The organism is Amycolatopsis sp. NPDC050768, from assembly GCF_040654155.1.
Lineage (GTDB): Bacteria > Actinomycetota > Actinomycetes > Mycobacteriales > Pseudonocardiaceae > Amycolatopsis.
Genome location: NZ_JBFAHL010000005.1, coordinates 1 through 56,112, shown reverse-complemented (window position 1 = coordinate 56,112; position 56,112 = coordinate 1). Strand labels below are relative to the sequence as shown.

Below are 56,112 nucleotides of genomic sequence, written 5' to 3'. Positions count from 1 at the left end.
GCGCGGGCTCCTGCGGTGGATCATGGCCGAGGTTCCCTCGGTGGTTCACTGGCTGCCCGAATACGTCGGTCTCGGCATCGACGGTGTGTCGATCGGCAGCAACGACCTGACCCAGCTGGTACTGGGCGTGGACCGCGATTCGGCGGAGTGCGCGGAGCTGTTCGACGAAGGCGATCCCGCGGTGCTGGGTGCGATCGCGGACATCGTCCGCACCGCGAACACGTGTGGCATCACCTCGTCTCTGTGCGGGCAGGCGCCCTCGACCAACCCGGCTTTCACCGAGCACCTGGTACGGGCCGGCATCACGTCGATCTCGGTGAACCCCGACGCAATCGATGTCGCCCGGCACGCGATCGCCGCCGCCGAGCGTCGCGTCCTGCTGGACGCCGCACGGTGACCAGTCCGGAATCTTGAGTCAGTGAAGGAGAACACCGTGACCACAGTGGACCAGAGTGACATCGTCGTCGGCGTCGACGGCTCTGCGGGCAGTGCGGCCGCTCTGCGCTGGGCGCTGTCCGAAGCACACACCAGCGGCCGCCGGGTCGTCGCGCTGAGAGCCTGGACCTTTGACCCGACCTCCGACCTGGAGTCCGCGGCGACGCAGTCACCGCAGGACATCGAAGCTCGATACCGCGGGCAGCTGGAGCAGGCCGTTGCCGACGCGCTCGCCGGAGTCGAGCCCGTGCCCGTGCGCGCCGAAACCGTCGACGGCGCACCCGGTCCGGCCCTCGTGCGGACGTCGCAGAACGCCGCGATGCTCGTCGTCGGCAGCCACGGCCACGGCCGGTTGCTGCGGCTGCTCGTCGGCTCCGTTTCCGCGTATTGCCTGAAGGAGTCGCGCTGTCCAGTCGTAGTCGTGCCGGTCCGCACGGCGGAGGAGCGCGGCCTGGTACCGGAGGCGGACGCGGTCGGGACGTACCAGCCCGGCCCGCTGTTGTGAGGAGCGGACGATGACCGGACAGCACGAAGTGGGCGCTGTGATGACGACGGACGTGGTGAGCGTTCCGCTCGGCACGCCCTTCAAAGCGGTGACAGCGCTGCTCGAGGAACGTGGAGTCGGAGGTGCTCCCGTCGTGGACGAGCGCGGTCACGTGGCTGGTGTCGTCTCCCGCGGTGACCTGCTCGAGCGCGAAGTCGAGCACCGGGGCTTCGGCCCGCGGGCACGGCGAGCCCGGCGCAAGGCCGAAGGGGTGTTCGCCGCCGACCTGATGACCAGCCCGGCCATCACGATCGGTCCGGACGAAGACGTGGTACGGGCGGCCCGACTGATGGAATCCTGCGGTGTTCACCGGATCCCGGTGGTGGACGCCGGCGGTGCGCTCGTCGGGATCGTGTCACGAGCCGATCTGGTGCGGGTCTTCCTTCGGCCGGACAAGGATATCCGTGACGAGGTTCGCGACGAAGTGCTCACGAAGGAGATGTGCGTCGACCCGCGGTCTCTGAGCATCGCGGTGCACGACGGGATCGTCTCGATCCGCGGCACGGTCGAGCGCTACGGCATGATCGGGCTCATCGAATCGCTGGTCCGCCGCGTCGACGGGGTCGTCGAGGTGCGCGCGCAGCTGAAGGCCCACTTCGACGACCGCGGCATCCGCCCGGAAGAGCCGGCCTCCGGTGGTCGGTTCGGCCGGCGGTCGCTGCACCGGCCCTGACTGTGTGACAGCGAATCGGCCACCGTCCTTTCCGGATGGTGGCCGATTCGCTCTGCAGCACGGGTCACTGGCGGAACAGCGCCACCTTCAACGCCTCGCTGTCTTGAGGGTGCGCGAACACGTCGTAGGCTTCGTCCATCTCCGGCAGGCCGAACCGGTGGGTGACGAACCGGCTGGTGTCCAGCCTGCCGGCGGCCAGCATGCGCAGCAGCATCGGGGTGCTCCAGGTGTCGACGAGCCCGGTGGTGATGGTGACGTCGCGAATCCACAGCTGTTCGAGGTGGAGCGTGGCGGGTTTGCCGTGCACGCCGATGTTCGCCACGTGCCCGCCCGGACGGACGAGTTCGGTGCACAGTTCGAACGCCTCCGGGACACCGACCGCTTCGACGACCACGTCGGCGCCGCGCCCGCGGCTCGCCTCCTGCACCGCCTCGGCGGCCTCCTCGGGCCCCACCGCCAGGTCGGCGCCGAAATCCTTCGCGGCGCCGAGCCGGGTGGGTTCCTTGTCTACCACGACGGTCGCGGAAGGGCTGTAGAGCCGCGCAGTGGTGATGGCGGCCAGCCCGATGGGCCCGGCTCCGACGATGACCACGACGTCGCCGGGGCTCATCTGCCCATTGCGGACACCCACCTCGTAGGACGTGGGCAGGATGTCAGCGAGCATCAGCGCGGACTCGTCGCTGACCGACGGCGGTAGCCGGTAGGTGGACGTGTCGGCGAACGGGATTCGCGCGAGTTCCGCCTGGAGGCCGTCGACGAGGTGCCCGAGGATCCAGCCGCCCCCGCCGAGGCACTGGCCGTAGGTGCCGCGCCGGCAGTATTCGCAGCGGCCGCAGGCGCTGATGCACGAAACGAGCACGCGGTCGCCGGGCCGCACCGTGCTGACGGAGCCACCGGTGCGCAGGACGGTGCCCACGGCCTCGTGGCCGAGGATGCGCCCGCGCTCCACCTCCGGCACGTCGCCGTTGAGGATGTGCAGGTCGGTGCCGCAGATCGTGACCGCGTCGATCCGCACCACGGCGTCGGTGGGGTCGGTGATCTCCGGATCGGGGTGGTCGGTCCAGGATCGGCGGCCCGGACCGTCGTAGACGAGTGCTTTCACGATTTCCTCCTGCTCGGTCGCTTGTGGACGTTCAGCGCAGCCATGCCCGGCCGCCGGTGAACGCGGCCCAGCGGCGGGCCAAGCCCCAGGTGTCGCCGGCGAGTGTGGCGGCGAGCACGACGAGGACGAGCGCGTAGATGACGTGGTAATCGATGAGCGGGTGGGTCGAGTGTGTCGCCTCGCCGGCGCTGGTGAACCGTGCGGGTGGCCATTCGCTGGCCCACATGAGCAGCAGCATGACCGTGCCGGAGATCGCAGTGATCCGCAGGGCCACACCGGTCACGAGGGCGAGGCCGATGCCGAGCAGTCCGGCCATGAACAGCCAGTCGGCCCACCAAGTGCCGGCCCAGGCGTGGAACGTCGAGGCGAGCGGCCCCAGTTCGACGTTGCTCAAGAAGTCCTGAGTGGGCGAGCCTCCGCGGGTCCAGGCGTCCGCGGCGGTCGTGGCGTAGCCCAGGCCGAGCAGGTTGTCGGCGAATGCCCACAGGAACACCAGTCCCATGGCGATCCGCAGCAAGGCGAGAGCGCGGCCGCCGACGGCCCGGCGCGCGTGGCGCGGCGCGGGCCGCTCAAGCTCGCGCCGTGCGGGAACCTGTGTGTCGGGAAGCTTTTCGTGCTCGGGATTGAAAGACATGATCCCTCCGTTCGTGGTCGGCCCCGAGTGCCGGGACGCGGCGGTGGATCACTCAGGAGCCGAAGGTCCTCGCTCCACGGGCCCTTGGCAGCCGGGCCGCAACCGGCCCCACCGGAAGTACGCGAGCGGCCCGGCGAAGTTGACGGCGATCACCGCCGCCCACACGGCTTTAGGGCCGCGGACCTGCTCCGCCGGCCGGTGAGTGAGGTCCCACCAGGCCGTCGCGGCCAGAGACACCTGGACCGCGGCGGCGCCGGCCACGACCCGCCGCTCGGCGGGGGACAGGTCGGCCCACCTGCGGCGGGTGGCGCGGTCAGCGCCGGGCGAGTTCACGGCCCACCAGCTCGACGAGTTCCACGGTCCGGCACGCGTAGCCCCATTCGTTGTCGTACCAGCCGAACACCTTCGCGGTGTGGCCGTCGGTCTTGGTGAGGCTCGCGTCGAAGACGCACGAGGCCGCGTCGCCGATGATGTCGCGGGAGACCAGCGGTGCTTCGGTGTAGCGGACGATGCCCTTGAGATGCCCCTCCGCGGCCTGCCTGTAAGCGTGGTTGACCGCGTCGGGCGTGACGTCCTGGTCGAGCTCGACGGTGAGGTCGGTCAGGGACCCGTCCTCGACGGGTACGCGGATGGCCACACCGTCGAGGCGCCCGGCGAGCGCGGGGATGACGTCGCCGATCGCCCGGGCGGCACCGGTGCTCGTCGGGATCAGGTTGACGGCGGCCGATCGCGCCCGCCGCAGGTCCTTGTGCGGGCGGTCGAGCAGCGCCTGGTCGCCGGTGTAGCTGTGGATCGTCGTCAAGAACCCGCGCCGGACACCGAATGCTTCGTGCAGCACCCGGATCATGGGCGCGAGGCAATTGGTCGTGCACGAGGCGTTGGAGATCACGTGGTGCGCGTTCGGCTCGTAGGTGCCTTCGTTGACGCCGAGCACGATTGTCGCGTCGACGCCCTTGCCCGGCGCGGAGACGATCACCTTCCGAGCGCCCGCGGTGAGGTGTCCGGCGGCCGCTTCGCGGGTGCGGAAACGGCCGGTTGCTTCGAGGACGACGTCCACGCCGAACTCTCTCCACGGCAGGTTCGCCGGTTCGGGTTCGGAGGTCACTTGCAGTACCTGGTCGCCTGCTTCGATCGCCGAATCGATCACCTGCACCGGAGCGTGCAGCGGACCATAGGTGGAATCGTGGGCGAGCAGGTGCGCGAGGGTGTCCGCGGTGGTGATGTCGTTGACCGCCACCACCTCTACCGCGCTGTCCGGCTGTTCGAGGAGGCGACGCACAACGTCGCGCCCGATCCGGCCGAACCCGTTGATGCCGACTCGCACGGTCATGGGGACTCCTTCACTGCGATGGCGTGTCCGTTTACCGTGCGCCGCCGACGGGCAGCCGGACGAGGGACGTTGGCGGGTGCCTGCGAGGACCTTCGTCCCGGGCGCGGTCGACCTCGACCGGCACCTCCTCGTCGGTCTGCTCGAATCCTTGTCACCTGAAGCGGTGGCTGGTGGACCCGTTGTGGCACCGGGCTCGTGCGGAAGGCGGACCCGGAACGATGGGGTGGCGACGGGTCCGCAGGTGCCGAGCACGAACGGGTGGACGGCCGCAGCGATCGTGCGGCGCTTGGTGCCCGTCCTCGTTCCCGGGTCAGCGCCCGAGCGTCTCGCGCCGGCGTTCGTATTCGTCCTGGTCGATCTCCCCGCGGGCGAAACGCTCGCGCAGGATGCCCAGGGCGCGGTCGCTGTCCGATGTCGGCTTCGGCGTCCTCCGGAGCAGGACGGCTGTGACAACCCCGGCGGCGGTCAGCACGGCGAGGAGCACGAGGACCGCGACCAAGGGGCCGACCCAGCCTCCGGCTGTCCCATAGTGCCAGTAGGGCATGGTGTTCACCTTGTTCCGGTCAGTGCCACTGGTCCTTGGTTTCGTCCCGCAGGTCGGCAGTGTCGAGTGCCGCCAGCACCTCTTCGAGGTCGCGACGCGGTGTCGCCGGCAGTGGGTCCGCGTTGGCGGGGGCCCAGCCGATGCGCAGGACCATCTGTGGGAAGGTGCCCGACGCGACCTTCGCTTCCACCGTGCGCCGGACGTCCGGCAGCTCGAGGGGTTCGGTCAACGGGCAGGTGGCGAGGCCGAAGCGGGTCGCCGTCAGCAGCGCCGCGCTGGTGGCTTCGCCGGCCCGCAGCCGCGACATCCGGTCGTCGGACGCGGTGCTCAGCACCAGCAGCACGGTCTCGTCCTCGTCGCTGGTTGCGCCGGACGCCTCAGGCAACTCGGGGTCGGAGAACGGCCGGGCCGGGAGTGTTCCGGGGCTCGCGTCCACAGCCGGTGCGTTCCGCGAGGGGACGCCGTCCGGGGCTGCGCGGCGGCCGCTCCAGGCAGCCAGTTCGACGCGGTAGGCGGGGTCGTCGCGGTGCCGCCGGGATGCTTCCTCGATGGCGGTGGCGAGGTAGTACCGCTCCGCGGCTTCGGCCAGGCGCAGAACCACGCCCTCGTCGGCCACCGCTTCGGCGATCGATTCGAGGTAACCACGGGGGACCTCCCACGAGCTGCGGTGGCGGCGGTCGGTCCGGCGGCGCGGGATGGCCGCGGCGAGTGCGACTTCGTCGGCTGTGGGTTCGCGCCGGTGGAACTCGATCGCGGCGAGGTGGTCGGGCTGCGAGGGGTCGGGCAGGCGGTGCACGTCGGTGTGCCAGCCGAGTGCTGCGAAAGCGATGCGCGCGTGGTGCAACGCTGCGCCGCAACCGATGAGGAGATCACGCCCATCCGGGTCGGTCTCGGGCAGTTGCCGGGACGGGTCGGCGTAGAGGTGGAGCGTGCGGTAGCCGACGGCCCAGCGCCACGGCTGGGAGTTGTGGACCGAGGGCGCGCGGATCGCCATGGCCACTGCGGTGTGGACGGTGAAGTCATCGGGGAGTCCGTGTTCCATGGCCGCCTGCCTGCTCGTGTCGTGAGGTCGTCAGCTCGACCGTGTCAGCCGCCCGCTGCGCGGTGGAGAGTCGGTGTTCCCCGGGCCGAGGGACTTTCGCAGTCCTCGGCTATCAAGGCGAGCGCGAGGGAGACGGATTCCTCCGGGCTGCCGGCCGTGTCGACGGCCAGGGAGCCGGGCCACGCGTCGGAATCGGTCGCCATGGCCACGGCGATTTCCGGGCCTGCGTCGGAATACGACCCCATGCGGGTGGCGAGGCGATGTTCGCGGAGCGCATCCGGCGCGGTACACCTCAATGCGACCAGACGGCTACTCGTGTTCGCGGCCGCAGCGGCGATCTTCGCTCGCTGGTGCGCTGAGGTCCAAGAGGCGTCGACGACCACGGTCTCGCCGAGGCCGAGGAGTTCGGCCGACCGCCGGACGAGTTCGTCGTAAGTCCGGTCCGTCCACTCCGGCGTGTAGATCCCGTGCTGGTATCCCGAAGGAACGTGCTCGCCTGGGGCGATGCCGACGAGCTCCTTGCGCACGCGGTCGCTCTGCAGCAGGCTCGTCCCGAGCGCATCGGCAAGCCCACCGGCCACAGTGGACTTGCCCACGCCGGGCAGGCCACCAACGAGAATGACCCGCACTTCGCCCGTCTGGAGATGGCGCCGTGTCTGCTCCGCATACTCGCGGGCGAGCTCGGCGGCGGTCGGGTCGCCCTGCGCGTGGCGGAGACAGGCGACCTTGGCGCGGACGAATGCGCGGTAGGCCAGGTAGTGGTGGCGCAACGCCGCAGGAGCGGGGTCCCCGGAGAACTCCGCGTACCTCCTCAGCAGTTCGGCCGCGAGCTCCGGCGCATCGAGTCGGTCGAGATCCATCGCGAGGAACGCGACGTCGTCAAGCCCGTCCACGTGCCGAAGATGGTCGTCGAACTCGAGGCAGTCGAGCACGCGCGGGCCGTCGTCCAGGCAGAAGACGTCGTCGGCGATGAGGTCGCCGTGCCCGTCGACTACGCGGCCTTCAGCGATTCGCTGCGCGAACAGCCGTTCTCGCCCGGCCATGAACTCCTCCACCAGGAGTTCGACCTCGGTGGCGACGGCGGTGTTCAGCACGACTCCATGGAACGGCCGCACCTGGGCGAAACTCTCCCGCCAGCGCGCCAGGACGGCGTCTCGGGTGCCATCCGCCTCGATCAGCAGGCTCCGCTCCGCCGCGGCGTGGAAGACAGCGAGCTCCCGAGCCAGCGCGCGGACCACCGGCACGAGCGGCTCACCCCGGCGGACGAGCGTGGAGAGCCGGCGCTCGTCGGGCATGCGACGCATCACGACGAGGTGGTCGCGGCCATCCGGTCCGCTGAGCTCCGCGACACCGAGGTAGACGTCGGGCGAGAGCCGCCGGTTCAGCTCGACCTCCCGCCGGCACACCCGTTCGCGCGCCGCCGGAGTAGTGAAGTCGAGGAACCCGAGATCGACGGGCTTCTTGAGCTTGTACGCGCGGTCACCCACCAGGAAGACCACGCCGCTGTGCGTTTCCCGCACCGCTGCCCACGGTTTCGTCTCGGCCATGCGGTCCAGCTTCGCGACGGCGAGGGCGGGGACGGCAGGGCGTTAGGTCACCGTCGACGTGCCCTTTGGTCACCATGGCCGGAAGTCCTGGAGCACCGATGACTTCCGGCCGCATCCCACTGTGCGTCGTATCGGGCACGCTGGGTCGGATGAAGCTTTCGGCGGTGTTGCCGGGCCTCGCGCGGCTGCGCCGCTATCAGCGAACCTGGCTGCGCGGCGACGTCGTCGCGGGTGTCACGGTGGCGGCTTACCTCGTGCCGCAGGTGATGGCCTACGCCGAGGTGGCCGGCCTGCCACCGGTGGCCGGCCTGTGGGCGGCGATCGGCCCGCTCGCCGTGTACGCCTTGCTGGGTTCGTCGAGCCTGCTGTCCGTCGGGCCGGAGTCGACGACGGCGCTGATGACGGCGGCCGTCCTGGCCCCGTTCGCCGCCGGCGACCCCGGCCACTACGCGACGCTGGCGGCGGTGCTCGCGGTACTCGTCGGCGGGTTGTGCCTCGTGGCCGCATTCGCGCGGCTCGGGGTGCTCGCCGAACTGCTGTCGAAGCCGGTTCTCACCGGCTACATGGTGGGCATCGCGGTGCTCATGGTTGTCGGCCAGCTCAGCAACGTCACCGGGGTTCCCGTGGATCGCGATGGTTTCGCTGGCGAGCTCTCGTCGTTCTTCAGCGAGCTCGGGCAGGTGCACTGGCCGACCGTCGGACTCGCGGCGGCGGTGTTGTTCGTGCTGCTCGTCCTCCGACGGGTCGCGCCGTGGCTGCCGGGGCCGTTGGTGGCGATCGCCGGAGCCACGGCGGTCGTCGCGTTTGCGGGGTTGCCGGGCATCGAGGTGGTGGGGGCGTTGCCCGCCGGCCTGCCGCCCGCGTTGTCCGGGTTCTCACTGGCGGAGGTCGGGCAGCTGGTCCTCCCGGCTCTCGGCATCACCATCGTCGCGTTCTCGGACAACGTGCTCACCGCGCGCGCCTTCGCGGCCGGCCGAGGCGAAGAGATCGACGCGAACCAGGAACTGCGCGCTCTCGCCGGCGTCAACGTGTCCTCCGGATTGCTGCACGGCTTCCCGGTCAGCAGCAGTGGCAGCCGCACTGCCCTCGGCTCGGCCGCGGGCAGCAGGACACAGCTGTACTCCTTGGTCGCCCTGGGCACGGTGGTGCTCATCGTGCTGTTCGCGCGGCCGCTGCTGGCCCAGTTTCCGACGGCGGCGTTGGGTGCGCTGGTGATCTTCGCGGCCACCTACCTCGTCGACATCGGGGAGCTGCGCAGGTTCGCGCGATTCCGCCGCAGTGAGCTGCTGCTGGCCCTGCTGACCACGGCGGGGGTGCTCGGGCTCGGTGTGATCTACGGTGTGCTGGCCGCGGTGGGATTGTCCGTCCTGGACCTGCTGCGGCGGATAGCCCGGCCGCACGACGGGATTCTCGGCATGGTGCCCGGGTTGGCCGGGATGCACGATGTCGACGACTATCCGGAGGCCGCGATGGAGCCCGGTCTCGTCGTCTACCGCTACGACGCGCCGTTGTGCTTCGCCAACGCGGAGGACTTCCGCCGACGGGCGCTCGCTGCGGCGTCGGGCGAGATATCAGGTCCGGTGAGGTGGTTCGTCCTGAACACCGAGGCGAACGTCGAACTCGACGTCACCGCGGCCGATGCACTCGACCAGCTGCGCGAGGAGCTCACCCGCCGTGGTGTCGTGTTCGCCCTCGCAAGGGTCAAACAGGACCTGCGTGACGATCTCGAAGCCGCCGGACTTGTCGAGAGGGTGGGCGAGGAGCGGATTTTCCCGACCCTGCCGACCGCGGTGGGCGGCTACCGCGACTGGCTAACCGCGCGGGGCTGACGATAGTCCCGGTGTCCCGGGACGAACGGCTGCATCGGCGGGGGACAGGTCAGATCTATGGTCGTGCTCCGCCTCCCGGACTTGGAGGAAACACCATGACCGCACCCGCAAACGCGCCCATCGTCGTCGCCATCGACGGCTCGGAGACCACGACCGCCGCGGCCGTGTGGGCGGTTGGGGAAGCCCTGCGGCGCCACGCTCCGCTGCTCGTGTTCACCGCGTATGGGCTGGAAGACGCGTCATTCGGTGGCAAGGCCTACCCGCCGTCGGACTGGCTGGCAGTCAAGCAGGCCGAAGCGGAAGGATGGCTGCACCGGACACGCGAGACACTCGACGCCGTCGTGCCTGGGCTTCGGATTTCGACCGAAGCGACCGACAGGGGCCCCGTGCCCGCCCTGCTCGACGCGTCCGAGCGCGCGCGGATCCTCGTCGTCGGTGAACCGACCGGCCCGCTGCTCGGCCTTTTCAGCGGTTCTCCTGCCGTCGATCTGGCTGCGAAAGCGCACTGTCCGGTCGCCGTCGTGCGCGGCCATGAAACCATCGACGGCCCAGTGGTCGTCGGCGTCGACGGCAGCGCGCTCAGCGACGCGGCGATCGGCTGGGCCTTCGAGGAAGCCTCGCTGCGCAACACCCGCCTCGTCGCTCTCCACACCTGGCATGACAGTGACCTCTCCCAGACCCGCTTCGGCAGCGTCATGTTGCCGGCCGAGAACCACCACGAGACCGGTCACCGCCTGCTCGCCCAGCGCCTCACCGTCTGGCAGGAGAAGTACCCGGATGTCCCCGTCGAACGCCTTGTCGAGCAGGACAAGCCGCGCCACCGGTTACTCGCGTTGAGCAGCGACGCGCAACTCGTCGTGGTGGGCAGCCGCGGCCGGGGTGGCTTCACCGGCTTGGTGCTCGGGTCGACCAGCCAGGCCTTGCTGCACCACGCGCAGTGCCCGGTGATGGTTGTCCGTTCAGAACGCTGACCGTTCACGCGGCAGGTACAACTGGCGGGCGCCGGTTCCGGGCCGGCGCTCCGATCACGGCGAGCAGGGCCAGAACCACCCGGGCGACGAGGACACCGAATGGCTGCACTCGCGCCTGGTGCGCATCAGCCGACCCTTCGGCACCCGAGGCCGTCACGTATCACGTCCTGCTCGGCGGCCGGTGGAACGCCCCGGCGGGACGAGACGTCGTGATGGACGGTCGCGGCGGCGCTTGTCCCGGCTCGTCGCGGTGATGGCGAAAACGACCCAGCCGGCGGCCGTCAGCCCCAGCCAGGTGATGCTCCGGTAGAGGACAACCGCGACCGCGGCGGCGGGAGCCGTGATCCCACCGGCGGCCAACGCCGCGAGCAAGCCGGTCTCCGCGGGGCCGGCGCCCGCCGGTGTGAGCTGAACGCCGATGCTCGCCTGAACGGCAAGGTGGCCGACGCCGACCGCGGACCAAGGCACCACCGCGTCCGCGCTCGCCGCGACGCACGCCGTGAGTGCCAGGTAATCCAGCACCCAACTGGCCAGCGTCCATGCGATCAAACCGGGCCATGCACGCCCCGCAGGACGGAACCGGGCGACGCGGCCCAACACTGAGTCGAGCGGGCTCGGCTCATCCCGGACCCAGTGCTGATTCCGGATCACAGGCAGGTGCCGTCCCAGCACTACGAGTCGGTGCGCGATCCAGCGCAGCGCGGCAGGCCGGCGTAGCAGCTTCCAGGTCACCAGGCTGATCGCCGCGAGCAACACCGAGACGGCGAGCGTAGCCGGCCAGACGAGAAGGCCCACGCCGAACAGCAAGGCAGGGGCGAGCACGACGAGCACCATCGCAGACAGCAGCGCGGCGACCGCGGTGGACCACAACGACACCGCCGTGTCGACGCCCCGCCCCCCCGCCCCCGCAGCGCGGGCACCATGTATGCGACGCCGGCGGTCGCTCCCGCCGAGGGCAGCGTCTGAGCCATCGCATTGCCGACGAAGTTCACTGTCTGCACCGTGCTTCCACGCACATGCACACCGGCGCAGCGAAGGAGCCGACGATGCAGCTCACCGTGACCAGCGACGCCACGGCCAGGACGATCGCGACCGCCACCCACGACCAACGCAGCGAGGTGAACCGAGCGCCGAGATTGTCGACGCTCGCCAAGGTCGGTGCCAGCCGCCAGACCGCGACGCCGACACCCGCGACGGCCAAGAGCACGTCGAGGGCGATCCGTCCGTTGACGCGGCCACGACCACGACGCCCGTGCGCCTTTCCCCGATCGCCGGTCACGATGGCCACACCCGCTGTCACCGCAGACCGGCGGTGACGAACCCGGCCGGGCCGGCGGCCCCCTGGCCCGACGGAGCGGCGGCACTCGACATTGGCCCCGCGCGTGCTTCGGCGATCCGCCGATCGGTCGTTGTCTCGCAGGATTCACCCAGGTCGGTCATGCCAGCCGGTTGCTCCGGTGCGGGCCTGCCGACGTTCCGTCTGTCCCGGCCGAACCCGTCGAACCTCAACTGCGTTGCCACGTCGACTCCTTCTCCGCAAGACTCCGAACGTTTCACTCGGCGAGGTCCTCGACCTAGAGACCAAGTTCTCCCATGAGCGAGAAGTTCTGCCTTCTCTTCGGCCAAGGCACGTTCTCGGCGACGCCCGGTCGCGCCGCGGCACTCGAAGATGGTCGAATTCGCCGGTGCACGGCTGTTTCGCTCAATTCCGCACCGACCCCGTGGCGCGGCGTCTTTGCCATCTGGACATCGCTCCGGACCCACGTTCCATACTCGGCCGGAGGCGTCATGGGAGGAAGTCGCCTCGACCGGGCACCACAGCGGGCTTGCCGCGGAGACTGCCCGCAGTCTCTTGACTGATTCCCTGTCGGTCAGGTTTCCGTGCTGCTGCCGCGAGCCATCAGGATGCGGTGTCCTCCTGGGCGGCTTTCGCCGCGCGGTCTCCGGAGGGCTCGTTCGCGGGGAGGTCCTCCATGCCGCAGGTGAGGGTTGTCACCGCATCGGTTCGCGCCTTGACCGAGTTCTCCAGCGCGGCAAGCTGCGTTTGCTCCGTTGGCGTGCCGGGGAGCGGGGACTTCGGCAGGGGCTTGGCTTTCGAGTTCGCTGCGGAGGTCAGCGGGCATCACCGCGAAGACGTGGTCGAGTTGCCCGGGAGAGAACAGCGCGTTCAGGCCAGCGGAGACCTTGCCGGCGATGGCCGGGACGTCGGCGGGACTGATGTCGGCTTCGGCGGCGAACAGGTTGGCCGCGGTCGTGCTCTTCGCGGTGGGTGAGCAGGTCGAACAGCAGGGTGCCCAAGGCGGCCCCGTTGAGGTCCTGCGCGACGAAACGGTTGTGCGGGCTGTGCCGGCTGCTGCCACTGCCGTGGGCGAACAGCACGACGCCGGCCGGGTTCTCGGGAATGGTGAGGTGCCCGGCCAGCGGGACCGGGCCCGCGAAGACCTCGACCTCCTCGTCCCGCAACGACGGGTCGCCCGCCCGCGTAGTGGCTTCCGGTTCGAAAACGCCCTCGGCGGCACGGCGAAGCAATTCGGCGACCTCGTCATCCGTGGTTTGCCCGAAATCGGTGAACCACTCGCCGACAGCGCAGAAGCAGGGGGGCGTTTCCAGACACACCACCTCGTCGGCATCGTCCCTCAACGCGAGGATCGCGTCCGGCGCACCGACCGGCACTGCAAGCACGACTCTCGTGGCTCCCCGCGCGCGGGCCACCCGGCAGGCCGATCGGGCGGTCGACCCGGTCGCCACGCCATCATCGACGATCAGCGCCGTCGGGCCCGCCGCGGAGATTCCCGCGCGCCCACCGCGGCACTTCGCGACGCGGCGCCGGAGCTCGATCCTCTGGGCCCGCTGAACGGCCGCGATCTCGTCGGCGGTGACTCGCGTCATGCGCACGACGTTTTCGTTGAGTACCCGCACCCCTCCCTCACCGATCGCACCCAGCGCGAGTTCCGGCTGGTAAGGCACACCGAGCTTGCGCACCACGATCACATCCAACGGCGCCCCCAACGTCGGCGCGACCTCCAACGCGACTGGCACCCCGCCCCGCGGCAGCCCGAGGACCACGACATTCTCACCGCAGTTCCAGACGCTCAGCCAACCTGCGTCCTGCTTCGGCGCGATCAATGAAGGGCATGGATACCTCCTGCGGCTGCTTCGGCAGCGCACCACGAGGACCAGCCTGCGGGTGCGCGTCGATGGCGAGCTCCAGTGTCGATTGGCAATTGATGCGGTGTGAGTCGGGGGTCCTTCGCCGGGCCTTCCGTTCTCTTGAAATTAGCTTTCCATCGGTTTTCTAGAGTTTGTAGCCCAGTGTCCGCAGAAGTGATTTCCGATCGCTCTGGTCGTCCGGGGTCTCGATGCCCAGGGGCGGTGATCCGTCGACCACGCCGAGGATTGCGCGGCCCAGTCCGGTTTCGGCGACGAGCACCTCGACGGGATTCGCCGTGGCGCAGAAGAAGCCGCAGACCTCGGGAACCTGCTTGATCGCATTGAGGACGTTGACGGGGTAGCCCTCGCGCAGGAACACGATGAACGAGTGCCCTGTGGCTATTTCCTGTGCATTCTTCGTCGCCAGTTCCACCAATTCAGAATCGTTGCCGGAATATCGCACAAGGCGGAGCCCTGACGCCTCACAGAACGCGAAACCGAACTTCAGGTACGGGCTGGTTCCGGCGAGCGCCTCGTGCAGGTCTTCCACGGTCTTGATGAAATGCGCCTGGCCGAGGATGACGTTGAGACCCTCGGGCTTGTCGATGGTCAGCACCTGGACGTCCATGACCCGATTCTCGTCCGGCCGACGGGGCTGTCCGGGAGAGCACAAAGACCACTGACGCGGGTCAGGAAGTCCCACGGGCCGGGCCGGTGACTTTCGGCCCAGGCCTTCTGTGACGCGCGGCCGCGCCGTGGGTGGGCGGCACAGGCGGCGATCAGTCAGATCGCGCAGAGGCACTGATGCAGCCTGGCGTCGCCCCGTGATGGTCGTTCTCCCGTAGGTGGAAGGACTGGGAAATGCGCGTGCACCCCGGCGCTCCGCCGACGGCTCGCGCCCTACGTCGTACGGTTGCTGGCCGGCGACCACCTGTCCGTGTTCTTTCCTCCGGATCCGACGCGGTCGTGCCGACCCTGCGAACTGGCGGCCGTCAACGAGCACTCGACGACGCCGAACTCCTTGTCCTGGCCCGCGACGGCAACCGCACCCCTCTCGGCCCGAAAAGCGTCGGTCCGGTCGGCCGCTTCATCGTCGACCACGGATCCCGCCCTCCCGGTTGCTTCAGCCGGGCAAAACCAACCGGGAGCGGCTTGCGGCGCACAGTTGGCCGCTCGCGGACGTTGGTCCACCAGAGCCGCGACGAACGACTGCAGCGGCCGAGGCCCAGTCGCTCCTATCTTCGGCCCGAACGGTGCTTCGCGCACCGGACCTGGAGGGACACGTCATGAGCGTAACCCGAAATCTCCCGGTCGTCGTGCATGTCGACGGCGCGGAGACCGCAATCGCGGCGGTGGTGTGGACGGTGGGCGAAGCTGCACGGCGGCACGCCCCGTTGCTCGTGTTCACCGCGTACGGGTTCGAAGGCCGTTCGTTCGGCAGTAAAGTGTGTCCGCCGTCGGGCTGGCTCCTGGTCAAGGAAGCGGAGGCGCGTCAGTTGTCGCGCCGGGCGCAGGAGACGCTGCAAGCCCGCTGCTCGGCCTGTTCAGCGGCTCTCCCAGCGTCGATCTGGCCGCCAAGGCACGACTGGCCGGTCGTCGTACGCGGTCATGAGACGATCGGCGGCCCAGTGGTCGTCGGCGTCGGCGGCAGCCCCCTGAACGAAGCCGCGATCGGCTGGACCTTCGACGAACCCTCGCTGCGCGACGCCGACCTCGTAGCCCTTCACGCCTGGCACGACGGCGACCTCAGTCGGTTCAGCGTCGGCAGCGTCATGTTCGAGGGCGAAAGCCTGTACGAGACCGGCCACCGTCTGTTCGCCCAACGGCTGGCCGGAGAAATACCCCTACGTCCACGTTGAACGCCAGGTCGAACACGACAAACCACGCCATCGCCTCCTCGCCAGCTCGCAACATTCCCAGCTGATCGTCGTGGGCAGCCGCGGCCGCGGCGAGTTTGCCGGACTCGTCCTCGGCTCGACCAGCCAGGCCTTGCGCCGATCCGGAGAATCGGCGTGCTCTCGGGCAGCGCTGGTCCGATGACGGCTCCGACGGGATTCGGCGATGCTTGCGGACGTTCGGCCTGTCAATGCGCGCTCGCAGGTCCCGTTGCCTCCGTCGGCTCGGTTTCCGGAGCGAGGTGCTCTGGCGTAGGCTCGGCGCGAAGGCCCAGGGTGCGCAATTGTCGCCATGGTAGCGCGCAGGACACCGGCGACGTCTTCGAGGAACTGAGCGCGGTACAGGTCCTGCAAAAGCAGTGCTGATCTGCTGCCCGGTGGCCTCGTGGCTTATGCGGTTCGGGCTAGCTGTCGCCAGCTTGCCTAGTGATATTCGCCAGGTTGTCTAGCGACTGGAGGAAGCGTTGAGTATCTGTGCCATTACTGCGCAGAATGCCGTTTCCCAGCCCGGCACGGCTGTTTTCCCGGTGCGGGCGCCGGTATGAGCCCCGCGGAGCGTGACGTCGTCGTCGCCGGTGGTGGTCCCGGCGGCATGCTCCTCGGATATCTGCTGGCCAGGGCGGGAATTGAAGTGACCGTGCTGGAGTCGCGGTCGGACTTCGACCGCGACTTCCGGGGGGATTCGCTTCATCCCTTCACTCTTGAGCTTTTCGATCAGCTGGGGCTGGCCGAGAGCCTGCTCCGGCTCGAACACTTCAAGGCGAAGTCCTTCCGGTTCCACACGACCAAAGGCAGTTTCAGCGTCGCGGCGTACGACCGGCTCGACACGCCGTTCAACTACATCGCACTGATGCCACAGGTGCGCTTCCTTGACTTCCTCGCCGGCCAAGCCGCCCGACTCCCTTCCTTTTCCCTGGAGATGGAGGCAAGGGTCACCAGCCTCATCAAGGACGGATCAGGCACCGTCACCGGGGTCCGGCACCGGGGCGGCGAGATCTCCTGCGAGCTGGTCGTCGGCGCTGATGGGCGGTTCTCGACCGTCCGCCGGCTGGCTGATCTCTCGGCGCGGCCTCTCGGTGCAACGACCGACATCCTGTGGTTCCGGCTGCCGCGGAAACCGCACGACCCGCTCGACGCCGATCTGGACCTGTACTACGGGCCGGAGAGCTACGTCGGGGTGCTCGGCGGGGTGCACGACTGGCAAGTCGGCTACAGCGTGGCGAAGGGCGACTACCCACGCCTGCGGGAACAAGGTGTGGAGCCGATTCGCGACTTCGTCGGCGCCCACGTTCCCTGGCTGGCCGACCGGACCCACCTGCTCACCGACTTCGCGCAGACCACGCTGCTGTCGGTCGACATCTCGCGCGTCGACACCTGGTACCGCCCCGGTCTGCTCCTAATGGGCGATGCCGCGCATGTCATCTCGCCAGTCGGTGGCAATGGAATACTCATGGCCGTGCAGGACGCGGTCGCGGCGGCCAACCGGCTCGTGCCGGCCTTCCGCCGCGGCGGACCCGGGATCGTCGATCTGGCCGCCGTCCAGCGGGACCGGCTGTCGGCCATCGAGAAGGTGCAGGCGCAGCAAGTCCGCGTCGAACGCCGGTCCGCCCGCGCAAGAGCGAAAGGGCGCGGCACCGAGCCACCTGCGTTCCTGCGTTGGCTGTTCGCAATCCCGGCGCTGCGTACCAAGGGAGCGCGGGACAATGCTTACGGTCCGCTGCCGCCTCGGCTGGACGCGGCGGTGCTGGCACCAGGTGTGTCAGGTGCACCATGAACCTCCCGAGTCGAACGATCCGGTCGAGCGAATCCGGCAGCTCGGTTGCGCGTGCACATCCGGGAGGTCCGCTCGGTCTTTGCGAAGACCCCGGCGGGCTTCGCCGCGCAGCGGCGGAGATCCTTGCCGCGGGACTGTCCATTCAGGATGTGACAGTGGGGTACATTCGGTTGCGCAGCCGCGCGGCGGCCGTCTTCCGATGGGACGGTGACGACGGGGATGCTGTCGCAAGCTCGAGCCCGGCCGCGATCTCCAGCCGGGCAAACAGCTGCAGGGACCAGACCAGGAACAGGCTTTCCTCGTAACCGGTGGGTGCGGTGCGGAGGATGAGGTTGTAGGCGGGGTCGGCCAGCTCTGCTCGCAACGCGGCGAGCACTGCAAGCAGGCGGTGCGCCAGCACATCGACAACCGCGCGCGGTGCTGTCGAGAAGTCCGCTTGCGGCCCCCGGGCGTCGGCGGCGAGCTCGTCGACCACGACGTCCAGTGGACAGTCGCAGGATCGGGTCGACGGCCATGGTGTCCTCGCGGTCGTTGCGTCCCAGCTTTCGCTTACGCAGCGGGTGTGACAAGGACACGACATACTCGGCCGATGGTACAGCCCGGCCGTCCGATGGGACGATTTCCTTACCCCACGGGGATTCGTGCCTCAGCCGGTGGCCGGGTGCGGGCGCACGATCAGCACCGGGCAGGCTGCGTAGTGCAGTAGCGCCTGGCCGGTCGAGCCGAGCAGCAGGCCGGGGAAGCCGCCACGGCCACGGCTTCCGACCACGACGAGCTGGGCATCCTGGCTCCGGGTCAGAAGCTCGTGTCGGGGACGGCCGGACGCCAGGACCTGGTCTACGTGGACGTTGGGGTACCGGAGGGACGACGCCGTCAGGTACTCGTCGAGCGGTGGCGCTTCGCCCGCCTCGCTCCCGGTCAGTTCTCCGTCATGGGTCGCATGGAACACGACGAGGGGCGCCTTGAGGGTACTGGCCTCGGCGAAAGCGGCCTCGGCCACTGCGGCGGATGCGGGACCGCCGTCGATCCCCGTGAGCACAGGGCGGGCGGCGTCGGGCTCGTCCCAGCTAACGCCCTGGACGACCGCGACGGGGCAGGGAGCGTGGGAAGCGAGTGCGCTGGAGACGGATCCGGTGAGCAGAGCTGCGAAGCGGCCGTGGAAGGACCCGCCGACAGCCACGCAGGACGCCGATCCGGCCAGGTCGAGAAGGGCCGGCGCCGCGCGATCGGGGTCGAGTCGCTCGCGAATTTCGAGCGCACCGGCGGCGTTCGCCAGCTCCTGCGCCGCCCGCAGGTGGTGGCGGCCGCGCCGGCGGAGCGTCTCCTTCATCTCGTCCGGCAGCGGGACGATCCCGCCTGCCGTCACATCGGGAAACGCTGTGGCGTGGACCAGTTCGAGGGGAAGCTGACGGCGGACCGCGGCACGGGCGGCCCAACGCACGGCGTGGAGGGCCTCCGCCGAGCCGTCCACCCCGACCACGATCGGCGCAAGGCTGGGAGCAGGCTGATTCATCTCGCTCACGCTACGAAGCGGCGGTGGTGGGCGCCGCGGTCGGAAGTCCCTGTGGTGTGGGACTTCCGGCCGTTCCTGGTGACGTCCTCGGCTCGGCGTTGTGCGCCGCCAGACTGCGGACCCGTCAGCCGTCTTGTCGTCCTGCAGCAGCGCGGCCAGCGCTCGGGCGCTCCGCGATGCGCTTTGAGGAGTGCGGCGGCCCGAGCTTCGGCTTCGCGCACCAGCCGCGCGATCTCCTGGTCCACGATCCGCGGCGCCGGTCGAGGCCTGGCCGAGCACTACGAGCGCGGCGGCCCGGCCGCCCAGCCGGACGGCGAGCAGATCGGCCAAGTAGCCCTCGGAGTAAAGGTGCGGCTCCGCTTCCGGTAGTTACTCGGTTGCGCCGAGTGCCATTCCCGCCGGCAGGTCGTCACCTTCGCAACTGGGTCGGCGTGTTCGCACAGCGCTGCGACAAGTGCGTGCACGGCCACCGAGCGGCGTTCTTCGGGCAGCGGGGCGTTCGAGGTGTCGCGCCGGCGGAGCAGGACCCGGTCCCGCGCGGCCGAGAGGCCGGCCGCGGTGAGTACCGTCCGGTCGTCGCGGACGGCGTTGATGGCCTGCTCGTTGACCAACTTGCGGACGTCGGCCCCCGGAGAAGCCCGGTGTGCCCTGGGCGACCACGCCCAGTTCGACGTCCGGGCCGAGGTGCTTGCCGCCGACGTGCACCGCGAGGATCGCGGCGCGTTCGGACTGGTTGGGCGGCGGCACAGTGACCTGCCGGCCGAACCGTCCCGGCGCAGCAGAGCCCGGTCGAGTGTCTCCGGCTGATTCGTTGCCGCGAGCACGACGATGCCGCTGCTCTCGTCGAATCCGTCCATCTCCGACAGAAGCTCGCGATCGCCGGAATCGACCTGTCGGACATTGGACCGGGTCGCCGGTGCCGCGGTCCTGCGCGCGGGCTGACCGAGTCAGCGCCCGCACCCCTGCTTGCACGTGGCCCGCGGCGGCGAACCCCGCAGGGCGGGAACGGCAGTCCTCTGCGGTGGATCTCACCGAACGGACGGCGGGTGACGGTGTCCGGCTCGACTGGCGGCACCCCTGGCCTGAGCCGTCAGACCCGCGGTTTCCAAGATGAGGTGCCCGTGTTGGTGGGCAGGCGGCGCACCTCGGCATCGACGTCCGTGGCGACAGCCTCCAGCAGCTCCTGAGTGAGGTCTGACTGTGCCCGGCCGACCGTGAGGTAGCCGGCGACTTGGGCGCGCCCGCGGCCCTCGAGCGTGCGCTGGGCCAGGTCGACCCGGCGAACTCGTGGCCGTCGTCCGTCCGCAGGAGGGCTTCGGCGCGGGTGCGGCAGGTGCTCGAGTTCGACCTCGAGGGCCCACCGCTCAGGCCGTCGGTCATGTCAACCTCCGTTCCAGCCCGACCCTCCCAGATCGCCTCCGGAGCGGACATAGCCCAAAGTCCTCGTCGCGCGGTGGTGACCTTCGTCCTTCGCGTTCGGGCAATCCGACAGCGTCGCGAAGAGGGCCGTCCGGGGTCTGCTGAGGGGGCGACACCAGTTCGCGACGAAAGGAATGAGCATGCCTGCACTACCCGGGTCCCGTCTGGCCCTGCCGAACATCGCCGCCTGGCTGGACAACCCCTGGCCGTTCGCCGAGCACAACCCCGTGCGGATCGAGGACTCCACTGAGAACGGTCGATACACCGTGCGCGCAGAGCTGCCGGGTTTCGACCCGGAGAAGCACATCTCGGTGACAGCGCACGAGGGGCTGCTCACGATCACCGCGGAGCGCGAGGCCAAGGAGACCGCCGAAGGCCGGAGCGAGTTCTATTACGGCAAGTTCAGCCGCACGATGACCCTGCCGCCCGGCGCTGAAGCCACGAAGGTGAACGCGAAGTACACCAACGGGATCCTCGAGATCACGATGCCGGTGACCGAGCAGCCGCACGAGAAGCAGATCAAGATCCACGTCGACAAGGCCTGAGCGCCGCTCGCGGTGAGCGCGGCCGTCGGCTGTGCCCACCCCCAGCGGGGTGGAGGAGTGTCATGAGAACGGACCTGCCTATGCGGGCTCTGCTGGCTGACGGGGAAGTCGGTCTCGTGCGCGCTCTGCGCCTTGCGGACACCGCGGCTGTGCTTGACTTGCACAACCGGCTCGGCGAGAGAGACCGTTATTTCCGGTTCTTCGGTCCGTTGCCATCCACAATGGACCGGCTGGCCGCACGGATCGCGGAAGAGCCCGCCGCCGGCCACGCCGCGGTGGGCTGTTTCCTGCGGGAAGCTCTCGTGGGCGTCGCCAATTACGAGAAGCTCGGCGACACCACGGATGCCGAGGTCGCCCTGGTGGTCGATGGCACCCGGCAAACCCACGGAGTTGCCACACTGCTGCTCGAGCACCTTGCGGTGGCTGCCCGCGCGGCCGGTCTCACCCGGTTCGTCGCCGAGGTACTGGCGGAGAACTCCCAGGTGATCCGGGTTTTCTCGGACCTCGGATTTCCGTACAAGGTGACTCGCGACGGTCCCGAATGGACGGTGACGCTCTGGCTCGACGCCGAGGACCACTATCCGGAGGCGATCGCGCACCGCGACGAGGTCGCGGAGGCAGCGAGCCTCGCGCACCTGTTGCGCCCCGCTTCCATCGCGGTCATCGGCGTGGGCCGGCGGGCAGACTCGGTCGGGCGCGCGGTGCTGGCGAACCTGCTTGGCCGCGGCTACTCCGGCTTGGTCGAGGTGGTCCACCCCCACGCGACGGAGATCCTCGGGGTGCCGTGTGCTCCCACGGTCGAGGCACTGAGGCAAACCCCTGAGCTGGTGGTGATCTGCCTGCCCGCCGAGTCCGCCGCGGTCGCGATCGAGCAGTGCGGAGAACGCGGTGTACCTGCCGCGGTGATGATCTCGTCCGGGCTGACCGGCACCTCCGCCGGCACCCGGGTACGCGAGGCGCTTCGGCGGTACGGCATGCGCCTGGTTGGACCGAACTGCCTCGGAGTGTTGTCCACTGATCCGTCGTTCCCGGTGGACACCACGTTCCTCGCCCGGGCGCCGTTGCCCGGCGACGTCGGGGTCGTGACGCAGTCGGGCGGCGTCGGCATCGCGCTGGCCGAAGCACTGACCGGGCTGGGCCTGGGGCTGTCGAGCCTGGTTTCCACCGGAGACAAGTACGACGTCAGCAGCAACGACTTGCTCCTGTGGTGGGCGACCGACCGCCGCACGAAAGTCGTCGTGCTGTACCTAGAGTCCTTCGGAAACCCGCGCAAGTTCGCTCGACTCGCTGCTCGGCTGGCGAGGACCCGCCCGGTGCTGGCGGTTCGCGCTGGTAGCGGCAGGACCGCGCAGCGCGCCGCCGCGTCGCACACGGCGGCCGCGGCGACTCCCGCGGTGACCCGCGACGCACTTTACGAACAGGCCGGGATCATCGCGGTCGACACGGTCGCCGAACTGACCGACGTGATTGCGGCGGTGTCCTGGCAGTCGCCGCCGGCCGGGCGCCGAGTGGCCGTGCTGAGCAACGCCGGCGGCGGCGGTGTCCTCGCCGCCGACGCGTGCGAGCGGAAGGGTCTTACGATGGCGGCCCTGTCCGCGGAGACCGGACAGCGACTGCGCGCACTGCTGCCCGCCGAGGCGGCGGTCCGCAACCCCGTGGACACCACCGCTGCCGTGCCCGCCGGGCTTTTCGCGGAGGCGTTGAAGATCGTGCTCGACGACGACGGCGTTGACGCCGCCATCGTGGTCACCGTGCGGACCGCGGTCAGTGACCCGGCGACGTCACTGGCCGGCGTGGTCGGCCGCGGGGCCAAGACGGTGTTCGCCGTCCGGCCCGGCCAGCGGGCCAGGGTCGCGCCGCTCGTCGCCGGCGGACCGGGTGTGACTGCTTCCTACGACGATCCGGCCACCGCAGCCTCTGTTCTCGCGAAGCTGGCGGGCTACGAACAATGGCTGCGCCGGCCGGACAACGACGTTCCAGACTTGCCGGAGGTAGATGTCGAAGCGGTGCGGGCTTTCGCCGCAGCGCGTGTCGCGCAGGGGGAGCGGTGGCTCGGCCCGGCCGCGGCCGTGGAGCTGCTGCGCCTCGCGGGCATACCGCTCGTGACCACCCGCTACGCCCGGGACGAGACCGAGGCCGTGCGGGTCGCAGACCAGCTTGCCGGCCCGCTGGCGGTCAAGGCCGACGCCGAAGCGCTGCTGCACAAGTCCGCGGGCGGCGGGGTCCTGCTCGACGTGTACGGACCCGAAAGCGCCCGCGACGCCTACCGGCTGCTCCTTGCCAGGTTCGGCAATTCGCTCAGGGGCGTTGCGATCCAGCCGATGGTTGACCGGGGACGCGAGCTGCTCGTCGGTGTGCGGTCCGATGCGGTGTTCGGGCCGCTGGTGGTGTTCGGCCTGGGCGGTGTCGACGCCGACCTGGTGGCGGATCGCGCTGCGCGGCTAGCCCCGCTGACCGGGGCGGACGCCGATCTGCTGCTCGACGCGCTGCGGTCCTCGGAGGCGCTGTGGGCGTCGGGGATCGACCGCACCGCGGTCCGCGAGTTGCTGCTGAAGGTCGGCCGACTGGCGACGGTCGTGCCCGAGCTCGCCGAGCTGGACCTGAATCCGGTGGGGGTGCACAAGAGCGGCTGCGTGGCGATCGATGTCCGGGTGCGCCTGGAACTCCGGGAGCCCGCCGACCCCTACCTGCGCCGCTTGCCCGGCTGACCAAGTTCGAGGAGACGATCGTGCGAGTCCTGACGGTGAACCCCGGTTCGTCGAGCCTGAAGGCTGCGATGGTCCACGACGGCGTGACGGTCGGCTGGGCGGCGTGGCAGATCGCCGAGCCCGAGGCCGTACCGGACGCCATCCACCGCTGGCCCGTGCCGGACGCGGTCGCCGTGCGGTTCGTCCATGGCGGAGCCCAGAAGAAACCCGCGGTGATCACGGAATCGCTACTGGCCAACCTCGAACGGCTGGTGCCGCTGGCGCCGATCCACCAGGAGCTGTCGCTGGCGGTCACGCGCCAAGTGCGGGACCTGTTGCCGAGTGTGCCTGTCGTCGCGTGCTTCGACACCGCGTTCCACGCCGGGCTGCCGGACGCCGCGGCGCACTATCCGCTGCCACGGGAATGGACCCGGCAGAACCGGCTGCGACGCTACGGATTTCACGGCCTGTCGTGTCGGTACGTCGTGCGCCGGACCGCAGAGCTGCTCGGCCGTCCGGAATCCGAGCTGCAGCTGGTGTGCGTCCACGTCGGCGCCGGTGTCTCGGTCACCGCGGTCCGTGGCGGGTCCAGCGTGGACACGTCGATGGGATTCACCCCGCTCGAAGGAGCCGCGATGGCGACACGTTCGGGTTCGATCGATCCGGGCCTGCTCCTGCACGTGATGAAGACCGCGCCAATGAGCCCGGATGAGATGGAGGACGCGCTCTACCACCAGTCCGGGCTCGCGGGAATGAGCGGAACCACCGGGGATCTGGGTGCGGTGCTCACGGCCGCATCGGGCGGCGATGTCGACGCACGCCTGGCGGTATCCGTGTACACGCATCGGCTTCGTCGGGAGATCGGTGCTGCGGCCACGAGTCTGGACCGGCTGGACGCCCTCGCGTTCACCGGTGGAGTGGCCGAATACCAGCCCGAGATCGTCAGCGCCGTGGCCGAAGGCCTCGGCGTGCTGGGGCTGTGCCTCGCCCCTCATGAACGCACCGACGCGGACCGCGTGATCAGCGCGCCGGACTCGGCGGCGGCGGTCCTCGTCGTCCGCACCCGGGAGGAACTCGAACTCGCCCGCGGCGCAGAGGCCGTGCTGGCGCAACCGGCAGTGAGGTGAACGTGCACGTACTGCTGACGGAAGCGACGTTCGGCGACTGCGATCCGCTCTACCAGCCGTTGCGTGACAACGGATGCCGGGTCAGCCGGTGCCGTTGGCAGGCCGGGGTCTGGCGGGCACTCGCGCCGGCCTCGTCGTGCCCGCTCGACGACGTGACCGACCCACCAGGCTTAATGGTGGATGTCCGCGACGGCGGTGGCGGGGTCACAGCCCGGGAATTCGGCGTGGTGTGCGCATTGCGGGCGCGGGTTTCGGTAGTGCTCGTGGCACCCGCGCCCGGAGTGCGCGCGCCGGCACCGGCGGGGTTGGCGAACCGGGCGACGATCGCCGACGTCCGGACCCTGCTTGGCGCATGCCGGGCGGCGGTGTTCCACGCGTGCCCCGCGGGTGGTCGTGTGTCGGCATGAATGGCACGATCTTCACCTGGGACCACTCGGCCCGCGCGATCCTCGTGGACGCGCTCTCCTGGCTGGAGGGCGGCCGATTCGTCGTCGAAACGCGGCCGCACGACCTCGCGATCGCCCTGCCAGATCTGGCCCGGGACAGTCACCACTGGGCCGACGCCTTCGCCCAATGCGGTGCCGCGCTGTGTACAGCCTGGATCGTGTTGCGGGCTCTCGGCATCGAGCCTTCGGTGTCGTTCCCGCACGACCCGGATCGCCCCGACATCGTCGCGACGCTGGGAACGGCGGGAGCCAAGCCGTCCACGACTCGGGACTGGAATCGCTACCTTGCGCTGTGCAGGATCCGGACTTGGCCGCCGGACACCATTACGACACCGGTGTCTCCCGGAGCGCTCGCTTCGCTCGCGGCACGGATCTGCTGGCCACGCACGACCGTTCTTCCCGCACGATCGGAATGGAGCGTTGCGCTCCGGCAGCTCGGCTGCGGGACCTTCGGGCTGTGCGTCCTGCTCGTGCTCACCGAAGAGGACACCCGGGACGACTGGGTATTGGCTGGTGCTGCCGTCCACGATCTGCGGATCGAGGCGAGTACGTCGGGGATCGCCGCGGACGTGGTCACTCCGGTCACACTTCGGCCGGGGATGCGGGCTCGGCTCCTGGCCGCACTGGATCTGCCCGGTGTCCCGCAGGCAGTCGTGCGCGTCGGCTCCGCCACCCCCGCCGAAGGAGCACCATGACCAGTCATCTGCGGGTGGCGACGACCGTGCCCGACGACGACATCGACCCGCGCGAACCACTCGGGCTCCTGCTGCGCGACCTCCGGTCCTTCCCGGGTGGGATCACCTCACGCGAGGCGGCGCGCCGGCTCGAGGTGAACGGGCCGAACGCATTGCCGCACCGAGGGGGCAGGCGCTGGCCACTCGCGTTACTGCGGCAGCTCGTTCACCCGCTCGCCCTGCTGCTCTGGGTGGCCGCGGCCCTCGCGTGGTTCGCGGGCACTACGAACCTGGCCGTTGCCATCGTGGGTGTGATCCTCTTGAACGGCCTGCTCGCGTTCTTCCAGGAGCAGCACGCGGAACGCGCCGTCGAGGCGCTGGGGGAGTACCTGCCGGAACGCGCCGAGGTGCTCAGGGACGGAGTTGCCGGGCGCGTCCCGTCCGTCGAACTGGTGCGCGGCGACGTGGTCCTGCTCGCCGAGGGCGATCGAGTGCCCGCTGATGCGCGGCTCGTTGACGGGTCTATCGACGTAGACGCGTCGATGCTCACGGGCGAGTCGGTTCCGGTCACCCGGACAGCCGACGCGTTCGACGACGCCACGCGGTCTCTCGACTCGCCGGTGCTCGTTTTCAGTGGCACGGTATGCGTGGCCGGAGCCGCGCGGGTGGTCGTACACGCGACCGGTCGGCACACCGAGATCGGCCGGATCGCGTCGTTGTCCGCGCGGGTGGGGCACGATGAGAGTCCGCTGGAGCGGCAGGTGCGGCGGGTCGCGTGGCTGATCGCCGGTGTGGCCGTCGTCGTGGGTGTCGGGTTCTTGCCCCTCGGCGTGATGGCGGGGCTTTCGTGGTCGGCCGCGTTCGTGTTCGCCATCGGCCTCCTGGTGGCCAACGTGCCGGAGGGCCTGCTGCCGACGATCACGCTCGCGCTGGCGGTGGGGGTCCGGTCGATGGCCAGGGCGGGAGCGCTCGTGAAACGCCTGTCAGCGGTCGAGACACTCGGTTCGACCACCTTGATCTGCACCGACAAGACCGGGACTCTGACGCAGAACATGATGCACGTGGAGGACGTGCGCGGGCCGGGTGGATCCGGGTGCGGCACCCGCGAAATGCCCGCCCGGGTGCTCGCGCGGTGCAGCACGGCCGACGTCGCCACGGGGTCGGGCGACCCGACTGAGCTCGCGCTGCTCCGGTTCGCCGCGGAGCAGGAGGTGGATGTGGCGGCGCCTGCCCGGGATTCCGCCCGGCGAGCGTTGTACGCGTTCGACCCCCGACTGAAGCGAATGTCCACAGTGGATGCGATCGACGACGTTCTTGTAGTGGGCACGAAGGGCGCGCCCGAGCAGGTCATGCCGCTGTGCACGACGGAATTGAGCGAGTCCGGCACCGAGGTGGTGTTGACGGAGGAGCGAAGGAGCGAGCTCGCCGAACTCGTGGAGAGTCTGGCACGGCGGGCGCTTCGGGTACTCGCGGTGGCGCGCCGAGAGGTGCCGGCACTGCCCGCCACCCGCGCCGAAGCCGAGAGCGGTCTGTGCTTGCTCGCGCTGGTCGGCCTGGCCGATCCGCCGCGCCCGGAGGTCGCCGCCGCGGTGGCGGACTGCCACTCGGCGGGTATCACGGTGCACGTCGTGACCGGGGACAACGGGGTGACCGCCGCCGAGATCGCCCGGCGCGTCGGCATCGACGCCCGACGGGTGATCGACGGCAGCGAACTGGCGGGGATGCCGGAGCCGCAACTCGACGAAGCGCTCGTGGGCCACGGCGCGGTCGTGTTCTCCCGCGCGACCCCGGAGGACAAGCTGCGCATCGCCGACGCCCTGCGCGACTGCGGCGAGGTGGTCGCCATGACAGGAGATGGAGTCAACGACGCCCCTGCCCTGAGACGGGCCGATATCGGGGTCGCGATGGGCCTGAGCGGTACTGACGTGGCCAAAGAGGCCGCGACCGTGGTGCTGACCGACGACAACTTCGCAACCATCGTCGCCGGCGTGCGCGAGGGCCGGCGGGTGTTCGACAATGTCCGGAAGTTCGTGCTGTACATCTTCGCGCATGCGGTGCCGGAGGTACTGCCGTTCCTGCTCTTCGCGATCTCGGGCGGCGCCATCCCGCTGCCCTTGACCGTGCTGCAGATCCTGGCGATCGACCTGGGCACGGAGACGTTGCCCGCCTTGGCTCTGGGCCGCGAACCCGCCGAGCCTGGACTGATGGCCCGGCCACCCCGCCGCCGCCGCGAAGGCGTCGTCACCGGGCGAATGCTTCTGCGCGCGTGGGGGATCATGGGCCTGCTGTCGGGCGTCCTGGTGCTCGCGGCGTACTTCGCGGTGCTACTGGCCGCGGACTGGCACCCGGGCGCCGACGTGACGGCGGGCTCTGCCCTCCACCGTACCTACCTGCAGGCCACGACGGCGAGCTTCGCGGCGATCGTCTTCTGCCAGATCGGGACGGCGTTCGCGTCGCGCACCGAGCACGCATCGTTGCGCGCCGTCGGCCTGACCACGAACCGTCTGCTGCTGGGCGGCATCGTGTTCGAGGTGCTGTTCGCCGCAGCGCTGATCTACGTGCCCTGGCTGCAGGACGTCTTCGGCACGGCGGCTCTGCCCGCGTGGGTGTACCTGGTTCTCCTCCCGATGCCGATCCTGGTGTGGGGAGCTGACGAGCTGTTCCGCTGGGCCACTCGTGATCGCCGGAGGCCCACGAGGGTGCGGGAATCGATTCGGTAAGGATCGTCACATGTCGATCTTCGCCGGCGACACTTCCCGGTATCCGGCGAACGCTTCAGCAGAGGCGATGTGGTTGGTTGTCGCGCACGACTCAGAGCAGCGTCGCGACCTATGCCGAATGAGTGAAGGCGGCGCGAGAAGATCTCGGCGTTCCGCCGCGAGCGGAGGACAAAAGGAGCCCGAAAACGGGAGCTGGTTCAAGACCGCTCCGGGCAAGCAAGCTCGCCCGGAGCGCCGCCACGGCCGAAGCGGAAGTCAAGACCATCACCGTCGTGTGGGCTCGTGGTAACCCTCGGATTCCTTTACGAAAAGGTTTCCAACTTCTTGAAGGGCTCACGAACCGGCGGCTCGTCGATACGCGCTCACGATGATGCCCAACCTGCTTCCGCTCGCTTCACGCGCTCAGGCGGCGGGATGCCGGATCAATAGCGCGTCAGGAGGAGGTCACGAAGTGTGGGCGGGCATCAGCCGGTTCGCGGCTTCCGGCGTGATGACCACGACGGGACAACGGGAGCAGCGGACGCAATCGCGTGAGACGCTGCCCAGCAGGAAGTCCGAGGCCCGCCCCGCGCCGTGGGCGCCGACGACGAGCAGGTCGGCTTCGGCGGAGGCGGTGACCAGCTCGGTGGCCGGGTCGCCGTGCGGGGTGGTGACGGTGACGTCTGGTGCCGCTGGGAACTCCGCGCGGATCCGGGAGATGTGCGCGTGCGGCGAGTACGTTGCTTCCGGTTGCCGTCCGTGCGGCTGGAGCGCGAAGGACGTCCCGGGAAGCAGGGCCTCGTCGGGACGAACCACCACCGCGTGGACCGTGTCGCCGGGCAATGCGGCCGTCTTCAACGTCCAGCGCAGCGCGGCGTCACCGCGGGGCGAGGCGTCGACACCGACGACGATCAGACGACCTGAGGCCGGTTTCTCGGAGTCCATCACAAGCCTCTTTCCTCAGGGATCGACGCGATCGTGCGCAGCGCGGTCACGCGCGGGATAGGGCCGAAGGTCACCTGCGTCGGCCTGGGGGCCGTCTGCCGTGACCGTGGTGACTTTGGGCTCCAGCGCACCAGTCCGGGCACTCGTGAGCATGGAACCACCGGAGCGACGGTCTCCGGGTACGGAGCCTGCGTGATGACTTTGACACCTACGACAGCCCTCACGGACTCGGAGATCGGCGTGCTCGCCCGTGCGGTGAGCCGCGCGCCGTCGGTGCACAACACCCAGCCGCGGTGCCTTCGGGTACGGGGGGCGGATGTGGATCTCGTCGAGCGCACCTCCGTCCTGCTGGCGAGCCATGACCCCGCGGCCGGGATCGCACGATCTCCTGCGGCGGCGCCCTCGCCCACCTCGAACTTGCCACGAGGTTCCTCTTCCGCGAGCACGTCACCACGTTCCCCGCGGACGGGGATGTGGTCGCCACTCTGTCCACAACCCCCGGCGCGGGGCCCGCAATCGCGGAGCGGGCGCGCTACCACGCCATCGGGCGCCGCCGCAGTCATCGGCAGTGGTTCGCGCCGGAGGCTGTGTCGGACGTTGACGTGGCGGAGGTGGCGGCGGCCGGCGCCGAGCCGGGGGTGCTTGTCGTAGCGCCAAAGCACCTCGACGCTCTGGCGGAGATGCTCGGCTTCGCCCACGCGCGTGTTCCGCGCCGACCCGGCATACCAGCAGGAGCGGGACGTCTGGACCGCACATACTTTCGGCCCTCACGCGCTAGGTGCCGTCGACGGGATCCCCGAGGGCGCGCTGAGTTGTGAGTTCCTGCCCGCAGCCGGCCTGGTCCGGCGCGATACACCCGTGCCCGACGATGCCCACCTCGCGACGCGGCTGGCCGGCGAGAGCCTGCTGGTGTTCTGCACCGAGGGCGACAACCGCCGTGACCACCTGGGGGCAGGCGTGGCACTCGAGCGGACCTGGCTGCAGGCCACGGTCCATGCCCTGGCCGGTTCGGTCATCACCCAGCCGCTGCACCTGCTCGGTTTCCGGGAACTGCTCGCCGAACGCCTGGAACTGCCCGGCCTGCCGCAGGCGATCTTCCGCTTCGGCCATCCCGCCGCGCCCGCGACACCCTCACCCCGGCTCCCGCTCGGTGAGCTCTTCCCGGACGGCTCTGCAGGAGGATTGTCATGACGCACGTACGGAACTTGGCCGAAATCCGACTCGCCGACGCCGAAACCGTGGGCGGCAAGGCGGCCAACCTCGGCGAGATGATCGAGGCGGGGTACCCCGTGCCGAACGGTTTCGTCATGTCGCGCGATGGCTACTGGACGGCGCTGGAGGAGGCCGGTGTGCGTGCGCGGGTCGCGGACCTGCACGCGAGTGCGCTCGCCAACGCGGACGACATGCAGCAACTCGCCGACGCCTGCGAGCAGCTGCCCGCGCTGGTGCGCTCGGCCGGGCTCACCGAGGAGCTGGCTGCCGACCTGACAGCGGCCTACCGGGAGCTCGGCGGTTCGGCTCCCGTTGCGGTGGGCTCCTCGGCGACGGGCGAGGACGGCGCGGAAGCCTCGTTCGCCGGCATGAACGCCAGCCACACCAACGTGCGGGGCGACCATGCCCTGGCCGAGCGGGTGGCGGACTGCTGGACGTCACCCGCTCGAAAACGCCCGATAAGCCCGCCGATCGGGATGTCGGGGTTCGGCGAGGCGCTCGCGCACATCCGCGCAGTCGTGTTCCGGCGGCGCGGTGCGCCCCCGCATCGGCAGCGGCGGTCGCGATGAGAACCATCCACAGCAGACAGATCGGGACATCGCCCGCGTTGTCATTCATCGGTGGTGCGATGGTGCCCACCGGTTGCAGATTCCTCGTCGACTCGCCAGGCGGTGGCATCCTGGTGGGCTGCGGCGCTTTCGACGACACGGCCGCTCTGTCCCGCCGGAACTGGTCACCCGCGCCGCGTGAGCTGCACGAAGCCGGCACGATCGTGCTGCCCGACGCCTCTCCGGAGGACTGCGGGTTCTTGCCTGCGCTCGTAGCGGAGGGCTGGCGCGGAGAGGTTTTCGCGACTCCGGAGACCGCCGAGCTGGTTCCGATCGCCCTCGCCGACACCGCACGGCTGCAGGCCGAGGAAGCGGTGCACGCCAATGCGACCGGATGGTCGGGCCATCATCCCGCGGTCGCGCCGTTCGGGGAGTCCGACGTCGAACGCGCCGTGGAGTTGCTGCGGCCCGCCGAGATCGGCACGTCCCTCGACCTCGGTCTCGGCAGCACGCTTGAGCTGGGTGCCGCAGGCCGGCGGCTCGGCGCGGCCTGGGTCCGCGTGTCGTCGGATGCGTGGAGTGTGGTCTTCAGCGGGGTCCTGGGTGGCGCCCGCCATCCATTGCTCACGCCTCCGCAGCCGCGGCCGGAGTGCGCCACGCTCGTGCTCGATGCGCCTCAGTCCGGCGGCGACAGGGGGTACGACGAGTCTCGGTTCGCCGCCGCGGTGCACCGGGCGATCCACAGGGGTGGCAGCGTTCTCGTGCCCGTTTCGGCAGTAGGACTGACCGAGGTGGTCCTCACGACTCTGGCGGACTTGATGGACGCGGGCGACATCCCGCGACTGAAGGTCGTGCTCGACAGTCCTGTCGGGCTGGACGCGGTGGAGGTCCACCGCCGGGCGCGCGCCGCCCGCCGGCCGGACGTGCGCCTCGACGCCACCGCGGAGGTGCGGCTGCCGGAAGGCCTGGTGGAGGTCCGCTCCGCCGAGGGCTTCGAGCCGGTGCCCGGGCCCGCCGTCGTCCTCGCCGGCACCGCGTCGGCGTCTTGCGGGCGGGTCCGGGGGCACCTGTCCAGGATGCTGCCGGACTCGCACAATGCTGTGGTGCTGGTGGGCCTGGCGCCGTCCGGGACCCCGGCCCACTGCCTCGCGGCAGGAGACCGGCAGGTGAAGATCCGCGGCCGTTACGTGCCGACCCGGGCTGAGATCACCCAGCTCGGCGCATTCGGGACGCGGGCGGACGAGAGTTCGCTCCTGGCGTGGGCGGCGGGTGCGGGAACGGCGCCGGAGACGGTCTACGTCGTGCAGGACGAAGCCGATCGGACGAGAAGGCTGGCGAAGGCTCTGCACGCGGAGTACGGGTGGTGCGCGGTGGTGCCTGCCGAAGGTGAGCGCGTTCTGCTGTGAGGGGCCTTAGGTCCTTCGGCCTCGTGACCGGTGCCCGTACGCCGGACCGATCGAGAAGACCAGCCTCGAAGGGTGTACCCAGTTCCTGTTCCTACGGAGACCACGATGGACCTCCAGCTTCCGACCGCGCTCGACCAGGCCGTCGCGGCGGCGGTGCGAGCGCCGTCGCCGCACAACACCCAGCCGTGGCAGTTCATCGTCGACGGTGACCGGATCGAGGTGTGGCTCGATCGAGACCGGGTGCTCGTGGTTGCGGACCCGGCGGCGCGGGAGGCGAGGCTGTCCTGCGGCGCCGCGTTGTTCAACCTGGTGATCACCCTCCGGCTCAACGGGCTCGCGGTACGGGTGCGGATCCTGCCGGACGTCGCTTCGCCCGGCCTTCTCGCCGTCGTCCGCCTCGACGGCGTCAGGCACGCCACGGAGCCCGATCGCAAGCTCGCCGGGGCGGTATTCCGCAGGCACACCAATCGGCGGCCATTCTTCGAGCAGGCGGTCCCGCCGTACGCGCGCGGCCGGTTGAAGTCGGCGGCGCTCGCCGAGGGCGGGCAGGTGGAGTTCTTGGACGCTTCACGACGTTACCCGCAGGTCGCCGCGCTGATTCGGCGAGCCGAAGCCGTGCAAGCCGACGACGCCGAGTTCCAGGCGGAATCGGCGCACTGGACGGGGCGCCCGGTGGAGAGCCCGGACGGCGTACCGGTGATCGCCTTCGGGCCGCCGCCAAACTTCCCTGGCGTCGTGTGGCACCGCGCGTCGCACATGAACCAGGCCATCCCGCCGCGGGAGTTCGAGCAGGATCCCCTGCTCGCCGCGGTGCTTACCCGGGACCACGGCGCGACGCCGAGGTCCGTGCCGGCACGGTCATGCAGCGCGTCCTGCTGACAGCGACGGTCGAAGGTCTCGCCACTTCGTTCCTGTCGCAGCCGTTCGAGGTCCGCAGCATCCGCAGTCCGCTACTGGAGATCTTCGACGGGTTGGGCCAGGTGCATGCCCTGCTGCGAATCGGGTACGGCCAGCCAACCCGGATGACGGCTCGGCGCCCGGTCGCCGAGGTGACGACACACCGAGCGCACTCGGACGTTCCCGCCGTCTGACCGTCCGATCAGGACGGACGGCTCGCAGCCAGCGCCCCCAGCACGTCCTGGAAGGTCACCATGCCGATCACATGGCCGAGCTCGATCACCGGCAGAGAGCGTATCCCGCTGTCGGCCATGCGGTGGGCGAGCTCAGTGACATCGAGATCGGGTGCGGCGCCTTTGCCCGGCGTGCGCATGACCGACGCGACCCTGTGCGCCTGCCGGTCCGTCATGACGCCGCTGTCGGGGTCGCTGACGGTCTCGTCGTCGCCGGGGCATCGGGCGCGGATGATGTCGGTCTCACAGATCAGGCCCAGCAGCCGGCCTCGCTGGTCGACGACGGGGAGCGTGGTGAACCCGTACTCGGTCATCAGCGAGACAGCCTCCGTCAGCGAGGCGGACGGTGTCACGCCGATCACCGGTGTGGTCATGATGTCGCGCGCTCGCATGGGAAGTCTCCGTTCATCGTTGCCTGGGTCGACCTTCGCTCGCCCCAGTGGGCGGCGCCAAGGGGCTTTGGTCCTCATCGGGCGGCCCCCGCCGCCGCACAGCGGGGACCGGCAGCCCGCGAGGCGGGGGCCGAACGCCCCTTCGGATCTCGCCACTACCGGAAGATGCTGTTGTGCAAGGAGTTCAGGGCGCAGCGGAGGGCAGAAGCCATGACCACGTCAGCGAACTGGCTAGTGCGGTTGTGCCACGTCATCGCTCCAGGGCACCGGTCGGTGGCCCGCTCCTCTGATCGGGCCGAGGCGGTCGTGCTCGTCCTGTGTGTCATCGCCGCCCTGGTCGCCGTGCCGTTTGCGGCCGCCGTGGGGTCGGAGCTGTACGCGCGGCAGACGGCGCAGTCGGCGGAGCAGCTCGCGACTCGGTACCCGGTGACCGCGACGCTGCTCGCCGACGGCCCGCCGCTCTCCGTCAGCGGGCGCAGCGGTGCGCTGGGCAGCCGCATGCCGACAGACGCGACGTGGCTGCTGGCCGATGGAAGCCGCCGGGTCGGCCGGCCCTATGCGAACGAGGGCACCCACCGAGGTGACACCTTCCGCATCTGGGTCGACCGATACGGCTCTCTCGTGGACCCGCCGTTGAGCCCAGCCGCCGTGGTCGTCAACGCGGCAGCCGGCGCCGTCGGGGTGTGGGTTGCCACCCTCCTGGCCCTTGCGCTGTGCTATGGCTCCGTGGTGTTCGGGCTGAACCGGCACCGATCCTCGCAATGGCAGCGTGAATGGCTCGCCGAGCAGTCGAAGCGGACCCAATCGTGAGTTTCGGCGAACAGAGGAGCGGAACCTGACCACGGTCAACCAAGGCGACATCGTCGTTCGTGCCGACGGCTAGGTCTAAAACTGACTGAGGTTGTTGACAGTCTTGGGCTCCTGTTTTAGGGAGGTCTGTGGCTGAGCGAGTGTGGAGTGAGAAGGACCTGGTCAGGCGCCCGAACCGGCGCCTGGCCGTCCTCCGTCACGCCGAAGAAGTCAGTGGCAACGTCGCGGCGACCTGCCGGTATTACGGCATCAGCCGGACGGTGTTCTACCGGTGGAAACGCCGCTACGAAGATGGGGGCATCGACGGCCTGAAAGACCGCTCGAGCGCCCCGCTGCATTGCCCGACGATCACTCATCCGCAGGTGGTCGAGAAGATCATCCACCTGCGGCAGCGCTACCACTTCGGCCCGCTGAAGATCGAGATGTACCTGCGTCGCTACCACGACCAGGAGATCGGTCACTCGACGATCTACCGCATCCTCAAACGCCTGGACATGAGCCGACTCCCCGCCTCCCAGCGCTACAAACGCCATCATCAACGCTGGAAGGGCTACGAGAAACAGCGCCCCAGCCACCAGCTCCAGTTCGATGTCAAGTTCGTAGAGCCGATCGCCACCGACACCGGCCGGAAGAACCGGTTCTACCAGTACACCGCGATCGACGACTGCACCCGCTTACGGATCCTGCGGATCTATCCCCGATCCGACCAGAAGAGCGCGATCCAGTTCCTGGACTACGTGCTGTCCCGGCTGCCGTTCCAAGCGGGCCTGTAAACACAGTTTCCGCTGGTCAGCATGACCAATGAGCTGCATCGGGCACTCGACCCCCGACCGCGGCCGTCGCGATCGTGCGGCCAATCGCGCAGTTCGTGACTGAGAACGCCGTGCCGAGCAACTGTCGATGATCGCGTGACCGCGCCGTGGTACGGCTTGTCATCCTGTCCAGGTGATGTAACCGGCGACCGGAGGCCGCCATCGTGGGGACGTTCCGGCGGCCGAGCCGGTGGCCTTGGAAAGGCGTCGTCGCGATCGGCCGGCGCCGACGTCGGCCGCACGAGGAGGCAGGTGCGTTGACCGAGCGGAAGACCAGGCGAGAGTCGCAAGCCGGCAGGTCTGTCCTGCTCACTTTGGCAACAGGGCAGTTCGTCATGGCCCTGGACACCACCGTGATGAACACCGCGATCGCGACCGTCGCCGAGGACCTTGGCACGACCGTCACAGGCATCCAGACGGCGATCACGCTCTACACGCTGGTGATGGCCTCGCTCATGATCACCGGCGGGAAGCTGGGCGAAATCCTCGGCCGCAAGCGCGCGTTCTCGATCGGCTGCGTCGTGTACGCGTGCGGGTCGCTGACCACAGCCCTGGCGCCGAACCTCGTCGTGCTCATCATCGGCTGGTCGTTCCTGGAAGGCCTGGGAGCGGTGCTCATCATGCCGGCGATCGTGGCGCTCGTGGCGTCGAACTTCGGCAAACCCGAGCGTCCCAGGGCCTACGGTCTGGTCGCGGCGGCGGGCGCTATCGCCGCCGCGCTGGGCCCGGTGATCGGCGGCGCGTTCACGACCTACGCGTCGTGGCGCTGGGTCTTCGCCGGCGAGGTGCTGATCGTGCTGGTGATCCTGGTCCTGGCCAGGCGCGTGAACGACACGCCGGCCGAAGAAGGGACCAGGCTCGACCTCGGCGGCACTGCGATGTCCGCGTTGGGGCTCGGGATGATCGTGCTCGGTGTCCTGGTCTCCGGCAGCTGGGGTTTCATCCAGCCGAAGCCCGGCGCCCCGACGTGGCTCGGACTTTCGCCGGGGATCTGGCTTGTGCTCGCGGGCGGCGTGATGTCCGCGGTCTTCCTCGCGTGGGAGAAGCGGCGTGTCACGCGGCACGAGGGCGCGCTCGTCGACCCGGCGCTGCTGGGTGTCCGCCAGCTGCGCAGCGGTGTCGGCTCGTTCCTGTTCATGTTCCTCGTGCAGGCAGGCCTCTTCTTCATCATCCCGCTGTACCTGTCCGTCGCGCTCGGGCTGTCGGCGGTGGAGACCGGCATCCGGCTGCTGCCCCTGTCGCTGACGCTGCTGCTGTTCGCGGTGGGCATCCCGAAGCTGCGGCCCGACGCCTCGCCGCGACGGGTCGTCAGGCTCGGGTTCTTGGCCGTCTTCGCGGGCATCGTGCTCCTCGTTGTGCTGCTCGACGTCAGTTCCGAGCCCCAGATCATCACCTGGCCGCTGCTGCTTGCCGGTGCGGGCCTGGGCGCGCTTGCGTCACAGCTGGGCAGCGTCACGGTGTCGTCCGTGCGCGACGAGATGAGCGGCGAGGTGGGCGGCCTGCAGAACACCGGAACCCAGCTCGGCGCGTCGATCGGCACCGCGCTGGCAGGCGCTGTCGTGATCTCCGCTCTGACCGCGTCCTTCTTCACCGGTATTCAGGGCAACCCGGACGTGCCTGCCGATCTCGCCGCGCAGGCGCAGACGCAGCTGTCCAGCGGGGTGCCGTTCCTGTCCGACGACCAGCTGAGAGTCGCCCTGGACAAGGCGGACGTCCCTCCGGCGACGGCCGACGCGGTGGTGGCGACCAACGCCGAGAGCCGCATCGCGGGGCTGCGGGCGGCACTAGCAGTGCTGGCGATGCTCACGCTGCTGGCACTCGCCGTCACCGGCGACATACCCAGGGAACAGCCCGGTGCTCGCCCGAAACCGAACCCTCCGCAGGAGTAGCGCAATCTCGTCCGACAGAGCTGTCACCCGCCGCGGGCATGCCGAGTTCGTCCCCTGGCCGCTGTCGCGGCCGACGCGATGCCCGCCCAGGACGCCCAACCTGATGCGGGTAGTGGTGGCACGAACCCTGTCCGACCATGCGCGCGGACTCCCACACCACATCGATCGGTACTCGCCTCGGTCGAGTCAGCACCACGGATAGCCGGCGCGGTCCGGCAAGTCGGTGGCGTCGAGCGGTGTCAGCACGTCGTCGAGGTCGCGGCGCGGGGTCGCGGGCAGCGGGTCGGCGTTGACCGGCGCCCAGCCGATGCGCAGCACCATCTGGGGAAAGGTGCCACCGGAGACTTTTTCCTCGACGGTGCGGCGGACATCGGGGATCTCCAGTGGTTCGGTCAAGGGGCAGCTGGCGAGGCCGAAGCTTGTCGCGGACAGCAGCACGGCGCTCGTCGCCTCGCCGGCACGCAGCCGCGACATGCGGTCGTCGGACGCGGTGCTCAGGACGAGCAGCACCGTCTCGGCGTCCTCGCCGCTGGCCGGTGCCTCGGCGAGGTCGGGATCGGCGAAGTGGCGCGACGGGAGTGTGCCTGGGGTGTCGTCGGGTGGTGGTGTGCTGCGCGAGGGGACACCGTCGGGCGCGGCGCGGCGCCCGCTCCACGCTGCCAGCTCCGTCCGGTAGGCAGGGTCGTTGAGATGCTGCCTCGAGGCCTTCTGGATTGCGACGGCCAGGTAGTAACGCTCGGCGTCTTCGGCGGTGCGCAGGACGACGCCTTCCTCTGCCGCTGCGGCGGAGAGTGTTTCGAGATGCCCGCGGGGGACCGACCATGAGCTGTGTCGGCGGCGGTCGGTGCGGCGCCGCGGGATCGCGGCGGCGAGCGCGATCTCGTCCGGAGACGGTTCGTGTCGGTGCAGCTCGATTACTGCGAGGTGGTTCGGCTCGGCCGGATTGGGGAGGCGGTGCACGTCGGCGCGCCAGCCTAGAGCCGCGAAGCCGACGCGTGCGTGGTGCAACGCGGCTCCGCAGCTGATGAGGAGGTCGCGGCCGTCGGGGTCGGTCTGGGCCAGGTGCCGGGACGGGTCAGCGTAGAGGTGGAGCGAGCGGTCGCCGACTGCCCAGCGCCAGGGCTGAGAATTGTGCACCGACGGTGCGCGGACGGCCATGGCTACCGCGGTCTTGACGGTGAAGTCGTCCGGGAGTCCACGGTCCATGGTGAGCCTGCCTGGTCGTTTCGTGCGGTGGTCGCCTCGACCCTGTCACCCGGACGGCGTGGGAATGCAGGGTCGGAATCCCCCGGTGGGAGGGACTTTCGCCGGTCTTGCCTCAGGAAGGTGAGCGCGTGTGTGCCAGGGACTGCTCCGGAGTGGCGGCGGTGACGACCGGGAACGCGTCGGGCCGTGAGGCTGGCTTCCGGGACGAACGGTGCGGCGCACGTTTGCCTACCTGGCCCGGGGGCGTCGGAGTGGTGGCAGCGGCCGCATTCGGCCCGCCGCACTGCGCGGCGGGTGAGGATGTCAACGCTCGAGAAATGATGGCCCAGCGGACGTTCTGCCGCATCTTGCGCAGGGTGTCCGCCCGACCGGACTGCGGTATTCGCTGGAGTGCCGACGAGATCAAGACCCGCCGGATGTGGAGTGGCGGACCTGACGCAGCGTCTCGAGGTCACACCGGTAGGCCTGCTCGTCGATCTCGTCGCGAGCAAACCGTTCGGCCAGTAGCTGTTCCGAGTTCGACCGTTCACGGTCTCCGCGGCCGGGCCAGCAGCTGAGGACGCGGACCAGCGCCACGACCGCGACGATCACCAGCACCCAGAACAGCACGGTGTCGACGGTCATGAGCACGACGCCCCAGCCGCCCATTCCGTAGCTGCCCCAGTACATCATTGTTGAGTCCCATCAGTTCTCGATCTGGAACGTCGTTCAGACCCGGGCCCGACCACTATGGCTCGGGCCGCTGACACCTCGCCCACGATGCCGCCGGCGAGGAAGCGCCGCGATGGCCGCCCGCGGCGGCTTGGGACGTTCCTGTCGGTGCTCACCGCCAGCTCCTCTTCTCAGGAGACTTCCAGCGTGCGCGGAGTCTTATCTGGGTGCGATGGGCCAACGTCTCGCCTCTCATGGCACAAGGTCCTCTTCGCGCTGGCGCGGTTCATGTTGTGACGCTGTGGCGCCGCTCCGAGCTGGTCGGCCGGGGTTCCGTGGGCGATCGTGTGGGTAGTCGTAGGGCTTTCAGCGCGAGTGCGTTGACGGCGACGATGAAGCTGGAGCCGGACATGGCCAGTGCGGCGATCTCCGGCCGCAGTACGAGGCCGAACGCGGGCTCGAACACGCCGGCGGCGATGGGCAGGGCGATGGTGTTGTAGCCGATGGCCCAGCCGAGGTTCTGCTGCATCTTGCGCAGGGTGCCCCGCCCGATGCGCAGGGCGGTGGGCACGTCCAGTGGGTCGGATCGCATCAGGACGACGTCGGCGGTGTCGATGGCGACGTCGGTGCCGGCGCCGATCGCGATGCCGACGTCGGCTTGCGCGAGGGCGGGTGCGTCGTTGACGCCGTCGCCGACCATGGCGACCTTGCGGCCGTTCGCTTGGAGCTCGGCGACCTTGGTTGCCTTGTCGCCGGGCAGGACCTCGGCGATGACCTTGTCGATTCCCAGTTGCCGGGCGATGCGATCGGCTGTGGCCTGGTTGTCGCCGGTGAGCATCACGACCTCGATCCCGAGGTCGTGCAGGGCCGCGACCGCGGCGGCGGAGGTGTCGCGGGGCGCGTCGGCGATGCCGATGACTCCGGCGGGGACTCCGTCGACGGCGGCGAGGACGGTGGTGTGGCCGCTGCCGGCGAGCTGCTCCCCGCGGCTGGCCAGAACCCCGGTGTCGATGCCTTCGCGTGCGAGCAGCCGCCCGTTGCCGACCACCACCCGGTGCCCGTCGACCCCGGCGATGGCGCCGTGCCCGGGCATGTTCTCGAACCGCTCGGCCCGCACCCGCGGGGTGCCGTTGCCCTCGGCGTGGCGCACGATGGCCTTGGCCAGGGGGTGTTCCGACTCGCGCTCCACCGCGGCCACGAGGCGCAGCAGCTCGTCCTCGCCGATCCCGGTCGCACCGTCGCCGGTGATCACGTCGGTGACTTCGGGTTCGCCCTTGGTCAGTGTGCCGGTCTTGTCCAGGACGACGACCTGGATGCGGGCGGTGGTCTCCAAGGCCATGGCGTTTTTGAACAGCACGCCCCGTTTGGCGCCCAGGCTGGTGCCGACCATGATCGCGGTCGGGGTGGCCAGGCCGAGGGCGTCGGGGCAGGTGATGACGACGACGGTGATGGCGAACAGGATCGCGACCGAGAACGCGCTGCCGGTCAGCAGCCACACGGCGAGCGTCGCGGCACCGCCCAGGAGGGCGACGAACACCAGCCAGAACGCCGCGCGGTCGGCCAGGCGCTGGCCGGGTGCCTTGGAGTTTTGGGCTTCCTGTACGAGTTTGACGATCTGTGCCAGCGCCGTGTCCGCGCCGACTTTGGTCGCGCGCACCCGCAGTGTGCCGGTGGTGTTGATGGTCGCCCCGACCACGGTTGAACCGGATGCCTTGTGCACCGGCAGGCTTTCGCCGGTGACCATCGACTCGTCGACCGCGCTCTCGCCCTCCTCCACGACACCGTCGACGGCGATCTTGGTTCCGGGGCGGACCAGTAGCAGGTCCCCGACCGCGACGTCGGCGCTGGCCACCTCAACCTCGTCCCCGTCGCGGAGCACGGTGGCTCTGGGCGGGGCGAGGTCGAGCAGAGTGCGGATGGCGTCGTTGGCGCCGCCGCGGGCACGCATCTCGAACCAGTGCCCCAGCAACACGAAGGCCGCGAGCACCGTGGCCGCTTCGTAGAACACCTCGCCGCCGCCGGTGATCGTCACGACCAGCGAATACAGCCAGCCCGCGCCGATCGCCACCGCGACGAGCACCATCATGTCCAGGGTGCGGGCCCGCAGTGCGCGCACGGCGCCGTCGAAGAAGATCCAGCACGAGTAGAACAGCACCGGCAGGCTCAGCAGCAGCGACCACACGTCCGGGCGCCACCCGAACGGCACCGGCAGGTGTAGCGCGAAGACCTCGGTGCCGATCGGCGACCACAGCACGATCGGGATGGAGAACACCAGCGCGACCAGGAACCGGTTGCGCATGTCGGCGGCCATGGCAGCCATCGACATCCCCGCGTGCCCACCGTGACCCATCGCCTCTGCTGGGGCGTGCTCTGCGTGTGCGGCCGACGGCGCCTGCGCGGCGGGCTCGGCGAGGGGATCGCAGAGGTGATGCGGCACGGACTGCCCGGCGCAGTGGTATCCGCAGTCGATCACCCATTGGCGCAGCGAGGCGACGGAGGCGAGCGCCGGGTCGAAAGTCACGGTCGCGGTCTGGGCGACCGGATTGGCTTCGACGTCGAGCACGCCGGGTTGCCGGCGCAATCGCGTGTCGACCACGTTCTGTTCGGACGCGCGCAAAAGTCCGCTGACATCCAGGACGACCGTCTCTGGAGCCTGTTGAACCGATTGTCCACTGTGGTGATGCATCGGATGGCCTCCCACCGTCATCGCCGACCGGGCGAGGCGGTCTTCGTACGGTCCACGGTTGTGGCTTTGCACGCTAGTTGTCACCAGGCGACCTCGGCGACGTCGGGGTTTGGGCGTTCGCGTGCGCGATAGTGGTCACCTGGTGTGCACGGTTTCTGTCATTGCCCACCACGCGCACCCCCACCGCAGTCTCCGCGCGGTGCGTAATCGGTGGCATGCAGGGAGTCGTGCCGGCAGAGTCCTCGAGCGGCCGACGCAGCTGCATCAGGGTCTTGGTGTGGAACACTGGGATTCCAAGGTCCTCAATCGCTTTAGCGCTCTGCCAGCCCCGGACCCCGGTCGGCTCCACCTGAACTGGGTTTGAAGGAGTTGGTCGTCGTGGTTGGAAGGTTGAATGGTGACCGGGTAGCCGGCGTATCCACCCATCACCGCCGCTCCGTTTGCCAAGTGTGTGGGCGAACCGATCCGCGCAAGCTGGTGCAAGCGCTCATCCCGGATTCCTCGGCGATCGATGAGTTGGAGTTGGGTGCAGATGGATACCGGTTGGTCACTGTCTGCTCTGACGATGAGCTGCACGCGCTGATCGCCCTTGGCCGCGCCACCTGGGTCGACGAACAGTTGTGGCTCGGCCGGCTCGGGCGGGCCAGCATCGCGCCCGGAATGAGGCGGGCAACGCTGCTTGCCGTCGCGCGCTGGGCTGGGCTGACTCATGAACAGCTTCGCCGCGTCGTGGCGTGGAACGCCACCAGGGTGGCCTCGACCGAGAGCTTGCCGGGCGGGCAGCTTCTGAGGTGACTGGCAAACGCCAGTGAGCGCCGACGCTGGTGACGGGTACCGCCCACAAGTGACAGACGGGGATCACAGCCGCAACGGTGCTGCGAAACGTCGCAGCGGCAGGCTGTTGCTGACCACGAACATCGACGAGAACGCCTGGCCCCACGACCGGGTCGCGGCCTGTATCGCGACCGGCACGGCCTCGCGGGTCGGCATCGAGGCGTCCACCGCCGACTTGGACCCACCAAGACGTGATCGTCCTGCGAGCTCCGGATGATGGGATTGTCTCCCACCAGCTTTCAGTGGCGGGTGTGACGCGCCTGATTCCGGCACATCGCGACAGCGAGTTGATCGGACCTGGTCACTGGGCGACCTGACTGGCACGTACTGATCAGCTCCTCGAGAGGACGACGAAGCTGCCTCGAGCGTCACAACCGAGTTGATTCGGAGGCGAAAATCCGACCTGACCTTGGCCAGATGAGTGCGATGGTCATGCTCGGCGCACCCCTTCGTACCGGACGACTTCGACCTCGTAGAGTGGCTGCGGCGGCGATGGTAGCCGAGGCCAAGGCGCGGGGGCTGGCGTTGACCGGCCCGGACGGTCTGCTGAAGCTGTTCACCAAGAACGTCCCGGAAACGGCGTTGAACGAGGAAATGACCGAGCACCTCGGTCACGAGAAAAACCAGGCCGACGCGCGCGGCCCCGGCCAACGTGCGCAACGGCACTCGGCCGAAGACCGTGATCCCGGACGCTGCCGGCGAGGCGTGGATTGAGGTATGGCGGGATCGGGAAAGCACGTTCGAGCCCCAGATCGTGAGTGAAAAAACGGCAGCGCCGGCTTACGGATGTGGACGAGGTCGTGCTGTTGTTCTATGCGAAAGGGACGACCACAGGGGAAATCTCCGCGCATTTCGGTGAGATCTACGAGGCGTCGGTGAGCAGGAGAGGCTCTCGCGGATCACCGCTCTTCGAATTGCGCAGGGGCTGACAGTCCGGTACCGGAGTCACTGCTTGCTTCCTCCGGAGGCTGTCACGCTTGAGCCCAACACCGTCCACGCTGGCAGGGAGACCAGCCTGCAGGAAAGATCGGCGGGCGTGCCGCCAGACCTGCAAGGGTCGTGCACGCCCTCACGGGTCTTAGTGGGATCGCCGACACGGTGCTCGATGGTGACCACGTGCCCATGGAACCGGTCGACGGGTGGACGGTCGGCATGCAGCGATTCACCGATTTCCTTCGGGACAACCCGAGCGGGAGGGAACTCAAGCGCCGCCGGACACACGCGAAGTTCATGGCGGACATCGGTGGCGAACTCGCGCAGGCCGCCTTCCACGCCAGGCGTCACGCCCGATCAGATGTCCGACTGCTGCCTCAACCGCAGCGAGGAGGACGTGTCGCACATCCTACGCTCGGCCTGTTCCGTCAAGTCCTCCACGAAAAGCTGGTAACTGGCACTGTGCGAACAACGATCTCCTCGACATGATGTACCTCACGGCCGCTGCTGGATACTGCGACCACGTCGTCGGTGAACGATCGCACTGCTCTGGACGAGCGCCTCGTGGAACGGGCTCGCCGCGCGGACGGCGACCACTGGCGACGCTTCCGGCGGCCGATCTCTGCGGAGACACTCCGGAAGCAGCTTGGGTTGGTGCGGCAACGTCGCGCCTTTAATGGTGCGGACCGTTTCGGATGTTCGCCGCTGTCTTCGAGCCGGCGGCGGCAGGTCCCCGCGGCATCCTGTTCGGGATGGTCGACACTGAAGCGCAGGTCGAGCTGGCACAGATGTCCGGCATTCGACGATCCCGACGCTGATGGCGGTTCGTGAGGGGACGTCGTGTTCTCGCAGTCGGGCGCACTGCCCGCGATCACGGTCGTGAGCAGGTACCCTGGGGGGTACCAGAGGAGGTTGGTGTGGAGCTGAACGGAGACGTGGTCGCGGACGTGCGCAAGCGGCTGCGGCGGGCACAGGGGCAGGTTGGGGGCGTGATCCAGATGATGGAGGACGGCCGGGACTGCCGGGACGTCATCATCCAGCTCGCCGCGGTCTCCCGGGCGCTGGACCGGGCCGGGTTCCGGCTGATCGCCAGCGGGCTGGAGCAGTGCCTGTCTGATGATTCGGAGCAGGGTGCCGCCGATCGTGAGCAGCTGGAAAAGTTGTTCCTGACCCTGGCGTAAGGGCGTAGGCGGCCGGGCGGGAGCAGGAAGCACCGCATGGCCTTGAAATCGTCGGGCAGCCCGCTCGGGCTGTTCGAGGTGCTCGGCGAGGACGTCCTCGCCGAGTCGGCGGGTGGACTCCTCCAGTGTGTGCGTTGACCTCGCCGCAGGTCTGTAACCTGCGGCGTGAACTCGTCCGGGCGGGCGTGCCGCCAGCGGCCGTGCTCGTCGAGCAGAGTGACGGCGTCGACCAGGCGGTCGCGGAGGGTATCAGGATGAAGTGGCAATTGAAGGTCAGCCGCGCGTAGCCCGGCTTGAACCCGTCGTAGCCGCGGGCGGGTTCGTCGTCGAGAAGTGACCTGGCGGGGTCGATGGTGAGCGGCCGGTTTCCGTAGGGGCCGGCGCAGAGCAGCCACCGAGGGCCTGGAAACCGAACAGGTCGTTAAGGCGGCGACCGCGAAGTTGTGGTGCAGCAAGAGCTGACCGGGCCGGATCCGCAACGACACGGTGGCCGTGCCAACCGATGGTCGCCGAGCATCTGGATTCGCGGACGCGCGACCGGCGTGCACGGCTGCCGCCACAGTCGTTCTTGCTGGGCCTGGATGGGACTGCGTCGACGGAGTCCTTGTGGACGAAGACGATGCCCGCGTGGATCGACTCCACGGTCGCAGGAGTGTCGTCTTCCTCGCGGGCGACCGGATCGTCGAGGTAGCAGTGTCCGTGCGGGCCGACGAAGGTCACGCTGCCGCCGCCCGGATCGGTCGGGACACGGTGGGTGTAGACGTCGCGCCGCACAACGAGGGCCCCGGGGGTCTGCGCGCCGCCGACAAACCTGTGCGGGGACAGGATGGGCGCGTCGTTGCAGTGCCCGCGGCCGGGCGCGCTTTCGGCCGCCCGGATCGGCCGTAGGAGACGTGCGGACAGCCGCATAGTCCCATAAGGACAGTGCGCCGTGCTGGTGCAGCAGTGCTGCGATCCCGGTCGGCGTCGGTGAGAATGCCGGTGACTTTGGACGTCGCGGAGAAGCTGCCGATCCGCGGCGATCCCCACCGAGGTGCTCAGTGGCGGCCGAACAGCCGCCACGGTTTCCGCCCCACCTGCTCGGCTGCGCAGGAGCAGCGCTCGGAGACGGGTACGTCGCCCAGCACCTGCTCGACGTGGTTGCCACAGCCGCGGTAGGACGGCTTCCCGCATTTCGAACAGGCGATCCTCTGGCACATCCGGTGTTCCTCCGTGGGTCTCGAGACCGTGCCCCGCAGATCACTATACCCCCCGGGGTACTAGGAAAGGGCGATCGATGGACCAAAGCCTCTGGAAGTTCGCCCGGGAATGCTGTGACGCTGCGGTTGTGAGAAGAAGTCGTCACGTGTCCGACTATGCCCCCGGGAGTATCTGGAGAAGTGGCGGCGAATGAGCTATCCTGGATTCAGATACCCCCTGGGGTATAAGGAGAAGACCCTATGATCGAGATCATCGCCATCGACACACCGAGCCTCGGTGACCGCAGCTACCTCGTCAGCGACGGCACCACGGCGTTCGTGGTCGACCCGCAGCGCGACATCGACCGGGTCCTGGACCTGGCCGGAGCGCGTGGGTTGCGGATCACGGACGTGTTCGAGACCCACATCCACAACGACTACGTGACCGGCGGGCTCGCCCTCGCCCGCGCCGCCGGCGCGGCCTACCACGTCAACGGCGCGGACCCAGTCTCGTTCGAGCGCACGCCCGTCGAGGACGGCGACGTGATCGACGTCGGAGCAGGCATGCGCGTGCGGGCTATGGCCACCCCGGGACACACCTTCACCCACCTCTCGTACGTGCTGGAGGCGCCGGGCCGGAGCCCGGCGGTGTTCACCGGCGGTTCGCTGCTCTACGGCTCCACGGGCCGCCCCGACCTGCTGGGCCCGGCTCACACCGGTGAGCTGGTGAAGCGGCAGTACGCGTCGGCGCACCGGCTGGCCGAGGTGCTGCCGGACGAGGTCGAGATTTATCCCACGCACGGCTTCGGCAGCTTCTGCTCCGCCTCGCAGTCCGAAGCCGATCGGTCGACGATCGGCCGGGAGAAGCAAGTCAACCCGGTGCTCACCCAGGACGAGCGAGCCTATGTCGACGAACTACTGGCGGGGCTGGACGCCTATCCGGCGTATTACGCGCACATGGCTCCGGCGAACTTGGCCGGCCCCGCTGCGCCCGACCTGACCGATCCGGCGACTGCGGATCCGGTGGAACTCCGTTCGCGCATCGAGGCGGGGGAGTGGGTAGTGGATCTGCGGTCGCGGACCGCGTTCGCCGCAGGGCACGTGGTGGGCACCCTGAACTTCGGCGCCGACGGCAGTTTCGCGACCTACTTGGGCTGGCTCATTCCCTGGGGCACCGCGCTGAGCCTGCTCGGCGACACGGCGGACCAGATCGGCGACGCGCAGCGCGAGCTGGCCCGGATCGGCATCGACCGCATCGAGGCGGCAGCTTCCGGCACCCCGGAAATGTGGTCGGGTGACGCGCCGCTGGGGTCGTTCCCCCGGGCGGAATTCGGCGAGCTGGCCTTGGTGCGCCACCACCGGCCGGTGACGGTCCTCGATGTCCGGCGCGACCTGGAATGGGCGCAGGACCACATCGACGGCGCCCTGCACATCCCGCTGCACGACCTGCTGGACCACCTCGGCGAAGTGCCGGCCGGAGAAGTGTGGGTGCACTGCCAGGCCGGCTATCGCGCGTCGATCGCGGCCTCGGTCCTCGCCGCGGCCGGACACCTGGTTGTCGCGGTGGACGACGGGTTCGACCGGGCGGCATCGGCCGGGCTGCGCATGGCGGCCGGCTGAGGCGGACTCCATGACGGTGCTGCTGACCGCGGTGTTCGGCCTGGTTGTCGGCGCGGCCCTGGGCGTGCTCGGCGCGGGCGGCTCCATCCTGGCGATCCCGGCCTTGGTCTACGGGGTCGGGTTGCCGCTCAGCTCGGCGATCCCGACGTCGCTGGTGGTCGTGGCCGTGTCCGCGGCGGGTGGCCTGGTGTCCCGCTGGCGGTCGAAGGTGATCCGCTGGCCCGTCGCGCTCGTCTTCGCCGTGGCGAGCGTCCCCGGCGCGTTCGCCGGCACGGCGCTGGGGAAGTTGATTCCGGACCGATGGCTGCTGGTCGCCTTCGCTGGTCTGATGACGATGGTTGGGGTGCGGATGCTCACCGCAGCCCCGGCGCCGGACGGCGCCTGCCGGACCAGTGGCGGCGGGGTGAACTGGCGCAGCTGTGTGCCCAAGGCTTTGACCGTCGGCGCGGTCGTCGGGCTGCTCACCGGCCTGTTCGGAGTCGGCGGCGGGTTCGTCATCATCCCCGCACTGACGATGCTGCTGGGGCTCACCGCGCCGGAGGCCGTCGCGACCTCGCTGGTCGTCATCGTGCTCACTTCGCTGAGCGGGCTGGCCGCCCACGCGACCACCCTGCCCGACCTCGACTACCGCGTCGCCTCGGTGTTCGCCACAGTCGCCCTGCTGGCGTCCGTGGCAGCCGGGCGCTTCGGCAACCGGCTTCCGGGACGAACGGTGCGGCGCATGTTTGCCTACCTGGTCCTGGCGGTGGCCGTCGGAGTGGTGGCAGCGGCCGTGTTCACCCCCGCCGCACTGCGCGGCGGGTGAGATGTCAACTGTCGAAAGATGACGGCCCAGCGGAGGTTCTGCCGCGTCTTGCGCAGGGTGCCCGCCCGACCGGACAGCGCAATCGCCGCCGGTGCCGACGAGATCAGGAGCCGCCGGACGTGGAGTGGCGGAGCTGACGCAGCGTCTCGAGGTCGCGCCGATAGGTCTGCTCGTCGATCTCGCCGCGCGCGAACCGCTCGGCCAGCACCTGTTCCGGGGTCGACCGTTCACCGTCACCGTCACCGGGGCCGGACCTGCGGCTGAGGACGCGGACCAGGGCGATGATCGCGACGATCACCAGCGCCCACAACACCAGGTTGCCGATGGTCATGAGCGCGAGGCCCCAGCCGCTCATTCCGTATCCGTCCCAGTACATCGTTGTTCTGTCCCATCACTTCTCGGTTTGGGAACGTCGCTCACCTTTGGGCCTGTCCTCGATGGCTCGGGCCATCATCAGCGCGCCCACCGGTGGGGAAATGCTGCGATGATCGCCTGCCGCTGGCGTTTCGGTTGGTGGTCATTCGCCAGCTCTCTTCTCAGGAGACTTCCAGCGTGCGCGGATCGTTGTCGGGATGCGATGGGCCAACGTCTCACCTCGCAGGGCACAAGGTCCTCTTCGCGCTGGCGCGGTTCATGTTGTGACGCTGTGGCGCCGCTCCGAGCTGGTCGGCCGGGGTTCCGTGGGCGATCGTGCGGGGAGTCGTAGGGCTTTCAGCGCGAGTGCGTTGACGGCGACGATGAGACTGGAGCCGGACATGGCCGGCGCGGCGATTTCGGGGCGTAGCACGAGACCGACGGCGGGGGCGAAGACGCCGGCCGCGATGGGGAGGGCGATGGTGTTGTAGCCGATGGCCCAGCCGAGGTTCTGGCGCATCTTGCGCAGGGCGGTGCGCACGGCGAGTGGGTCGGATCGCATCAGGACGACGTCGGCGGTGTCGATTGCGACGTCGGTGCCGGCGCCGATCGCGATGCCGACGTCGGCTTGGGCGAGGGCGGGTGCGGCGTTGACTCCGTCGCCGACCATGGCGACGTTGCGGCCGCCCGCTTGGAGCTCGGCGCCCGGTCGTCGGGGGACAGGTGGCCCCGAACTCGTCGGTGAAACACACGGGGTGCCGTGCGGGTACACAGAATGGACACTGGGAGCAGGGACATGTGTGGAGAGTCAGTCGCAGGCGCGCACCCTGATCAACGAAGAGGGGTCGCAGAGGATGGATGACTATCGCTGGATGACGGGCTGGTGGTGGGTTTGGCCTGTGTTGATCGTGGTCGGCCTGTCGGTTTTGGTTTATCTGGGGGTCCTGCTGTCGCGGGACAGGCTCAGCGGGTCCCGACGGGGAGGGGCTGACGGAGGTGCCGGCTACTCGGCGCGAGGTGTTCTCGACGAGCGCTACGCCCGGGGGGAGATCGACGAGGAGGAGTACCGACGCCGGAAGGCCGAGCTGCAGTGAGCAGGGAGCCGATCAGTCGTCGCCGCGCCGTCGGTTTGCTCGGGCTGGGTGCGGCGAGTGTCGCGGCCGGTGCTACCGGGTGGGCGATGGGGCTGGGGGCTGTCGGCGGGGACGGGGGCCTGTCACCCGGGGCGAGCGGGCAGCCTCTGGCTGAACCCGTGGAGTTGAGCAGCCGGGCCGGTGTTTTGCCGGTGCAGCTGACGGCAGCACCGGGAGTGCGTCTGGCTGGTCGTGACACCGCGGGGTTGGGGTTCAATGGCACGTCACCGGGCCCGACGCTGCGGGTGCGGCCGGGGGACCTGCTGCGCATCCGGCTGGTCAACCGGGTGGGTCAAGCGACCAACCTGCACACCCACGGCCTGCATGTCTCCCCGCAGGGCAACAGCGACAACCCGTTCCTGAGGATCGAATCGGGGACCAGTTTCGACTACGAGATTCGTGTTCCGGACGATCACCCGCCTGGGACGTTCTGGTACCACCCGCATCACCACGGCACCGTGGCTGATCAGATCTTCGCCGGTCTCGCCGGGGCGCTGCTGGTCGACGGCGGTCCTGCGCTTGCCACACGGGAGCGGGTCCTGCTGGTCACCGACACCACTTTGGACGCCGCGGGCCGGGTGGCGGCGGTGAGCGTCATGGGCAGGATGATGGGCCGCGAGGGCACGTTGGTGCTGGTCAACGGCCAGCATCAACCCGTCATCGCGGCCGCGGCCGGGGCCGTGCAACGGTGGCGGGTCATCAACGGCTGCACCTCCCGCGTACTGGCCCTGCGACTACAGGGCCACCAGCTCACCCAGGCGGCCTTCGATGGCCGATTCTTGCCGGCCCCCACAGCGCGGGATCTCGTGGTGCTGGCACCGGGCAACCGCGCCGATCTCCTCATCCAGCCCACCACACCCGGCCAGTACTCCCTGGTCAGCGACGCTTATGACCGGGGCAGCATCATGGGCGGCGGCTCGGTCACCAGCAGCCAGGTTGTCCTGGGCACCCTGGACGTCGCCGGGCCCGAGGCGGCGTCACCGACGCTGCCCGCCACACTGCCGGCCCCACCCATGCCGGCAGGCCCGATCGTGCGCCAGCGTCAACTCACCTTCGGCATGGGTGCGGGTATGGGTGGCATGGGCACGGGCGGAGAGATGATGAGCTTCACCATCGACGGGCGCAGGTACGATCCGACCCGGGATGATCAAACGATTCGACTCGGCACCACCGAAGACTGGACGGTCATCAACACCAGCCCCATGGTCCACCCGTTTCACCTGCACGTCTGGCCCATGCACGTCGTGGGCGACAGCACCGGCACGGCTCCGATCGGGAGACAACAAGATGTCGTCGTCGTTCCCGCCCGTGGCTGGGTGCGTCTGCGCATCGCATTCGCCGACTACCCCGGCCGCAGCGTCTACCACTGCCACATCCTCGACCACGAAGATGTCGGCATGATGGCCACCGCCCACGTCCAGAGCTAGCAACGAGGCGTGACCGGTGATCGCGACTACCCCGACCCGGCCCAACGCACCCGCGCGGAGGTTCTGGCTGGACATGGGCAAGCGCCTTTACCTGGACGCATGGGCGGCGTGAACACGCTTGGCCGTCGTGCGTGTGGTGGGGCGTCGGTTGTCAGCACACTCCTCGCTGCGCACGTTCGTTACGACGATCACACAAACCCGCTCTGCGTCTCTTCCGAAGTGGACGGTCACTTATCTCGGTTCTCGACATGGCCGTGCGCTGCAGGTCACATCCGACGACGGTGTTCTGATGGCGTCGGCCTCGGCCTGCAGGCGTACCCGATGTGCTCGCAGCGGTAGCGATGTCGGCGGCTTCCGTGTGGACGGTCTTCGACGTGCTCGTTTCACTTCGATCGTCAGATGTTGCCGCGTTCGGTGCGCCTGGCCACCCTCCCCGTCACGGACCGCTTGGCCGTTTGTTGCTCGGCTTCTGTGGGACCGGATTAGGGCGGGGATGTCACGTCGGGCAGGTCCGTCGTTCGGTCGCCGTTGCACGACGACTGGTGTCGAACGGCTGCCCCGGAGGGGTGCTCCTTTCGGCGTCGTAAGCCTGGCGTACGGAGGCTGGAGACGCCACGAACCTGCTCGCCTGCCGGGACCGATTTACTCGGGAGGCCAGCGAACCTAGCGAAAGGGTTGTCGGGCACGGTCCCCGTGTCGTTGTCAGCGTGGATGGCGCAGCCGGCGCGGCAGCAGCGTTTGCCGGACAGTCGCCGCCGTATCGCCGTCGGTGTCTCTGCTGACCGCACACCAACCGAACGCCTTGCCCACCGCGAAGAGCGCTGGATTGCCGATACGTGTCGTGCGTCAGGGCCATCGCCCCGCTGACCTGCGTGCCGCTCCCGCTGGTGTAAGCACCGCCGGGTTGGTGAGTACGTCGGCCAACGCCGATCGGCGCAGCAAGGACCCGGAGCCGAAAGACCCGCCGCGTATGGGCGTCGGTCCCTACTCGGAGCCGACGCCAGGCAGACATGCTCGGGGGAAGTCTGGTGACAGGCACAGAAGTCCGCGATGGCACGTCCGTCTCCCGTGGTGGTGTTCTTGACGACCGGGAGGATGATCAGGAAGGCGCTGGTCGTGAACGAAATCAGTCGGTCGGTTGTGGTCGGTGTGGATGGATCGCCCTCGGCCCGACACGCGGTGCGCTGGGCCGCACGTGAGGCCGCGTGCCGTCGTCTGATGCTGGTGATCGTGCACGTGTGCGCACTGGTGCCTGTCGCCGTGCCGCACGCGGTGGCACTGCGCCGATACCAGGTTGCGCTGGTGGAGCAGGGGCACCAGTGGCTTGCGGAAGCCGCTGGAGCAGCCCGGGAGTCAGCATCCGACGCGGCTGTGCACACCGACCTGACCGGCGGCTCGGCGGCCGATCAGTTGATCGGGCTGTCGGCCTCGGCAGAGCTGATGGTGCTCGGCTCACGAGGGCTGGGCGGATTCACCGGTCTGGTGGTCGGGTCGACCGCCGTAGCGGTCGCCACCCACGGGCACTGCCCGGTTGTGGTCGTACGAGGAGCTGATGCTCAAACCGAACCACGCCAGGACTCTCCGGTGGTGGTGGGCGTCGACGGAGCACCGAGCAGTCAGACGGCGATTCCCTTTGCCTTCCAGGCCGCGGCTACCCGGAACGCGCCCCTGGTGGCCGTGCACGCTGTGAACGACGTGCCCATCGCGGCCGTCTGGAAATCGGCGTCGGATCGGCAGACGGTTGAGCACCACGACTCAAGGCTGCTGAGCCAGTGGCTGGCCGAGCACCAGGAGAAGTATCCCGAGGTGCCGGTCGAGCAGGTCGTGGCGCGTGACCGTCCGGCTCACATCCTGCTTGATCACGCCAAGAGCGCGCAGTTGGTCGTGGTCGGGTCCCGCGGCCGCGGTGGGTTCCGAGGCCTGCTGCTGGGATCGACTGGCCAGGCCTTGATCTACCACGCGGCCTGCCCCGTGGCGGTCGTGCCATCACCGCGATCATGACCGCCCCCATCACGACGGGCCCGACAACCGCTGCGGGTTACGAGGAACGGCAGCACGGTGTGTCGGACTGCGTCGACTGCTGACCCCGCCGGTGCCGACATCGGCTGCCGGTCGCGGCCGGCCAGGGGCGGAGGTTTCCGGTCTCGGCTGCTGCGCGCGGCCGAGGGATTCTCTCGTGCGTGCGGTCCTCACCGGTGGCGCCGCGCCGCGGGGCCCGAAGCCCCGCTCGGCGAGCTCATCAACTACGACTTCGCCGACTCCCCGTCGATCATAAGGTTGGCCTGGCGGAACAGGTCCTTCCAGGTCGACGCCGTCACCGCCATCCCCGCTTCGGTCAACCAGAACGCGCGGGCACCAATCCGTCCGGGCCGTCGACGAGCAGACGCTGCCGCTCCGCGGGACCGAGATGCGCCAGCTTGATCCCGCGGACGCTGGAACCAGGCTCGATCGCCAGCGGAACGCGCGGGTTCTCGACGACCAGCGGGCGCCGGATGCGCCGGTAGCGACCCGCCGCAACGGCGTCGGCGACGACCTCGGCCCGGTCAATCTCGACGTAGGCGACCAAGTCGGTCACGATCGACGCCGGGACATAAACCCACCGGGACGAACCACCCTTCGCGATCGCCGGCGGCAGCCAGAACCGTTGATAGCCGCGAAACCCGCGTTCCAACGGCACCTCGAACAATGTCAGCGCCGTCTGCTCGGACAACCGCAGCCCGTGCGGACCATTAGATCGCAGAACGTGGCGTTGCGCCCCGATCGCCGGCCGAGAAACCCCGGGTCCGCCAACCCACCTGCGGTGTAGCCGCGCATCCCGACATCCCACCACTGCCGATAGGACACCGTCGGCAACTGCTCGACCTTCTCCCGGCCGGCGCCGTGGATGTAGGTCGCCGGAGACTCCGACACCTCCGCAGCAGGCGACCAGCCGCCCCCGGCATGCGCAGGCCGGGCCCGGCGTCGCTGCTGCGGAACCGGATTGACGCGAACATGCCCGGCGCGCACCTGCCAGCCGTAGAACCGGTCGACCGCCGCCACCTCTCGATCCCACGTCGCGCCACCCGACCCAGTCACCAGGCAAGTCAGCGACGAACGGCAACGGGGCCGCCGGCTCCGGAAGCTCAGCGACCACGCGGTGAACACACCAACCGGACACGACCATCGGCGCACGGCAACGACGGCCCCCGCGTAGAACCCGTCCTTGATCAAGCGGCGAGCGCGAACCACCCGTTTCGGTACTAAAGTGTCGCTGCAGGTCGTCAAGGTGTACGCCGTCTCGTGACGGGCTGGATCTGTTTCGCGGCTGGCCGGCGGCAACAAGCGACGCACGTCGGATGCACGGCTCGTGAGTGGTCGTGAGAGCAGGCATCTTTCCGATCGTGCCGATGTCGATCCGGGCGGGGACGGTCAGGACGTCGAGTTGTCCGGGCGGTTCGTCTTGGGCTGCTGGTCGGTTCCGGTTGGTGTCGTCGGGACGCCCCGCTCGATTGGAGGGCGTGGGTTGGTGATCCAGCGGGCGGCGAGCAGGCCGGATGCGGCGGTGAGGATGGCTGCGGCGATGACGGTAGTGTTGAGGCCGAGGGTGTCGGCGAGGATGCCGGCGAGCAGGGCACCGGCGGCGTAGCCGGTGTCGCGCCAGAAGCGGTAGGTGCCAAGTGCGTTGGCGCGCCAGGTGGGATGGGCGTGGTCCGAGATTGACGCGATGAGTGTCGGGTAGACCATCGCGGTGCCCAGGCCGAGCGCGATGGCGGAGACGATCCCTGCGAGCAGGGGATCGGCGAGCAGGGCGAGCGCGAGCACGAACCCGGCGGCCTGCACGAGCATGCCGGTGACGATGAAGGGTTTGCGGCCGATGCGGTCGGAAAGATGCCCGCTGGGGATCTGGCCAAGCCCCCACAACAGCGGATAGAGCCCTTTGATGAGGCCGACGGCGGCGAGGCCGAGTCCGTGCTGGGTGAACAGCAGCGGGAACACGCCCCAGGTGAGCCCGTCGTTGAGGTTGTTGACCAGGCCGGCCTGGCTGGCGCCGCGCAGGGACCGGTTCCGCCACGTGGTTCGGGCGAAGGTGGCGGCCAGGCCCGCGGATTGCGCACCCCCGGAGGGGGTGGGGTGGTGCGCCAGTTCCAGGGCAACGTGCGCGGCGGTGTCGCGCACGACGAGGGACAGGCCCAGCCCCGCGGCGACGAAGACGATCCCGATGAGCTCGGGGACAGGGCGAAGGCCATGGGTGGCGGCGAGGTAGCCGGTCAGCAGGGCAACGCCGCCGACCGCGACGTAACCGGCAGCTTCGTTGAGGCCGGTGGCCAGTCCGCGGCGGGCCGGGCCGACGAGGTCGATCTTCATGTTGACGGTCATCGACCAGGTCAGTCCCTGGTTGAG

54 protein-coding genes and 3 pseudogenes (1 of these 57 only partly in view) are annotated in these 56,112 nt (G+C 69.3%); 31 read left to right on the top strand and 26 right to left on the bottom strand.

What is annotated here, in order from left to right; all coding sequences use genetic code 11:
- The 3 genes in view from ppsA to AB0H62_RS16230 are tightly spaced (at most 36 nt apart) and all read left to right on the top strand, a layout consistent with a single transcriptional unit that may run on beyond the window.
- Positions 1–397, top strand: the 3' end of a protein-coding gene (gene ppsA, locus AB0H62_RS16240) for a phosphoenolpyruvate synthase (protein ID WP_220241537.1). It extends 1,847 nt beyond the left edge of the window; 397 of the gene's 2,244 nt are visible here — the last part of the coding sequence; its start codon lies off the left edge, out of view; it ends in the stop codon at positions 395–397.
- A 36-nt stretch (positions 398–433) separates the two neighbouring features.
- Positions 434–940, top strand: coding sequence for a universal stress protein (locus tag AB0H62_RS16235; RefSeq protein ID WP_220241536.1), 507 nt, complete (start codon positions 434–436; stop codon positions 938–940).
- A gap of 10 nt (positions 941–950) precedes the next feature.
- Positions 951–1,652, top strand: coding sequence for a CBS domain-containing protein (locus AB0H62_RS16230; protein ID WP_220241535.1), 702 nt, complete (start codon positions 951–953; stop codon positions 1,650–1,652).
- Positions 1,653–1,716: 64 nt separating this feature from the next.
- Here AB0H62_RS16230 and AB0H62_RS16225 read toward each other — a convergent pair whose 3' ends face one another.
- The 7 genes from AB0H62_RS16225 to AB0H62_RS16195 all read right to left on the bottom strand — a co-directional run bounded on the left by AB0H62_RS16225 (position 1,717) and on the right by AB0H62_RS16195 (position 7,851).
- Positions 1,717–2,754, bottom strand: a complete 1,038-nt coding sequence (locus AB0H62_RS16225) for an alcohol dehydrogenase catalytic domain-containing protein (protein WP_220241534.1) — start codon at positions 2,752–2,754, stop codon at positions 1,717–1,719.
- 31 nt (positions 2,755–2,785) lie between these two features.
- Positions 2,786–3,388: a hypothetical protein gene (locus tag AB0H62_RS16220; RefSeq protein WP_220241533.1), complete on the bottom strand. Its 603-nt coding sequence runs from the start codon at positions 3,386–3,388 to the stop codon at positions 2,786–2,788.
- A gap of 48 nt (positions 3,389–3,436) precedes the next feature.
- A complete protein-coding gene (locus AB0H62_RS16215) occupies positions 3,437–3,721 on the bottom strand; it encodes a PLD nuclease N-terminal domain-containing protein (protein ID WP_220241532.1) in 285 nt (94 codons plus the stop codon).
- Positions 3,702–4,718, bottom strand: a complete 1,017-nt coding sequence (gene gap / locus AB0H62_RS16210; protein WP_220241531.1) for a type I glyceraldehyde-3-phosphate dehydrogenase — start codon at positions 4,716–4,718, stop codon at positions 3,702–3,704. Before gap ends, AB0H62_RS16215 begins: the two co-directional genes overlap by 20 nt.
- A gap of 310 nt (positions 4,719–5,028) precedes the next feature.
- On the bottom strand, positions 5,029–5,262 hold the full coding sequence (locus AB0H62_RS16205) for an SHOCT domain-containing protein (protein WP_220241530.1): 234 nt from the start codon (positions 5,260–5,262) through the stop codon (positions 5,029–5,031).
- A gap of 19 nt (positions 5,263–5,281) precedes the next feature.
- Positions 5,282–6,304 (bottom strand): NAD(P)H nitroreductase, encoded by a 1,023-nt coding sequence (locus AB0H62_RS16200; protein ID WP_220241529.1) that lies wholly within the window; start codon positions 6,302–6,304, stop codon positions 5,282–5,284.
- Positions 6,305–6,348: 44 nt separating this feature from the next.
- The gene (locus tag AB0H62_RS16195) at positions 6,349–7,851 is read right to left on the bottom strand and encodes an AAA family ATPase (RefSeq protein WP_220241528.1); all 1,503 of its coding nucleotides are present in this window, start codon (positions 7,849–7,851) and stop codon (positions 6,349–6,351) included.
- Between the two features lie 149 nt (positions 7,852–8,000).
- Here AB0H62_RS16195 and sulP point away from each other — a divergent pair, with 149 nt between their 5' ends.
- Together sulP and AB0H62_RS16185 are read left to right on the top strand one after the other, a co-directional pair.
- On the top strand, positions 8,001–9,680 hold the full coding sequence (gene sulP, locus AB0H62_RS16190) for a sulfate permease (RefSeq protein ID WP_220241527.1): 1,680 nt from the start codon (positions 8,001–8,003) through the stop codon (positions 9,678–9,680).
- Between the two features lie 11 nt (positions 9,681–9,691).
- Positions 9,692–10,651 (top strand): universal stress protein, encoded by a 960-nt coding sequence (locus tag AB0H62_RS16185; RefSeq protein WP_255638107.1) that lies wholly within the window; start codon positions 9,692–9,694, stop codon positions 10,649–10,651.
- Positions 10,652–10,804: 153 nt separating this feature from the next.
- Here the strand turns inward: AB0H62_RS16185 and AB0H62_RS16180 are convergent, their stop codons facing one another.
- The 4 genes from AB0H62_RS16180 to AB0H62_RS16165 form a co-directional block, all read right to left on the bottom strand.
- Complete coding sequence (locus AB0H62_RS16180; RefSeq protein ID WP_255638857.1) at positions 10,805–11,578, bottom strand: lysylphosphatidylglycerol synthase domain-containing protein; 774 nt, start codon at positions 11,576–11,578, stop codon at positions 10,805–10,807.
- 61 nt (positions 11,579–11,639) lie between these two features.
- On the bottom strand, positions 11,640–11,939 hold the full coding sequence (locus tag AB0H62_RS16175; RefSeq protein ID WP_220241525.1) for a hypothetical protein: 300 nt from the start codon (positions 11,937–11,939) through the stop codon (positions 11,640–11,642).
- An 824-nt stretch (positions 11,940–12,763) separates the two neighbouring features.
- Positions 12,764–13,777 (bottom strand): phosphoribosyltransferase, encoded by a 1,014-nt coding sequence (locus AB0H62_RS16170; RefSeq protein WP_255638106.1) that lies wholly within the window; start codon positions 13,775–13,777, stop codon positions 12,764–12,766.
- Positions 13,778–13,946: 169 nt separating this feature from the next.
- Positions 13,947–14,429 carry an adenosine-specific kinase gene (locus tag AB0H62_RS16165; RefSeq protein WP_220241523.1) on the bottom strand — a complete coding sequence of 161 codons (483 nt, stop codon included), beginning with the start codon at positions 14,427–14,429 and terminating at the stop codon, positions 13,947–13,949.
- Between the two features lie 658 nt (positions 14,430–15,087).
- Between AB0H62_RS16165 and AB0H62_RS16160 the strand changes: the two genes are divergently transcribed.
- The 3 genes and pseudogenes from AB0H62_RS16160 to AB0H62_RS16150 all read left to right on the top strand — a co-directional run bounded on the left by AB0H62_RS16160 (position 15,088) and on the right by AB0H62_RS16150 (position 17,470).
- Positions 15,088–15,660, top strand: coding sequence for a hypothetical protein (locus tag AB0H62_RS16160; protein WP_255638105.1), 573 nt, complete (start codon positions 15,088–15,090; stop codon positions 15,658–15,660).
- Positions 15,661–15,697: 37 nt separating this feature from the next.
- A pseudogene (locus AB0H62_RS16155) lies at positions 15,698–15,841 on the top strand (universal stress protein); the annotation flags it as partial.
- Between the two features lie 396 nt (positions 15,842–16,237).
- A complete protein-coding gene (locus tag AB0H62_RS16150; protein WP_220241522.1) occupies positions 16,238–17,470 on the top strand; it encodes an FAD-dependent oxidoreductase in 1,233 nt (410 codons plus the stop codon).
- A 142-nt stretch (positions 17,471–17,612) separates the two neighbouring features.
- On the opposite strand, the gene AB0H62_RS16145 is transcribed toward AB0H62_RS16150, so the two are convergent.
- From AB0H62_RS16145 to AB0H62_RS16135, 3 genes are all read right to left on the bottom strand, one after another.
- Positions 17,613–17,945 (bottom strand): hypothetical protein, encoded by a 333-nt coding sequence (locus AB0H62_RS16145; RefSeq protein ID WP_220241521.1) that lies wholly within the window; start codon positions 17,943–17,945, stop codon positions 17,613–17,615.
- A gap of 171 nt (positions 17,946–18,116) precedes the next feature.
- The gene (locus AB0H62_RS16140; RefSeq protein ID WP_220247803.1) at positions 18,117–18,983 is read right to left on the bottom strand and encodes a universal stress protein; all 867 of its coding nucleotides are present in this window, start codon (positions 18,981–18,983) and stop codon (positions 18,117–18,119) included.
- A 278-nt stretch (positions 18,984–19,261) separates the two neighbouring features.
- Entirely contained in the window at positions 19,262–19,840 is a 579-nt protein-coding gene (locus AB0H62_RS16135; RefSeq protein ID WP_360586696.1) for a hypothetical protein, read from the bottom strand.
- Between the two features lie 702 nt (positions 19,841–20,542).
- Between AB0H62_RS16135 and AB0H62_RS16130 the strand changes: the two genes are divergently transcribed.
- The 6 genes from AB0H62_RS16130 to AB0H62_RS16105 all read left to right on the top strand — a co-directional run bounded on the left by AB0H62_RS16130 (position 20,543) and on the right by AB0H62_RS16105 (position 28,601).
- Positions 20,543–20,947, top strand: a complete 405-nt coding sequence (locus tag AB0H62_RS16130) for an Hsp20/alpha crystallin family protein (RefSeq protein ID WP_220241520.1) — start codon at positions 20,543–20,545, stop codon at positions 20,945–20,947.
- 62 nt (positions 20,948–21,009) lie between these two features.
- On the top strand, positions 21,010–23,655 hold the full coding sequence (locus AB0H62_RS16125; RefSeq protein WP_360586694.1) for a GNAT family N-acetyltransferase: 2,646 nt from the start codon (positions 21,010–21,012) through the stop codon (positions 23,653–23,655).
- A gap of 20 nt (positions 23,656–23,675) precedes the next feature.
- Entirely contained in the window at positions 23,676–24,761 is a 1,086-nt protein-coding gene (locus tag AB0H62_RS16120) for an acetate/propionate family kinase (RefSeq protein ID WP_220241518.1), read from the top strand.
- Between the two features lie 2 nt (positions 24,762–24,763).
- Positions 24,764–25,168, top strand: a complete 405-nt coding sequence (locus tag AB0H62_RS16115; protein ID WP_220241517.1) for a hypothetical protein — start codon at positions 24,764–24,766, stop codon at positions 25,166–25,168.
- 44 nt (positions 25,169–25,212) lie between these two features.
- Entirely contained in the window at positions 25,213–25,902 is a 690-nt protein-coding gene (locus tag AB0H62_RS16110) for a hypothetical protein (RefSeq protein WP_220241516.1), read from the top strand.
- Positions 25,899–28,601: a cation-transporting P-type ATPase gene (locus AB0H62_RS16105; RefSeq protein ID WP_220241515.1), complete on the top strand. Its 2,703-nt coding sequence runs from the start codon at positions 25,899–25,901 to the stop codon at positions 28,599–28,601. The genes AB0H62_RS16110 and AB0H62_RS16105 overlap by 4 nt, the downstream gene beginning before the upstream one ends.
- A 444-nt stretch (positions 28,602–29,045) precedes the next feature.
- Here AB0H62_RS16105 and AB0H62_RS16100 read toward each other — a convergent pair whose 3' ends face one another.
- Entirely contained in the window at positions 29,046–29,525 is a 480-nt protein-coding gene (locus AB0H62_RS16100) for a universal stress protein (protein ID WP_220241514.1), read from the bottom strand.
- Positions 29,526–30,383: 858 nt separating this feature from the next.
- Between AB0H62_RS16100 and AB0H62_RS16095 the strand changes: the two genes are divergently transcribed.
- From AB0H62_RS16095 to AB0H62_RS16075, 5 genes are all read left to right on the top strand, one after another.
- Positions 30,384–30,716: a hypothetical protein gene (locus AB0H62_RS16095; RefSeq protein ID WP_360586691.1), complete on the top strand. Its 333-nt coding sequence runs from the start codon at positions 30,384–30,386 to the stop codon at positions 30,714–30,716.
- Entirely contained in the window at positions 30,713–31,306 is a 594-nt protein-coding gene (locus AB0H62_RS16090; protein ID WP_220241513.1) for a PEP/pyruvate-binding domain-containing protein, read from the top strand. The genes AB0H62_RS16095 and AB0H62_RS16090 overlap by 4 nt, the downstream gene beginning before the upstream one ends.
- A gap of 59 nt (positions 31,307–31,365) precedes the next feature.
- A complete protein-coding gene (locus AB0H62_RS16085) occupies positions 31,366–32,691 on the top strand; it encodes an MBL fold metallo-hydrolase (RefSeq protein WP_220241512.1) in 1,326 nt (441 codons plus the stop codon).
- A 105-nt stretch (positions 32,692–32,796) separates the two neighbouring features.
- Positions 32,797–33,570 (top strand): hypothetical protein, encoded by a 774-nt coding sequence (locus AB0H62_RS16080; protein WP_360586688.1) that lies wholly within the window; start codon positions 32,797–32,799, stop codon positions 33,568–33,570.
- Positions 33,552–33,782: a hypothetical protein gene (locus AB0H62_RS16075; RefSeq protein ID WP_360586686.1), complete on the top strand. Its 231-nt coding sequence runs from the start codon at positions 33,552–33,554 to the stop codon at positions 33,780–33,782. Before AB0H62_RS16080 ends, AB0H62_RS16075 begins: the two co-directional genes overlap by 19 nt.
- Positions 33,783–33,790: 8 nt before the next feature.
- Here the strand turns inward: AB0H62_RS16075 and AB0H62_RS16070 are convergent, their stop codons facing one another.
- Positions 33,791–34,213: a CBS domain-containing protein gene (locus AB0H62_RS16070; RefSeq protein WP_220241511.1), complete on the bottom strand. Its 423-nt coding sequence runs from the start codon at positions 34,211–34,213 to the stop codon at positions 33,791–33,793.
- Between the two features lie 210 nt (positions 34,214–34,423).
- Here AB0H62_RS16070 and AB0H62_RS16065 point away from each other — a divergent pair, with 210 nt between their 5' ends.
- From AB0H62_RS16065 to AB0H62_RS16055, 3 genes are all read left to right on the top strand, one after another.
- A complete protein-coding gene (locus tag AB0H62_RS16065) occupies positions 34,424–35,023 on the top strand; it encodes a hypothetical protein (protein WP_220241510.1) in 600 nt (199 codons plus the stop codon).
- A gap of 128 nt (positions 35,024–35,151) precedes the next feature.
- Positions 35,152–35,796, top strand: a complete 645-nt coding sequence (locus tag AB0H62_RS16060; RefSeq protein WP_220241509.1) for a helix-turn-helix domain-containing protein — start codon at positions 35,152–35,154, stop codon at positions 35,794–35,796.
- Between the two features lie 296 nt (positions 35,797–36,092).
- On the top strand, positions 36,093–37,724 hold the full coding sequence (locus AB0H62_RS16055) for an MFS transporter (protein ID WP_255638103.1): 1,632 nt from the start codon (positions 36,093–36,095) through the stop codon (positions 37,722–37,724).
- A 186-nt stretch (positions 37,725–37,910) separates the two neighbouring features.
- Here AB0H62_RS16055 and AB0H62_RS16050 read toward each other — a convergent pair whose 3' ends face one another.
- The 3 genes from AB0H62_RS16050 to AB0H62_RS16040 form a co-directional block, all read right to left on the bottom strand.
- The gene (locus AB0H62_RS16050; protein WP_220241507.1) at positions 37,911–38,930 is read right to left on the bottom strand and encodes an NAD(P)H nitroreductase; all 1,020 of its coding nucleotides are present in this window, start codon (positions 38,928–38,930) and stop codon (positions 37,911–37,913) included.
- A gap of 402 nt (positions 38,931–39,332) precedes the next feature.
- Positions 39,333–39,602 (bottom strand): SHOCT domain-containing protein, encoded by a 270-nt coding sequence (locus AB0H62_RS16045; protein ID WP_360586683.1) that lies wholly within the window; start codon positions 39,600–39,602, stop codon positions 39,333–39,335.
- 265 nt (positions 39,603–39,867) lie between these two features.
- Positions 39,868–42,267, bottom strand: a complete 2,400-nt coding sequence (locus AB0H62_RS16040) for a heavy metal translocating P-type ATPase (protein WP_220241505.1) — start codon at positions 42,265–42,267, stop codon at positions 39,868–39,870.
- 378 nt (positions 42,268–42,645) lie between these two features.
- On the opposite strand from AB0H62_RS16040, the gene AB0H62_RS16035 reads away from it, so the two are divergent.
- A complete protein-coding gene (locus AB0H62_RS16035; RefSeq protein ID WP_360586681.1) occupies positions 42,646–43,062 on the top strand; it encodes a hypothetical protein in 417 nt (138 codons plus the stop codon).
- 63 nt (positions 43,063–43,125) lie between these two features.
- On the opposite strand, the gene AB0H62_RS16030 is transcribed toward AB0H62_RS16035, so the two are convergent.
- The gene (locus tag AB0H62_RS16030; RefSeq protein WP_255638102.1) at positions 43,126–43,257 is read right to left on the bottom strand and encodes a hypothetical protein; all 132 of its coding nucleotides are present in this window, start codon (positions 43,255–43,257) and stop codon (positions 43,126–43,128) included.
- Between the two features lie 276 nt (positions 43,258–43,533).
- On the opposite strand from AB0H62_RS16030, the pseudogene AB0H62_RS16025 reads away from it, so the two are divergent.
- The 3 genes and pseudogenes from AB0H62_RS16025 to AB0H62_RS16015 all read left to right on the top strand — a co-directional run.
- Positions 43,534–43,985 (top strand): annotated as a pseudogene (locus AB0H62_RS16025) (transposase); the annotation flags it as partial.
- A gap of 966 nt (positions 43,986–44,951) precedes the next feature.
- Positions 44,952–45,215, top strand: coding sequence for a metal-sensitive transcriptional regulator (locus tag AB0H62_RS16020; protein ID WP_220241501.1), 264 nt, complete (start codon positions 44,952–44,954; stop codon positions 45,213–45,215).
- 134 nt (positions 45,216–45,349) lie between these two features.
- Complete coding sequence (locus AB0H62_RS16015; RefSeq protein ID WP_220241500.1) at positions 45,350–45,502, top strand: hypothetical protein; 153 nt, start codon at positions 45,350–45,352, stop codon at positions 45,500–45,502.
- A gap of 750 nt (positions 45,503–46,252) precedes the next feature.
- On the opposite strand, the gene AB0H62_RS16010 is transcribed toward AB0H62_RS16015, so the two are convergent.
- Entirely contained in the window at positions 46,253–46,414 is a 162-nt protein-coding gene (locus AB0H62_RS16010) for a hypothetical protein (RefSeq protein ID WP_220241499.1), read from the bottom strand.
- Positions 46,415–46,654: 240 nt separating this feature from the next.
- Between AB0H62_RS16010 and AB0H62_RS16005 the strand changes: the two genes are divergently transcribed.
- Together AB0H62_RS16005 and AB0H62_RS16000 are read left to right on the top strand one after the other, a co-directional pair.
- Positions 46,655–48,013 carry an MBL fold metallo-hydrolase gene (locus tag AB0H62_RS16005; protein ID WP_220241498.1) on the top strand — a complete coding sequence of 453 codons (1,359 nt, stop codon included), beginning with the start codon at positions 46,655–46,657 and terminating at the stop codon, positions 48,011–48,013.
- Positions 48,014–48,023: 10 nt separating this feature from the next.
- Positions 48,024–48,818 carry a sulfite exporter TauE/SafE family protein gene (locus AB0H62_RS16000; RefSeq protein ID WP_220241497.1) on the top strand — a complete coding sequence of 265 codons (795 nt, stop codon included), beginning with the start codon at positions 48,024–48,026 and terminating at the stop codon, positions 48,816–48,818.
- Between the two features lie 103 nt (positions 48,819–48,921).
- Here AB0H62_RS16000 and AB0H62_RS15995 read toward each other — a convergent pair whose 3' ends face one another.
- Together AB0H62_RS15995 and AB0H62_RS15990 are read right to left on the bottom strand one after the other, a co-directional pair.
- On the bottom strand, positions 48,922–49,194 hold the full coding sequence (locus AB0H62_RS15995; protein WP_220241496.1) for an SHOCT domain-containing protein: 273 nt from the start codon (positions 49,192–49,194) through the stop codon (positions 48,922–48,924).
- A 255-nt stretch (positions 49,195–49,449) separates the two neighbouring features.
- Positions 49,450–49,872 (bottom strand): annotated as a pseudogene (locus AB0H62_RS15990) (ATPase P); the annotation flags it as partial.
- A gap of 100 nt (positions 49,873–49,972) precedes the next feature.
- Between AB0H62_RS15990 and AB0H62_RS15985 the strand changes: the two are divergent.
- The 3 genes from AB0H62_RS15985 to AB0H62_RS15975 all read left to right on the top strand — a co-directional run bounded on the left by AB0H62_RS15985 (position 49,973) and on the right by AB0H62_RS15975 (position 53,733).
- Entirely contained in the window at positions 49,973–50,266 is a 294-nt protein-coding gene (locus AB0H62_RS15985; RefSeq protein WP_255638101.1) for an SHOCT domain-containing protein, read from the top strand.
- A 158-nt stretch (positions 50,267–50,424) separates the two neighbouring features.
- Entirely contained in the window at positions 50,425–51,732 is a 1,308-nt protein-coding gene (locus tag AB0H62_RS15980) for a multicopper oxidase family protein (protein ID WP_255638100.1), read from the top strand.
- Positions 51,733–52,827: 1,095 nt separating this feature from the next.
- Positions 52,828–53,733, top strand: a complete 906-nt coding sequence (locus tag AB0H62_RS15975; protein ID WP_220241494.1) for a universal stress protein — start codon at positions 52,828–52,830, stop codon at positions 53,731–53,733.
- Positions 53,734–54,067: 334 nt separating this feature from the next.
- Here the strand turns inward: AB0H62_RS15975 and AB0H62_RS15970 are convergent, their stop codons facing one another.
- From AB0H62_RS15970 to AB0H62_RS15960, 3 genes are all read right to left on the bottom strand, one after another.
- Positions 54,068–54,442, bottom strand: coding sequence for a hypothetical protein (locus tag AB0H62_RS15970; RefSeq protein ID WP_220241493.1), 375 nt, complete (start codon positions 54,440–54,442; stop codon positions 54,068–54,070).
- A complete protein-coding gene (locus AB0H62_RS15965) occupies positions 54,421–54,771 on the bottom strand; it encodes a hypothetical protein (RefSeq protein WP_220241492.1) in 351 nt (116 codons plus the stop codon). Before AB0H62_RS15965 ends, AB0H62_RS15970 begins: the two co-directional genes overlap by 22 nt.
- A gap of 369 nt (positions 54,772–55,140) precedes the next feature.
- Positions 55,141–56,112, bottom strand: a 972-nt coding sequence (locus tag AB0H62_RS15960) for an MFS transporter (RefSeq protein ID WP_360586675.1), incomplete at its 5' end; no start/stop codon positions are given.

Bases quoted from the DNA above. Each gene is read 5' to 3' on its own strand.
- AB0H62_RS16125 (WP_360586694.1), top strand. From the start codon at position 21,010: ATGAGAACGGACCTGCCTATGCGGGCTCTGCTGGCTGACGGGGAAGTC.
- AB0H62_RS16065 (WP_220241510.1), top strand. From the start codon at position 34,424: ATGACCACGTCAGCGAACTGGCTAGTGCGGTTGTGCCACGTCATCGCT.
- AB0H62_RS15995 (WP_220241496.1), bottom strand. From the start codon at position 49,194: ATGTACTGGGACGGATACGGAATGAGCGGCTGGGGCCTCGCGCTCATG.
- sulP (WP_220241527.1), top strand. From the start codon at position 8,001: ATGAAGCTTTCGGCGGTGTTGCCGGGCCTCGCGCGGCTGCGCCGCTAT.
- AB0H62_RS16130 (WP_220241520.1), top strand. From the start codon at position 20,543: ATGCCTGCACTACCCGGGTCCCGTCTGGCCCTGCCGAACATCGCCGCC.
- AB0H62_RS16200 (WP_220241529.1), bottom strand. From the start codon at position 6,304: ATGGAACACGGACTCCCCGATGACTTCACCGTCCACACCGCAGTGGCC.
- AB0H62_RS16010 (WP_220241499.1), bottom strand. From the start codon at position 46,414: ATGTGCCAGAGGATCGCCTGTTCGAAATGCGGGAAGCCGTCCTACCGC.
- gap (WP_220241531.1), bottom strand. From the start codon at position 4,718: ATGACCGTGCGAGTCGGCATCAACGGGTTCGGCCGGATCGGGCGCGAC.
- AB0H62_RS16080 (WP_360586688.1), top strand. From the start codon at position 32,797: ATGGACCTCCAGCTTCCGACCGCGCTCGACCAGGCCGTCGCGGCGGCG.
- AB0H62_RS15975 (WP_220241494.1), top strand. From the start codon at position 52,828: ATGATCAGGAAGGCGCTGGTCGTGAACGAAATCAGTCGGTCGGTTGTG.
- AB0H62_RS16150 (WP_220241522.1), top strand. From the start codon at position 16,238: ATGAGCCCCGCGGAGCGTGACGTCGTCGTCGCCGGTGGTGGTCCCGGC.
- AB0H62_RS16075 (WP_360586686.1), top strand. From the start codon at position 33,552: ATGCAGCGCGTCCTGCTGACAGCGACGGTCGAAGGTCTCGCCACTTCG.
- AB0H62_RS16030 (WP_255638102.1), bottom strand. From the start codon at position 43,257: ATGCCGACCCGCGAGGCCGTGCCGGTCGCGATACAGGCCGCGACCCGG.
- AB0H62_RS16135 (WP_360586696.1), bottom strand. From the start codon at position 19,840: ATGGACGGATTCGACGAGAGCAGCGGCATCGTCGTGCTCGCGGCAACG.
- AB0H62_RS16000 (WP_220241497.1), top strand. From the start codon at position 48,024: ATGACGGTGCTGCTGACCGCGGTGTTCGGCCTGGTTGTCGGCGCGGCC.
- AB0H62_RS16005 (WP_220241498.1), top strand. From the start codon at position 46,655: ATGATCGAGATCATCGCCATCGACACACCGAGCCTCGGTGACCGCAGC.
- AB0H62_RS16195 (WP_220241528.1), bottom strand. From the start codon at position 7,851: ATGGCCGAGACGAAACCGTGGGCAGCGGTGCGGGAAACGCACAGCGGC.
- AB0H62_RS16090 (WP_220241513.1), top strand. From the start codon at position 30,713: ATGACGCACGTACGGAACTTGGCCGAAATCCGACTCGCCGACGCCGAA.
- AB0H62_RS16100 (WP_220241514.1), bottom strand. From the start codon at position 29,525: ATGGACTCCGAGAAACCGGCCTCAGGTCGTCTGATCGTCGTCGGTGTC.
- AB0H62_RS16050 (WP_220241507.1), bottom strand. From the start codon at position 38,930: ATGGACCGTGGACTCCCGGACGACTTCACCGTCAAGACCGCGGTAGCC.
- AB0H62_RS16165 (WP_220241523.1), bottom strand. From the start codon at position 14,429: ATGGACGTCCAGGTGCTGACCATCGACAAGCCCGAGGGTCTCAACGTC.
- AB0H62_RS16230 (WP_220241535.1), top strand. From the start codon at position 951: ATGACCGGACAGCACGAAGTGGGCGCTGTGATGACGACGGACGTGGTG.
- AB0H62_RS16045 (WP_360586683.1), bottom strand. From the start codon at position 39,602: ATGATGTACTGGGGCAGCTACGGAATGGGCGGCTGGGGCGTCGTGCTC.
- AB0H62_RS16070 (WP_220241511.1), bottom strand. From the start codon at position 34,213: ATGCGAGCGCGCGACATCATGACCACACCGGTGATCGGCGTGACACCG.
- AB0H62_RS16205 (WP_220241530.1), bottom strand. From the start codon at position 5,262: ATGCCCTACTGGCACTATGGGACAGCCGGAGGCTGGGTCGGCCCCTTG.
- AB0H62_RS16105 (WP_220241515.1), top strand. From the start codon at position 25,899: ATGACCAGTCATCTGCGGGTGGCGACGACCGTGCCCGACGACGACATC.
- AB0H62_RS16085 (WP_220241512.1), top strand. From the start codon at position 31,366: ATGGTGCCCACCGGTTGCAGATTCCTCGTCGACTCGCCAGGCGGTGGC.
- AB0H62_RS16140 (WP_220247803.1), bottom strand. From the start codon at position 18,983: ATGAATCAGCCTGCTCCCAGCCTTGCGCCGATCGTGGTCGGGGTGGAC.
- AB0H62_RS16220 (WP_220241533.1), bottom strand. From the start codon at position 3,388: ATGTCTTTCAATCCCGAGCACGAAAAGCTTCCCGACACACAGGTTCCC.
- AB0H62_RS16160 (WP_255638105.1), top strand. From the start codon at position 15,088: ATGAGCGTAACCCGAAATCTCCCGGTCGTCGTGCATGTCGACGGCGCG.
- AB0H62_RS16040 (WP_220241505.1), bottom strand. From the start codon at position 42,267: ATGCATCACCACAGTGGACAATCGGTTCAACAGGCTCCAGAGACGGTC.